Origin of the sequence: Shewanella sp. SM71 (assembly GCF_025653905.1) — a bacterium.
Lineage (GTDB): Bacteria > Pseudomonadota > Gammaproteobacteria > Enterobacterales > Shewanellaceae > Shewanella > Shewanella oncorhynchi.
Map to the genome: position 1 here is coordinate 1 of NZ_JAKKRW010000031.1, position 43,406 is coordinate 43,406.

A 43,406-nucleotide genomic window follows, 5' to 3' on the forward strand; every position below is an offset into this window, starting at 1 on the left:
TTTAGGTAAATCTCGCCAAGGGATACCTGTTCTAAGGCGGTAAAGAATACCTTCGAATGTTTGTCTATGTTCAGGTTTGTCATAAACACGGCCTGTGCTTTTCATTAAATGAAATAGCTTTTCCCAGCGTGCATCGGTTAGCATAAGTCTTGGCATGGCTTGAGGTTATGGTTACTTTTGGCGAAGCAAATTATAACGTCTTGCCATGCTGTCTAAAAATCACTCTCGAAAGATCAACAGACCCTAGTTAAATCTTGCTTCTCTATCAGTCTGTTTTTATTTAAAGCCGAATTAAAGTTGTAGGCTTCACTCGATTTTTCATCAAGAGTCGACCCAAAGGGGAAAGTACCAGTTTCCCTTTTGGATATTCCTTGCCAAATAACGTCTATGTTTAACAATCAGTTCGTCATCCATAACTCTTGTTCATAACGCTGCCGCACAGTATTCCCGTTAAAGCTTGCTTTAATAAACTTGTTTTAATAAGAAGTCGCACAATATAAATGATAATGTAATTAATTAAATGTAATAATTTTGTGTGTTTATTTTGTTACCTATGAAATAGTTACAATTTCACAGGCAATAAATACATTAAGACAGAATTAGCACGGCTTTAGTGTAAGTATGAAAAAAGTTTCATGTGTTTTATAAAAATAGTTAACTCGAATTTAAAATATTAAAATAAATCTATGGTGTTGATAAGTATGGTTATTATTTTCATTGTGTATTGATCTGAGTGTGGTTTTGCGAGGTTGGCATTATTTTTGTAATGTCCTTAGTGTATTTAAATAATTAACTAGGAGTACTTTATGAAAAATCCCATTCTTACTTTAGCTGCCATTATTTCTTTAGCCTCTTTTAGTGCATATTCTCATGCAGATAACATGAGCAACAGTGATGCCGCAGAAAACGGAATCTATGTCGGCGCTAACTACGGTTATTTAAAAGTCGATGGCGATGATGATTTTGATGATAATAGTGATGTAATGCAGGGCCTTGTTGGTTATAAGTTTAATAAATACCTTGCTCTTGAAGGTAGTTACATTAACTTTGGTGATTATGGTAATGGTTTAGCCAATGCCGAAACCGATGGTTATACGGCAGCCCTTAAAGTCATGTTTCCAATTGTAGACAGAGTCGAGTTATACGCTAAAGCTGGGCAGCTATGGTATTCCACCGATTATAAAGTCGTCGGTTTTTCTGGAAATAAAGATGATGAAGGTGTATTTGCGGGTGCAGGTGTTGCATTTAAAGTCACAGACCGATTTTTAATTAATGCTGAGTACACTTGGTATGATGCAGAGATTAATGCGGATAATGTAGCTAATGGTGCAAATACAGAAACGGACTTTAAACAAGCAAGTTTAGGTGTTGAATATCGATTCTAGATATTTTTAATACTTAAAATTAAAGTACTAATCATCGAGGTGTAACACGCTAAGTGTTATACCTTTTTTACTTTAATATTATCTTGATGGTAGATGTTATTGGATTTAATAAGAAATGTTGAGAGCTATTTACAAACAACAATATAATGCACTTTCCATTTTTGCCTACAATCTGTTATGGCGAAAATTGCTTGAACGAGTACCATTAAAAATGATGGGACGATATAGTGGACAAAAATCAAACTAATTCATTAAAAAAGGCGTTTTAAAACATGCAAACCCCACCGATTTTAGGCATGGGAGGATTGCCTATCGTCACTAGGACGATGACAATCAGTACATTTATATCGAAAGCCTTGTTCTAAAAGAGCAGAAATCTGGTATCGTCTTACTATGGTCAAATACAGATAATTCATGGTGATAGTCTCTTATATCTATGGTTAACATAAGTATGCTTTTGAGTAAACTATGGTTGAAAATAGAACTGATAGATTGAGATTTGCACTCTTGGGCGTTAATCTTGCTTCTATTCTCCGATTAGAGTATCGCACTTCGGAGTTGAATTTTAGTTATCTTAATTATGGTATAGCAAAATGAGTAAAAAAATATTTACAGGGAAAGTAACAGGTCATTATAAAAATGGTCAACTAAGGATTGAGGAAAATTATGAAGATGGAAAGTTAGATGGTATTCGTAATAGTTATTATGAAAACGGTCTGCTAGAAAAAGAAGAAAATTATAAAAATGGAGTGTTAGATGGTATTTGTAATAGTTATTATAAAGACGCTCAGTTAGAAAAAGAGGGAACTTATAGAAAAGGCACTAGAGAAGGCATTTATAAGCATTATTGGTCTAATGGAAAACTAATGGAGGAAAAGTTTTATGTAAATGGGAAAGAAGAGGGTATTTGTAAAAGCTATTATAGAAACGGTCAGTTAGAGTCGGAATTGACTTATGAAAATGGGACTTTAGAAGGTGTTTGGAAATATTATAATGAAAATGGTCAAGTAACAGTACAAATTTTTAAAAATGGGAAAGAAGACGGTTTTTATCGAACTTATCATTGTAATGGTGAACTAGAGAATGAAGCATTGTATATAAATGGAAAATTAGAAGGTGTTTGGAGGTGTTATAATGAAAATGGTAGATTAACAGTGGAAAAAACCTATGTTAATGGTATTAGAAATGGTCTGTTTAAATATTATAATGAATACGGTAAATTAGAGGCGGAAGGCGTTTATAAAAATGATCAATTAGATGGTCTTTATAAAGCCTATGATGAGGAAGGAATATTGCAAGCTGAGGAATATTATAAAAATGGAGAGCGAGAGGGGCTTTTTAAGAGTTATCATAAAAATGGTATAATAGAAGTAGAAGGAACTTATGAAAATGGTAAGAAAGAAGGTATTTGGAAAAGCTATAATGAAGATAGTCATTTAATTCAAGAAACGACTTATAATAATGATTAGTTAGATGGAATCTTTAAAAAAATTGCAGCAATTGACAATTAGTGTTGGAAGAAATAAATCTTGTCCTCCATTTGTAGCGAAGATATAAATCAGGCCACCCAATATAAAACAAGAAAATAATGTACTTTCAGTTAGCATCCAAGTGACTAAAAGTCACTTAGCGGCTAAATAGCTTGCGAGGTATTGCTCCAGAGGATGAGGACTAACTCAATTAGCCTATTTTGCTGAAAAACTTAGATTTTTAGTAAAAAATACCTAAGCCATTCTCTTGTTGGCTGTTGTGAAAGGCATGGTTAATGATGCAGGATTGAAATCAGCCAGCGTTGAGGTGCTGACAGCATTTGGCAAAGTGCCGTCGTCGCTTTTCTAAGTGTTCGCAGTAATCAGTCAGTTCTTGCAAGGTTCCCACAGGGCCATGAAATAGCTTACCAAACTCGGTGGTAAGCTTAAGCCAATTGTCATGGTGGATATTTAATCTTGTCAGTAACTTGGCGCTATTTTCAGTGATTGCACCTAGTTTATCATTTCGAATAATTCGACCGGTATCATCCACCAATTGAAGGTAATCTATTAATGAAAACGTAATGCCAATGGGTTGGTTATCGCGTTCATTGCCGATAAAAGGCAATAGATTTTTGGGCTGCTCATCTTTCAATGCCGCCTGAATTCGAAGCTGAATACTAGCATGAGCTGATCGCTCCAGTGTATCGGCCATTTGGGCTCTGATGGGATTCAAATCCACATAAGTCATACAGGCTAAAACGGCAGCTTCATCAAGTAGAGCTTGATTCTCTATAAAAGAAATAGGTAAATCGACCTTCCCAAAAACGCCCAGTACAGTTATCTTCTTGATTTGCTTGTCTTGCTATCGGCTCGTTTAAGCAACGCATGAACCAACTGATATCACATAAGCGGTGCGATAAATGGCGATTGAATGCCTTAATCTGTTGACCTCGTCCGCTTCAACCAACCCACCTTTGGCGAATTTTTGCGTTAATTCATCGCCTTTAAATAGCTTATGCCATTGCTCAAGCACCTCCCTGTCGCTCCTGCGGTTTGCTGTCTCTACATCAATGCGTAAAACCACATGTAGATGATTGGACATCACCGCAAAGGCCGCCACATCTATTGCAAAAACGGCTTCGAGTTCAAACAATAGCGATTCTACCCAAGCGCGGCGATGGTCATGGTTTTTACCTGAGTAACGATCATCGCCACACAAAAAAGCACGTCGAACGACACGACTGCAACAGTGATAAAAAGGGGTGTCTTCAAGACTAATCTGAGTTCTGCGAGGGCGCGGCCTACAAACCTCCTTGTTTAATGCTTAACCAAAGCATATTCGGAGGTTAACTACCTCGCCATTAACGATGGATGTCCATTTAGTATTTTGGATGTCCATTTAGTATTTCCATTTAGTATTCTTTAGTATTCTCATGCACAAGTCAGAGGGTATGAACAAGCGGATATTGAACATTACAAAACGTTAGATACTTCTCAGCGTGGAGTCTACACAGAAGACGGTAAATTTAATGCTGGAGCAGGCAACCGTGCTCGCTCTTACGACCCCAGCAGATTGAGTGATCCTAATGATAAGAGGGCCAAAGCGTTTGATGAAAACTATAGAAATAGAATGTCAACACATTCATCTTCGAAGAAAAAATGCTAACTTGGTGGGGGCGTATGAAAAAGATTGATGTAGGTACTTGTTTTTACATTCCGCTTGAAAGCGGTGAGTTTGGTTTCGGATACATTGTTTATGATGATCGGTTTCTCATTGTGAATATATTTGATTTTAAATCAATAAGTTGTAATGAAATTGCCTCTGCTTTTGATCGGCCACTTTTGATTGAAGGGTGGCTAATTGATGTGGTTGTTTTCGCTAAAATAAAAAATGCAATGTACCCAAAGTGGGAGTTACTACGTAAAGTTATATATGACAACCCTAAGTTCCCTGTAAACCCTATAGTAATATATGGGCTGCCAAGCAGGCTCAAATGCCTAAATTATGTAACTGGCGACACGTTTGACGCTGCGGATAATGATATAAATATTTATCCTAGATTTATCACGAGGCATAGTGACTATTACTCTGCTTTCGTGAGCTTAAAGTATTCTGGTGTTCAGTTTGATAATCTGCGGTTTGATGAAAAGCTTGATTGCTATATACCAGTTCTCAATGGTCTGTAATTTTTTACTATTAGCAGAGGTTGTATCAATACTACATAGTTAGACATGTTGGCTGTACAGATCTAGTTATCACCTTACACCGAAACAATTTAACGAGCCGTCCATTGTTAAATTTGTAAAGTGTCTGCTTGTGAAAAGGCATACAGATTACTGAAGAGTTGGTTGAATTAAGCATTGGCATGTAAGTGACCGTTGACGGCATGGATGCCGTTGTCGAGCCCTCATGGATGAGTTCATGGCGTGTCACTGGAATGACAGTGCTTAATCATCAGCGGTGTATTGGTTAAGTTTTTGAATGACTTAAACAAAAAGGCGCCTAAGCGCCTTTTCTACTATTCAGTTATGGGTAAACCACCCAAAACCTCAGATTTGATTACAACTCTCTATTACACAATCAGATCATACTCATCTTTGAGTATCTTGATGATATCTGCCTTAGGATTCGCTGGCAGCGGAATCGCCGCGCCAGTCACTTTCTCGGCAACGCCGGTGTAAGTGCGTGACACTTGCATCATGGCCTCAAGTGGGAGGTAATTGTCACGGGCGAGGGCTTCACGCTCTGGCATTCTGTCTTTGTTGAGCAGCACATCAGGATCAGGGAAATGATTGAGCAGGAATTGGCGGAAACCCTCTTTAGAGTTTTCCAAAATCTTGCCATCGCGGTAGGCGGCGCCGTCCCAAATACGTGATGAGTCTGGAGTGCCGACTTCATCCATGTAAATCAGTTTTGAATTGCCATCTTTGTCGGTCACATAACCGAACTCAAATTTAGTGTCGACAAACACTTGATCAATGTCGGCCAGTGCTTTTGAAATCACTTTAAAGCCATCTTTTAACAGCTTCTCGTACAGGTCGATATCTTCTAACTTTTCAAAGCCAAAGGCTTGGTAGTTGGCTTCGATATCGCTGCGGCTGATGTTCACGTCATCTTGGGCTGGCACGCCTGGGATGCCGGTTAAAATACCCTTAGTCGATGGGGTGATTAACAGCTCAGGGAGCTTTTGATCTTTCTCTAAGCCTTCTGGCAATGTGATGCCACAGAATACTCGCTCGCCCTTAGAGTAAGCGCGCCACATTGAGCCTGTGATGTACTGGCGGCAAATGGCTTCGACTTTAATGGGGCGGGCTTTTTGGACTATCCATACGAACGGGTGCGGGATATCCAAAATATGGCTGTCGGCTAAACCGTTTTCGGCAAATAGCTTAAACCAATGATTAGAAATGGCATTTAATGCCGCGCCTTTACCGGGAATGCCTTTGAGACCACCTTCACCGTGGAAGATACAGTCGAAGGCTGAGATACGGTCGCTGATCACCATGATGGCGAGCGGGGTATCTTCGGGGACGTTATAACCCTTGGTTTTGATTAAACGGCGGCTGTCGGCATCGGTTAGCCAGTAAACGCTGCGAACCTTGCCGCTGTGGACTGGGCTGTCGGTGCGGATTGGCAAATCGTTATTCACGGCTAATACGGAATCAGCAAGACTCATGACGAGTATTCCTTAGGATAGAGAGTGTAGGGATAAGGTTTTTATAAGTGTCGGTTTGCAGATGGACTATGGCGTTAGCAACAGCCAGATTCATTGCAACCGCTTTATTATTCGCGCTTGGCTTAGGGCGTAAAGCGTTCAGCCAGTTTGCGGGATTTGATGTTAAATCTTGAACAGCAAAAGGGGTATTTTCGGGCGGTGTTTGAATTGTGTCAGCAGGAGATAATGCAAGGTAGGGAACAAACGCAGGGCAAGGTTGGCACCACAGTGAAAGTGGTCTGCGAAAGCGGGCTGGGCCCGTGCCATTTTGCTCGAAAATGCTAACCATTAATCCGAGAGAACCTTGTTCTAGACTGCCGCGAAAAAGTGGCGACATTCTACCTTTTTTGACAAAATTTGCCACGGCTATTTGCATCGCTCTTTGCACAGATCTTTACACTGCTCTTTATATAGTTCTGTGGCTTGAATCTAGCGGGCATAAGGATTTGCAAGGGAATCACGCGCTAACACTCAGTGCTGAGCATGATGGAGGGCTGGTGTTCTGCGGACGAGCTAATGTTGAAGGGCTGTATTTTAGCGCGCTGATATGCGAGCTTATGATGTAGCTGCAGCCGACAAGACCATCAAGCCAAATATCCAATGGAGGGAATATGAGCACAAGTCAGCATGTACAGAATGATAATCAACGAGAGCTAGTATTAGAGCGGATTATCGATGCGCCGCCAGAAAAGCTGTTCCGCGCGTGGACCGAGCCAGAACTCCTCAAAATTTGGTTTACGCCAAGGCCGTGGACTGTGGCTAGCGCGAGCTTAGATGTGCGTGCCGGTGGTTCAAATGTGATCGTGATGCGCAGCCCTGAGGGACAGGATTTCCCGAATCGTGGCGTGTATCTCGAGGTGGTTGAGAATGAGCGCATCGTATTTACCGATGCCTTTACTGAGGCTTGGGTGCCGTCCGATAAAGCCTTTATGACGGCAACTATTACTTTTGAACCTGTGGACGGCAAGACTAAGTACACTGCGCGGGTGCTGCATTGGAATAGCGAAGATAGGCAGAATCATGAGGATATGGGGTTTCATCAGGGTTGGTCTAAGGCGACCGATCAGCTTGAGGAACTCGTCGCGAGCATTTAGCCGGTGAGTCTCAAGCCTCGTATCAGAGAGTAAACAATAAGTAGTATCTAGCCCAATTGCCCTGCATATTTTATTGTTGGGGATTGGGCAGGATTAGAGGTGTTATGTCGTCACAGAAAGAAGTCTTGCAGCTTACACAATCACAGCTTGCGCCATCGCAACTCGCACAAAGCGCGGCTTTGCAGGGCAATAGTTTTTTATCAAAACAGTTCAATGGCTTGTCGGAATTAGCCCAAGATCTACAGGGCATCGAGTTTGAGGATTGCTGCTTTCAAGATTGCCATTTTAGCGAGAGCACTTTCCGTAAATGCAAGTTTATCGATTGCCGCTTTGTGCGTTGCAACTTAAGTTTAGTGAAAGTGCCCCAGTGTCACTTCAGCGGGGTGGAGTTTGAAGAATGTAAGTTAGTCGGTATCGATTGGACCCGAGCCGCGTGGTCGCGTTTATCCTTTGCCGCGCCCTTTTCCTTTAAGCAATCCATCTTAAATGATTGCTCATTTTTAGGTTTGTCCCTCGATGAAATTATCATCGAAGAGTGTAAGGCCCACGATGTCGATTTTCGCGAGGGCAGTTTTAATCAAGCCAATTTCACCTACACGGATTTTAGTCATAGTTTGTTTGGCCGAACTCAATTATTGGAGGCGGATTTCAGCGAGGCCTCCAATTACGATATCGACATTTTTAACAATAAAATCAAAGGCGCTAAGTTTAGCCGCGACGAAGCGATTCGGCTGCTCAACTGCCTCGATATAGAATTAATGGATTAAGGATTGTGGTAGGTTTTTACTCAGCTTTTCACTCAGCATAGTGATGCTCATCCCATGAGTGTTATCGCAATTTACTGAGATATCTGTTTTTTTTAAGCCGCCATTTACCCCATCTGGCGGCTTTTTTCTGCTCGTGTTTTAGGACCTATTGATCTTATTCACGTATTTCAAGGTCAGTCTTAGGTTTTAGTTGCGGTAGATCACACCGAGCTTCCCCATGTGGTTTACCACAATACCCACCTACCTCTTTCGGGATAACAATCTCTGTGGATGAGCAGTGTATTCAGCGTATGCCGTGTATTTTGAAGATATGGTGGCGCTGTTTTAACGCTTTATAACTAAAAAAGTAATCAAATCAGTGAGCAAACCTCTGCTCGATGGCGCCAAAAATGGCGACAGACGGGTGGGATGAGCGTGATGGAGGTAACCATGATTGAGCTTAATAGGCGAACCTTTTTAAAGGGAGCAGGAGCGAGCAGCGCCACGTGTGCGCTGGCCAGTCTGCTGCCGGGCAGCTTAGCGGCATTAGAGAATAAGCAGCTAAAGGGCATGGGCAAAGACATTGCCAGTATTTGTGAAATGTGTTCGACTCGCTGCCCGATTTCGGCGCGGGTGATTGAGGGCAAAAACGTCTTCATTAGTGGCAACAAGGCCGCTAAATCCTTTGGCGGTAAAGTGTGTGCCCGAGGCGGCGCAGGCCATAGTTTATTGTACGATCCACAGCGTATCGTTAAACCGTTAAAGCGGGTCGGTGAGCGCGGCGAAGGCAAATGGGCTGAGATCAGTTGGGATGAGGCTTATAAATTAATCGCTGAAAACCTCAATAAAATCAAAAAAGAACATGGCCCAGAAGCCGTGGCATTCTCGTCAAAATCTGGCTCACAAGAAAAGCATTTGTTTCACCTTGCGACCGCCTTTGGTAGTCCAAATACCTTTACCCACGCGTCGACTTGCCCAGGTGGTTATGAAATTGCCGCTAAGGCTATTTTTGGCACTAAGGTCAAACGTGATTTAAGTAATTCTAAATACATCATTAACTTCGGCCATAACTTGTACGAAGGCATCAATATGTCCGAAACCCGCGGCATGATGGCGGCGCAAATGGACAAAGGTGCCAAGCTGGTGGTGTTCGAGCCAAGATTCTCCATTGTGGCCGACAAGGCCGATGAATGGTATGCCATTCGCCCCGGTACCGATGTGGCCGTCGCCTTGGCGTTATGCCATGTATTGATTGAAGATAATCTTTACGACAAGGCATTTGTCGCGCGTTATGTGGAAGGCTTCGAAGCCTTTGCCGCCGAAGTGAAAGCTTATACCCCTGAATGGGCTGAAACCATCTCCGATGTGCCTGCCAAAGACATTCGTCGTATCGCCCACGAATATGCCGCTAAAGCGCCCCATGCTGTGGTCGATTTTGGTCACAGAGCCACCTTTACCACCGAAGAGTTTGAGATGCGCCGCGCCCTTTACGCCGCTAACGTCTTGATTGGTAACATCGAGCGTAAGGGCGGGATTTATATCGGCCAGAAACCCGGTGATTACAACAAGCTTGCCGGTGAAGCGGTTGCGCCCGTATTGGCAAAACCTGGCGTGAAAGACATGCCAAAACCAGCAGCGAAACGTATCGATCAGGTGGAAGAACAGTACGCCATGATGTGGACATCGGGCGGCGTTTACCAAACCATTCTCGATGCCACATTAAGCGCTGTTCCTTACCAGTTACACGGCTGGGTGATGTCACGCACTAACCCAATGCAAACCATGACAGACAGAGCACGCGTTGTTGAAGCGATGAAAAAGCTCGACTTTATCGCCGTGTGTGATGTGTATATCAGCGAAACCGCCGCCTATGCGGACGTGATTTTACCTGAGTCGACTTATCTTGAACGTGATGAAGAAATTGCTGATAAGTCAGGTAAAAATCCGGCCTATTATGTGCGCCAACGGGTCGTTGAAACCTTAGGTGATACTAAGCCTTCTTGGCAGATCTTTAAGGATGTGGGTGTGGCTATGGGCCTTGGCGAGTTCTATCCATGGGAAAACATGGAAACCCTGCAAATGCTGCAGGTGAACCGCGACACTGACCTGCTGCGCCGGATCAAAGACGAAGGTTTTGTGAGCTTCGGTAAGCCAATTATGTTGTGCGAGCCTAAGATGGTTGCCGAGTTTATTAAGGCATACCCCAATGCGCGACCTGCCGATGAAGACGGCACTTACGCCAGCGCACTGACCTTTAAAACCCCGAGTGGCAAAATTGAACTCACTTCCGCGAAAGTCGAAGCCATGGCACCAGGCCGTGGGGTGATCAAGTTCCGCGAAGTGAATCTTAAAAAAGCAGATGAGCTGTACTTTATCCAAGGCAAAGTGGCGGTGCACACCAATGGCGCCACCCACAATGTACCTATGCTCGCTAACCTGATGTCGGATAACGCTGTGTGGGTTCACCCCGTCACTGCGGGCAAATTAGGGATCAGCAATGGCGACCCAATCCGCCTCACCAGTAGTGTTGGCACAGAAGAAGGCCATGCCTTAGTCACGCCGGGTATTCGCCAAGATACTGTGTTTGCTTACATGGGCTTTGGTTCTAAAAACAAAGAGTTGGTCAGAGCAACGGGCAAAGGTATCCACTGCGGTAACTTACTGCCGCACGTTACTGCTCCTGTGTGTGGCATGACAGTGCACACCACGGGCGTCACGCTGGCAAAGCGCTAATCGGAGGCTTAAATGAATAAACGATATGTAATGGTGCACGACGAGAATAAGTGCATCGGCTGCCAAGCTTGTAACGTGGCGTGTCGCAGTGAAAATGGCGTACCCGAAGGCGTAACTCGTCTGCAAGTGCGTGTGGAAGGCCCCTTTGGTGAGATGCCCAATCTGCATTTCAAATATCACAGGGTATCTTGCCAGCAATGTGAAGATGCACCATGCGTTAAAGTGTGCCCAACAGGCGCGGCCTATGTGGGTGAAGATGGCATTATCTCTATCCATACCGAGAAGTGTGTCGGCTGTATGTACTGTGTGGCAGCGTGCCCATATAAAGTGCGCTTTATGAACCCAGAAACCAAGGCGGCGGATAAGTGTAACTTCTGTAAAGACAGTCGTTTAGCTCGGGGTGAAGAGCCAGCGTGTGTGACTGTGTGTCCAACCGATGCCTTAGTGTTTGGTGATGCCAATGATCCTAAGAGTGAAGTGGCCATCATGCTCAACACTAAAATCACTTACCAAGATAAAACCCATTTGGGCACTAAACCTAGGGTATATCGCGTTCCTACCAAAAGAGGGGGGATTTGATTATGAACAATACTTGGGGCGACATGGCGCAATATGATCCTGTCACTTGGCACTGGGTCATCGCCGTTTACCTGTTTATGGCGGGGTTATCCGCGGGCAGTTTACTGATTGGCATTGGTTTGCGCTGGGCGAATAAGGAACTCAGCGCGGGAGCTGAAAGCAGCATTCTTAAGGCGGCAGCCATTATTGGGCCTGTAGCAATTAGCTTAGGTCTAGCTTGCTTAGTGTTTGACTTAACCAAACCATTCCACTTCTGGTTGATCTTAATTCACTATAACTTCCAGTCTGTGATGGCAATCGGGGTGCTGGCGCTGCTGGCGTATTCTCCCTTAGCTTTTGCGTACGCCATTATTGTGCTGCGGGATGACTTACCAAAATGGGGTTTGGGTTTCCTAACACCTATCGCTAAGTTACTTATGCCATTTCGAAAGCTGATTGAAGTATTGTTGTTTGTCCTCGCCATTGGCGTAGGGGCTTACACTGGCTTCTTAATTTCGGCGATGAATGCCTATCCTATGCTCAACACTGCGGTACTGCCTGCGCTGTTTTTAGTGTCAGGTTTGTCGGCGGGCGCTGCGGCAAACGCGGTACTGGCGTTGCTGATGTTTAAGACTGACAGCCACGACAAAACTTTAGTGAAGATGCACGGTTTAGAATTGCCTGTGATGGCGATTGAAATCCTGTTCCTGTTCATGTTGTTCTGCGCCTTGTACTTCAAGGGCGGCGCGGCGGCTGCGGCCTTAGCATCGTTAACTTCTGGGTTATGGGCAAGCGTGTTCTGGATAGGCGTTGTCGGTATAGGTTTTGGTATTCCATTGCTGTTTATGCTGCTACCCGCCGCGACTCGCCACACTAAGGGCGCGATGATCATGGTGGCTTGTGCGAGCTTAACGGGCGTACTCGCCTTAAGACACTTTATTGTGTACGCAGGGCAAAGCTATTTAAGCTGAGTGTAATCTAGCTTTACATATTGATAGATAAAGAAAAAGCACTGGCAATGTCAGTGCTTTTTTATTGTTTGAATCTTGAGAAGGTTTGCCAGTACAAGCAGGACGCTTATTGGGGTAATAACTCAATAACCGACTTCACCGTTAGCACTAAGGCGCTGATACTGCACAGGACTAACGTCGCCATCTTTGTCTTCTCTTTATCGACACGGCCCACTAATCGTCCTGCGACTAAGTAACCTAAAATCACTGAGGGGAGCAGCATCAACGACAGCCACAGATGTTTTAATTCTAATAAGCCAGTGATCGCTAAAATGATCAATGCAATCATGGAGCTAAAAATGAAGAAGGCCGACAGGGCAGCACGAAACTGCGAGGCATCTTTGCCTGCCAACAAAATCGCCATCGGCGGGCCACCAATCGCGGCGATATTGCCGAAGATCCCTGAAACCACGCCCGCACCGAAGAGGGTTTTCTTATTCACTGGCAGGCTGAATTTATACAGGCTGAGGATCACCGCGATAGTCACAATGGCGGCGATGGATAAACCCAGTATGGGTTGAGGCGCAAACAGTAATAAACTCGCGCCGATAAAACCGCCGGGCACGCGACCTAGGAGCGCATATTGCAAGCCATTGAATTCTAAGTGACCGCGTTCACGCACTAAGGTCAGCAGGGCGATGGAGAAACCCATAGCAATAACAGGCGCAGGTACAAGTTGTGGATCGACGATATACAGCAAAGGACTGGCGACAACCGCAAGCCCAAACCCAATCAGACTTTGGGTTAAGGCGCCCAGAAACACGACCAGCGAGGCTAAGGCGAGTGTCTGTGGATCTATCATAGAAAACATAGGATTTCCTATATCCCAAACCAACTCAAGATGGTGAAATTTAAAGTTTGAAGTCGCTTGGGTATAAACAAAAAGGGATCGTTAACGATCCCTATTGATGAGCACTGTGATATGACTTTGAAAGCGACGAGTCGCTATTCCATGTCTTCCCACTCGATTCCCATTTGATCCATCAACAACTTGGCTTCGGCGGGAATGCTGTCTGGGTTATCTTTTGACAGATCTTCATCGTTGGGCAATGGCTGGCCAGTGTAGGCGTGCAAAAATGCCTCACACAACAGCTCGCTGTTGGTGGCGTGACGCAAATTATTGACCTGACGACGAGTACGTTCGTCCGTGAGGACCTTAAGCACTTTGAGCGGAATAGACACAGTAATTTTTTTTACTTGTTCATTCTTCTTGCCATGTTCAGCATAGGGGCTGATGTATTCCCCATTCCATTCAGTCATTGACTCACCTGTTATAACGCTAAATTCGGGGCAGATTTTAAACCCTTACAAAGAACAGTCAAATTATTGCTACTATTTCTTTGTGATTGCAAACAGATTTCTTTATGTTCAGACGTCTAAACGTCTTCACGCCTATTGACGATGGCGTTGGGCTTAGGTACATTTAGACGTCCAGACATCTCTATCAGTCTACCGAATTTAGGAGTCCACCCATGGCAGAGCGTCAATTAGCCACACTGGCAGTGCGTCAGGGTATCGAAAGCGATACTCAATATGGCGCAGTTGTGCCACCGATTTATTTGTCGACTAATTACGCCTTCGATGGTCATAAAAATCCCCGCGAATTCGATTACAGTCGTTCAGGCAACCCAACGCGCTGCATTTTAGGCGAAGCATTAGCCCAATTAGAAAAGGGCGCCACTGGCATAGTGACGTGCACTGGCATGGCGGCCATCACCTTAGTGACGACTTTGCTCGGCGCCGATGACCTATTAGTTGTGCCCCATGATTGCTATGGTGGTTCCTACCGTTTATTTACCAACTTGGCGAAGAAAGGCCAGTTTAAGCTCATTGTGGTCGACCAAACCGACAGCCAAGCGTTAGCCGCCTCCATTGCGCAGAATCCTAAGATGGTGTGGCTCGAAACCCCATCGAACCCGTTATTGCGTGTGGTAGATATCGAAGCCATTGCTAAGGCGAGCCATGAGGTCGGCGCGCTGGTGGTGGTCGATAACACCTTTTTATCGCCGATATTGCAACAACCCCTATTGTTAGGCGCGGATATCGTTATCCACTCCACCACTAAATATATCAATGGCCACAGCGATGTGGTCGGCGGCGCAGTGGTCGCCAAAGACGCGCAAATCGGCGAAAGCTTACATTGGTGGTCGAACACTCTAGGCTTAACGGGGTCAGCCTTTGACAGTTATCTGACCCTGCGCGGCCTGCGTACCTTAGCGGTGCGTATTCGCGAGCATCAAGCCAATGCCCAGCGTATTATTGAGGTATTAACGCAAAGCCCTGTGGTGAGTAAAGTCTATTACCCAGGGCTTGCGGATCACCCAGGCCACGCCATTGCGGCCAAGCAACAACAGGGCTTTGGCGCTATGCTGAGTTTTGAACTAAAAGGCGGCGAGGCCGAAGTGGTGGCCTTTTTAGGTGCACTCAGCTTATTTAGCGTGGCGGAAAGTTTAGGTGGCGTCGAAAGTTTAGTGGCCGTGCCCGCAACTATGACCCACAGAGCCATGGAGCCGCAGGCGCGCTTCGAGGCTGGTATTAAGGACACCCTATTGCGTCTATCGGTGGGTATTGAAGATGCCGCCGATTTAGTTGCAGATATTCAAGCAGGATTAGCCGCCGTTGCGGCTTGTCAGTAGAGGAATAATAGATGGCACGTTGTCACTTACATAAATTTGGTGGCTCCAGTTTAGCGGATGCCGATTGTTATCGCCGAGTCGCCCATATCCTGTTAACCCACGGTCATAGTGATGATCTCGTGGTGGTCTCTGCAGCGGGTAAAAGCACGAATTTCCTGTATAAATTATTAGCGCTGCGTGATGCGGGTCAGCTATGGCAAGAAGAATTACAAGTGCTGATCAGTTACCAACAGGGATTGATTGAGCAGTTGTTGTCGAATGAACAAGCCCGAGATCTGCGTGAGCGTTTGGCCACTGATAAAGCGCAACTCATCAGCTTGTTGTCTTTAGATGAGCGCAACGAATACCAAATCAACCATGTGGTGAGCTTTGGCGAACGTTGGTCGGCACGTTTAATGGCGGCGCTGCTGCGCGAATCTGGCGTGGCAGCAAGCCATGTGGATGCCTGTTCAATTTTAGTGGCCGATGAAGCCGCTGTGCCACAAATTCGGGTACAAGAATCCCGCGCTAAAGTACAAGCCCTATTGGCCGCCCACCCAAATGAACGCTTAGTGATCACAGGTTTTATCTGTGCTAACGAGCGTGGCGATACCTTGTTACTTGGTCGTAATGGTTCAGATTTTAGCGCCAGCCTGATTGCTAGTCTCGCCGATATCGAGCGCGTGACCATTTGGACCGATGTGGAAGGGGTGTTCAACGCCGATCCTAATAAAATCAACGATGCCAAGTTACTTAAAAGCATGTCACTTGCCGAAGCCGATCGCCTAGCGCGTTTAGGCTCGCCAGTATTGCATTCGCGCACTTTGCAGCCGTTATTCAATACCGAAGTGAGCTTAGCGGTGCGTTCAAGTTATGCGTCCCACACCGACTTTACCTTAATCGCGCCCCACAGTTCGTCGGCGAGCGCGCCTGTGGTGACTAACCTCAATGCTGTCGTCCTGTTCGGCTTTAAACTCACAGGGGAGTTAACTCGTTTATTAGATTTATTGATTGCCGCGGGTTTAACGCCATTGGCCCATTGGACCTCTGCCCATCAAAGGGTTGAACTTGCCTATACCGCTGAGAATCAAAAACAAGTTCAAAGATTACTCGATGCCGAGGCAGAAGCATTAGGGATCAGCGATCAGCAGATCAACACAGATTTTGGTTTAGTCGCATTAGTGAGTGCCGACGCCGAACATTATCGTCGTAGCTTTGCCCGTTTACTGAGCCGTGATGCTAAACCTTTGTTCAGTGGCGATTTAAGTTTAGTGACGTTAGTGCCCCAGTCACAGGTGAATCTGTTAACCCAAAAAGTCCACCGCCGCTGCGCTGGCCCGCGTAAACGCATTGGTGTCCTGCTGCTCGGTGTGGGTAATATCGGTGAGGCTTGGATCGATCTGTTTAAGTCGGTTTCACCATCATTGGACCATGAACTCGAAGCCAGTGTTGAGTTAGTCGGTTTAGTCAGTTCGAGTAAAGCCTTGATTAAATCAACTGGGATTAATCTTGCCGCGTGGCAAACAGAGTTTAATACTGAAGCAACGCCTTGGCAGTATGAACATTTATTCGAGCAATTAGAGCAAGTTAACTGCGATGAGCTGGTGGCCTTAGATATCAGTGCCAGCGCCAGTTTGACGCTGCAATATCCAGAGCTATTCGAGCGTGGCATCCATGTGGTGAGCGCGAATAAACTTGCGGGCTCGGGTCCACTGCCTTTCTATCGAGAGTTAAAGCAGCAACTGGGTAATCGTCGCTTATTTTGGCGCTATAACGCCAGCTGTGGCGCAGGTTTACCCATCCAACATGCGCTAAATGATCTGCGTAACAGCGGTGATAGTGTTGAAGCCGTGGGCGGGATTTTCTCCGGCACCCTGTGTTGGTTATTTGAGAAATACGATACCAGCAAGCCATTTTCAGAATTAGTGATTGAAGCCAGAGGCTTAGGTATTACTGAACCCGATCCCCGCGACGATCTCTCCGGCCGCGATATGCAGCGTAAACTGCTTATCTTAGCCCGTGAGATTGGCCTTGAAATCGAGCTTGAAGATATTGAACTGCGTTCACTCGTGCCAGCCGCTTTGGCGGATATTCCCTTAGATCAATTTCTCACCCGCATTGCCGAGTTAGATGCCGATCTGCTGCAACAGTATGGTGCGGCGGCGGAGCAAAATAAGGTGCTCAGATATGTGGCATCCTTAGACAACAGCGGTCCAGAGCTCAAGGCCGAAGTGGGTTTGCAGTGGATTGACACCCATCACCCTTACGCCAACTTAACCCCTGGTGATAATGTGTTTGTGATCCGCAGTGTCTTCTACCAAGGTAATCCGCTGATCATCCGTGGACCGGGCGCAGGACGCGAAGTGACAGCGGCAGCGGTGCAGTCGGATCTGACCCAGATCTGTCGCGATCTGCTGCAGGAATAATGCGATATCAAGCCTCTTAAAGGACTCATTCGAGTCCTTTTTTATTGGCTAGAATAAATCTATCGAATTAACCGAGATTAAATGCGGTTTATGGGTATTTTTGGGCTTGACTTACATCTCAGTTTCTCTAGTATATGGACATATAGACGTCCAAACGTCCATTTGAACTAATTCATACTAGCAAAGAGTAGCGCCAAGGGCGGTTGAGGAAATACACATGGCTTTTCATCACGCACAACATTCACAATCGCTGAATCAGAGCTTGTCTGAGCTTAATGGCGATATTAATGTTTCTTTTGAGTTTTTCCCGCCATCGACCCCCGAAATGGAACAGATCCTGTGGAACTCTATCCGTCGTTTAGAGCCGCTGAATCCTAAGTTTGTGTCTGTGACTTACGGTGCTAACTCAGGTGTTCGCGACCGCACCCATGGCGTGATTGAACGTATCCAACAGGAAACCGACCTCGTTGCCGCACCGCACTTAACCTTAGTGGATGCCAGCGATGAAGAGTTATTAGAACTGGCCAAACATTACTGGAAATCGGGCATTCGTGACATAGTGGCACTGCGGGGTGATTTACCTGCGGGCAGCCCAAAGCCAACCCGTTTTGCGGTCGATTTAGTGCGTTTACTGCGCTCTGTGGCTGACTTTGATATTTCCGTTGCGGCCTATCCAGAAGTGCATCCCGATGCGAGTAATGCACAGGCGGATTTGATCAACCTTAAGCGTAAGATTGATGCGGGCGCTAGCCGTGCCATTACCCAATTTTTCTTCGATGTGGAATCTTACCTGCGTTTTCGTGATCGCTGCGTTGCCGCCGGTATCGACGTTGAAATTGTGCCGGGCATTTTACCTGTGACTAACTTTACCCAGCTAAAACGTTTCGCGGGCATGACCAATGTGTCGTTACCGAATTGGTTACATAAGCAATTCGACGGCCTAGAAAACGATGCGGGTACACGCCAATTGGTGGGGGCAAACGTGGCCATCGACATGGTGAAAGTGCTGTCCCGCGAAGGCGTGAAGGATTTCCATTTCTATACCTTAAATCGCGCCGAATTGACCTACGCGATTTGCCACACTTTAGGCGTGCGTCCTAAATAAAACCTTATAAAATAAGCTAATAAAAACGCCGCAGAGAATGCGGCGTTTTGTTTTGTTTAAATTCTAAATTGAGCTAATAAAGTTGTTAAACGGGCTGCGAGTTGGGCAAGCTCATCGCCGGCGCGTGCAGTTTGTACCGCACTATCTGTCGCATTGGTCGCAATATCATTGATGTTATTAACATTTTTATTAATCTCTGCCGAAACCGCACATTGCTCATTTGCAGCGCTGGCGATCTGGATATTCATCTGGCTAATGGTGGAAACCGCATGGGTAATGGCTTCGAGTGCTTCACCCGCTTGGTGAACTTGGGATACACAGCTTTGGGTGGTGCGGGTGCTGGTTTCCATCGCATTGACTGTAGACTTAGCTTTATGCTGAAGCGCTTCGATCATCTGCTGAATTTCCGTCGTAGATGCTTGAGTGCGGCTCGCCAGAGTGCGTACTTCATCGGCAACGACCGCAAATCCTCGACCTTGTTCTCCCGCCCTTGCGGCTTCAATTGCCGCATTGAGTGCGAGTAAATTAGTTTGGTCGGCAATATTACGGATAACCACAAGCACAGAATCGATTTCAGCGGTATTACGCTCTAATTCATTGATTTCACTCGCTGCTGTGGCTATTTCCTCGGCCAATATGGCGATAGTGGTTACCACTTTTTGTACAACCAATTTGCCTTGTTCGGTTGAGTCATTGGCATGATTGGCGGCATCGGCCGCATCGGTCGCGTTATGGGCAACTTCTTGAACCGTTGCGGCCATTTCATTCATTGCGGTGGCAACTTGCTCGGTTTCGAGGTGCTGACGACTCGCCATCTTCTGGGTTTCCCGCGTAATGCTCGACATTTCTTCAGCAGAGGTGGCGAGCAGGCTTGTTGAGTCGGCGACGTGGGAAACTGTGTTGTGGATTTTTTCTACAAAGCGGTTGAATGCCATCGATAATTCAGCAATTTCATCCTTACCTTTTACCGCGATTCTGCGGGTTAAATCGCCTTCACCTTCAGCGATATCATTCATGGCTTGGGTGGTTTCAGCGATAGGGCGAGTAATCCCTTTGGCAATAAACCAAGCAATGGCAGTTCCAATGACCAGAGCCACTAAACCGATAAGGATCAACTTAAGGCGAATATCCGCTATCGCTTGTTCTGAATGGGTTCTATCCATCGCAATATCGAGTACGCCAAACACGTTTCCTGAGTAATCTTTTATGGCGTTGCGATACAGAGCATAGGTTTTGTTATTTAAGGAAATAGTGCGTATGACTTCATGGCCTTGCATGACGTTATTGAGTTCATCTGTCGCTTGGGTATCAGGCGTGAATGTAGCGCCAAATAACTTATATCCAGAATCATCTGGCAAGATGAGGGCAATTTCTGCTTGATAGGCTTGTTTAAAATTATCAAAAAAGGGTTGACCGAAGGACATGCCAAACTCAACTGAGCCCGTGTGTTGTCCGTTGTAAGTCATTGGAACTAAACCACGAATACCTAATCCTTCCACTCCATATTCCAAGCCATAAAGAGGGCGCTTTTGGCTATTTGTTTCAACTATGGTCTTGCGTATGCTGGTGAGATCATCGCCAAATTTTTCAGGACGATGCAAGCGTAAAAAAGAAGTGGCTGGTGGTCTATGGAATTGGAATTGCTGAACCGCAAAATCGCGCTTAAGTTGGGTAAATATAGGTAAGGTACGGGCGGTGAGTTCATCACGCTCGCCTGTTGCAAAGGTGCTTTGAACTTCTGGCGTGAGTGAGATGATGGTTGCCATTGCTTCGGCTAATTTGCCCGATGAGGCTATCTCGGCAACAGCGGTTTCATAGATCTTATGGAGTTCTCTTTGCTCGGATTCTGCAACTTGGCGACTGAATTCAGAGAGAACGAGCGGCATGATAAAGCTCATTACTGTTAACAGTAATAGACAGATCCCAATAACGATCCTCGTACTAATTTTTAGATTTATCAAAACAGCCTCCAATTCATGTGCAAATCAACTCAATTTATCCGTTTGATATTATAGAGATACAACTTGATAAGATTTGAGAGGGCGCGAACCTTTTTACGTTATTTATTCCCTCTTACGCTCGTTTCGTGCCCTTGGACACAGATCTATTTGTGACCTAAATATTTACTTAGCCTGCTAACTAAGTATAATGCTTAGCACGCTAACTAAGTGGGTGGGCAAGATGCAAAAAGAATTAGAGCGACTAAAAGAGTTATCACTGGCGGAGCATTTAGGCCGTCTGCATCGATTGTGGCGTACCGTGGCCGATGTTGAGCTGGCACCTTTAGGATTAACTCATCCCCGTTGGACTGCCCTTTGGAAACTGCTGCGTTTAGGCGACAGCGTGAGCCAGAAAGTATTGGCCGATGCCTTAGAAATTGAATTGGCTTCGCTAATGCGCACCTTAGGGCAATTAGAAGAGCAAGGTCTAGTCGAGCGTCATTGCTGTGACAAAGATAAGCGGGCAAGGATTGTGAGCCTGACGCCAGCGGGATTAGATGTTTTAAAGCAAATGGAAGCGCGGATTATTCAAGTGCGCCGTGAGTTATTAGGCGGGATCAGTGCTGAAGAGTTGAGCGAATTTGAACGCATTATTAGCCTGATCAGCGACAACGCAAGCGCCAAATTAACCAAGGTTACAGACACCATTTTGTGAGAAAGAAGATGACACCGGATCAACAGTTTGCCCGTTTAGTAAAATTTGCCATGTTTGGCTTTGTGATGGTTTTTGGCTATTTCATGCTGGCCGACACTATGATGCCATTAACGCCTCAAGCCATGGCGACCCGTGTAGTGACGAAAGTGACGCCGCAGATCAGCGGTAAAATTCAGACCATAGCCGTGACCAATAACCAAGCGGTTGCCAAGGGCGATTTGTTGTTTCAAGTCGATCCCGCACCTTATGAGTTAGCGGTATCGCAAGCTAAATTGGCCTTAGAGCAAGCCCGTCAAGATAATGCTGAGTTAGATGCCTCGCTACTGGCCGCTAAGGCCGAGGTCAATGCCAATAAAACCACCTCACAACAAAAACGCAGTGAGGCTAAACGTCTCGATGCCTTGTATGCCACCCATGGCGTATCGCAGCAGCAAAAGGAGCTAGCCGATAGCGATGCCGCAGCTGCTGAAGCCAATTTGCTTGCCGCCAATGCGCGTTTAGAAAAACTCAAAGTGAGTCGTGGCAGTTATGGCGAAGAGAATCTTAAAGTGCGTCAGGCGCAAAACCATTTAGCCCAAGCCGAGCTTAATCTGTCTTACACCCAAATACGTGCCGATCAAGATGGGATAGTGACTAACCTGCAGTTAGAAGTCGGTAGTTTTGCGACCGTGGGGCAACCTCTGTTGGCCGTGGTATCGGATAAAGTGGATATTATTGCCGATTTTCGCGAGAAGAGCCTGCGTGGCGTGAATGCTTCTTCGACCGCTTTGATTGCGTTCGATGGCGAACCAGGGCGTTTATATCGGGCGACGGTGAGCAGTGTCGATGCGGGCGTGAGTGCAGGGCAATTCGATGCCAATGGCCGTTTAGCCGCGCCACAGGAATCGGACCGTTGGGTACGTGATGCCCAAAGATTGAGATTACATCTAGTGTTAGATGGTATGGCAATGAACAGCTTACCTGCGGGTGCGCGCGCGACCGTGCAACTGCTGCCCGAGAATAGCCTGTTTAGCTTGCTCGCTAAGATGCAGATTAAAGCAATCAGCCTGCTGCACTATATTTACTAGCCTATTTACTAGAATGTTTACTAGCGTTTTTACCAGCATATTTATCGGCATATCCATTAGTACTTATCTGTGTTGACGAGCACGAGTGACTCGCGGTGGTTTGTATTTGCCGCGAGTGGCTTGAGTGAACGCTTCAAAGCAACATAAGTGTGAACGCAGCATAAGCCAGCTAAACATCCTCATTTAATGTATCGATAGAACAAGGCGACGAGCATGTTACTACGCCATAGCCCATTGACGGCCAACGATTTACGCCAGTGTTTACGGATTGCGACTGGCGCGACCTTAGGTTTTACCCTGTGTAAAATTTTTGGTTGGAGCAATGGAGTCTTTTTCACTGTGACACCTATGCTACTACTCGGATTAGTGCCAGTGATGAATGGTCATGCTATGCGCCAATTATTGGCTTCATCTGCCATGGCTGGGTTAGAGGTTGGGTTACTCGGCGGTTTCTTTGGCAGCCATCCCGGCATGATGACTCCCATCGTTTTCCTATTATTTTTATACCGCTTTGCGGCCATGTCCCGCGGCAGTTTGTTTCTCTTTGGTGCCAATGGAGTGCTCAGCCTCAGTATCATGCTGCACTTTGCCAGCTATCCAGGGGTTGACTTAAACGACTTAGTTTTCAGTAACTTTTGGGCGACAGCACTTTCAGTTGTTATCGCCTACGCTATGACGGCACTCTGGCCCGATGTGGAACCAAGGGCAGCTTACAAACCAGGGCCTAAGGCGCCGCATCGAATGCGCCACGAAGCCTTGCTTGGCGCGACCATAGCGACGGCATCGTTTCTGGTGTTCCAAATATTTGATCTGCGGGATTCGATGTCGGCTCAAGCGACCACTCTTTTGCTATTGTTTCCCATGCATTGGAATGGTGCACTCGACTATGCCCGTAAGCGCGCCATAGGCACCCTGTTGGGTGTGTCGTTTGGGATACTCGTGCAGTTGCTGCTCTATGATTGGTCAGGGCTATTGATGTTAGTTGTCCCCTTGTTGTGGATCGGACTGATGATTTTTAGCCAAGCCCATGTGCGCGAGGCGAATGGCTCTGGCGTGGGTTTTGGTGCTATGACCACGTTAGGGATTTTGTTTGGGCAGTATTTGACCCCAGGTAACGACTTAATCTTCAGTGCCTTATACCGAGTGAGCAGTATTTTAATCGCTATCGTTGGCACGTTACTTTTATGCTATTTGATACATAAGTTATTGAATCGTTTCGAATCGACGCGATTTGGTTATTGAGCAGGCCATTAAGTCTTGAAGGCTTGCAGCTTAACCTTGTACAGAGTAAGGTAAATTTATCCCGTTTGAATTGAACAATAAGTGACTCTTAATGAATGTTAAGGCTCATTTATTGGCTGTTTTAAAAATGAGCGGCTGATTTTAAAATGGGTTTAGTGTGTGAGCACAAACATAAATAACAATAACCCCTATGCTTTAGAGCTTAATTCTCTTCAAGGATAGAACATGAAGATTAAAACATTAGTCATAGGCTTAACGCTATGTAGCGGCTATGCCGCTGCCGCCGAGCCTTCTGACAAACAATCGATGAACGTTATGCCACAAGCTGCACAGTTATGTGTGTCTTGCCATGGGGCAGCGGGTGAGGGTATTGAACCACTCGGCCCTCGATTAGCGGGATTATCTAAAGAATATATCTCGACACAATTGCAGCATTTCCAAGCGGGCGTTCGCCAAAATGCGACCATGATGCCGATGGCAATGACACTCCAAGGTGACGGTATTGAGCAAGTGTCGAGCTATTTTTCAGCTAAGCCTGCCAATGACGTCAAGCCTGTTATCCGCGGTGAACAAGTTGTTTTTAATGATGATACCGCCCGTTTAGCCTATCAAGGTGATTGGTCCCGTGGTTTACCAGCCTGCGTGACCTGCCATGGTCCTTCTGCATTAGGTGGCGGCTTATTTCCTCGCTTAGCAGGTCAACAGGCGAGTTATATCAAAACGCAATTATTGGCATGGCAGTCGGGAACACGTAAAGGTGACGTCGATGGCATGATGGGGAGCGTCGCGAATAAGCTCACCGTCGCCGAGATTGATGCGTTAGCCAACTACTTTGCGAATTTAAAATAAGGAGCCGGCCATGAAATATTCCGCAATGTTATTACTGGCCGCGATGGGGTCGTTAACCGTTCAGGCGCAAGCTGAAACTGAGCCAGTACAAGAACGCCCAGATAAGCAAGCTCCGCTGCCTTCTTTCCCTAAGGTAGCAGATCAAACCTATCTTACCCCTAGACCTTTGAGTGCGATTCCCGAAGGCGCCTTTGGTGACAAAGTGCGTTTAGGTTATCAACTGTTTGTGAATACCCAACAGCTGCGTGATAAGTATGTGGGTAATGAGCTTAACTGTACCAATTGCCATATGGATGCAGGCCGTAAAGCCAATGCATCACCCCTTTGGGGTGCGTATTTTGCTTATCCGGCGTATCGTAAAAAAGACAATAAAGTCAGTAGCTTTGAAGAACGCATCCAAGGTTGTTTTAACTATTCGATGAATGGTAAAGCACCAGCATCAGGTAGCCCTGAGTTAGTGGCGCTTTCTGCCTACGCTTATTGGTTGGGCATGGGCGGCTTGATGGATGAGGCTAATATCAGTGGCCCTGTTCCTGAGATCAGTGATGCTGAGTTAGTCAAAGGTGCTAAGCGGGATGACTTCCCACTACCAGAGGCATTAGCTAAGGCGATGACAGTTGAGCAACGTGCTAACTTGCCAGGTCGAGCTTATCCTGAGATCCCAAAACCCGAACAAGCCTATTCACCTGAACGAGGTAAAGCCGTGTATGTCGCCCATTGCCAAACTTGTCATGGTGTTGATGGGCAAGGTCAAGCCATTGCGGGTGTGTATGCACTGCCGCCGCTGTGGGGACCTCAAAGTTATAACTGGGGAGCGGGAATGCACAGGGTCAATACTGCCGCATTTTTCATTTATGAAAACATGCCCTTTGGTAAGAGCATGCAGCTGACGAACCAACAGGCTTGGGATGTTGCCGCTTATATCAACTCCCACGAGCGTCCACAGGACCCACGTAACAAAGGCGATGTGAAGCAAGCGCAGGAGAAATACCACAATGACAGCGATTACTATGGTCTCACGGTCGATGGCAAAGTGTTAGGCACTGAGTCCTATCCGATTTTTCCTAAGAAGTCATAGTTGAGCCGCTGAGATTAAGTGCTCGTGTGATGTTATAAAGCGAGTGAATAAGTTAGACAGAAAAGCCAGCAAGCATTTAGCTTTGCTGGCTTTTTTATTAATTAGCCCAAGAGTTTAGGCTTGTCATGGCACTTTCTCACCGACACGCAGCTAGTCCATCCGTGGATGCTCGACCGCCCCGTCCGTGGGGCGGACGGTCGCCTCGCAAATCACCATGACTCACCTTTCGGACATCAGTGTTAACTGTCGCTTTAAAAGCATACGGAGATTTTCGCTATAAGTGGCTTATTCACTATCTCGAATGTGCAAAACGTATTGAGGGAGTCGAACCCTCTCTACGTTTTCTAAGAAGCTGATTTACGTTGGTTTTTGGTCAAAGGAAACAAAGTATTGTTACACCTTACTGTATTTTTTTATTGTTAGAAATAATCAACTGAATTGGTTGAGATTGGAAACGCTGATATTACTTAAGTTGAGAACTTGCTTTATTATCTTGATTATCAGAGATAATCATAGTCATCGCAGCGATTTACCACATGGAGTTGATATGGATATAGCCCTTTTTCTTGAAGAAGAACAGCAATGGTTAGGGAACTGGCCGGAAGAACCTGAAGTTCGGTGGGCAAATCGTCAATACTATTCGTTAGCAAAAGAAATGCTTGAAAATCTTCGAGAGAGATCGATGGAGGAAGGTATTTCAGCAGATGCTTATAACCAGAGAATCACTAAAGCAAGGGATGTATTTGACAATCTTCGAGGATGGTTAAACAACGAAGAAAAAATGACCGATAAACAAAAGGAAACTTTTAACGACCAAACATTTTGGGATCACAAATCAAGCTATTTAGGAGGGCTCTTCGATACAAAACAAGAAATCTGGCCGATGTTAAAAGATGAACTAGCTTCTGAAGTTCGCGTGTACCTTGATACGCCATATATGCAAACAAAATCAATAGATTATTTACTCACTGACGCCCTCATCTACGCAGAGATATCGAATTACAGAGAAAACCTATTAGTTAAAGATCGGTACCCGAATTTATACGGAACTCATTGGAAATCCATCTTCAAAGTTGCTTTGTTCTTACTCAAATGGGGACTTATCTGCTTAGGAATGATTTTTACTCATAATGAGAGTAAGGAGTTGTTCCTACTTCTGGGTATTTCTGTAATAGCCTACCAATCAGTCAAATCAATTAAGGTAAAGCCTGACGATGAAGGATGGGAACTGTACTTAACAATGATGAAGGTCTATAACCATACAGAATTACAATGGTTTAACGCTGGTGTGATTTGGGAAATGTGTGCAGTTGCTAGAGATAAGGGGGCGATTTTTGATGGGGTTATGTATGAATTGCTTCAGCGACAAATCGCAAAAATAAACAAGTAAATGATCACAAATTACATGGGTACTTTTACTTTGATGAAGGGCTAGGCATTACTCAAAACTGAATGAAATAGATTTAGGCGAATGCCAACCATGCAAACGTGTCTACTCGGTTTAATGCCTTTTCAATTGTCAAATATTGCGTTCAGCATGTATGCATCTGTGAACACACTTGCTATAACACAGGAATGCGGTTCACTGAGCCAAATGAATACACCCAAATATCATTTAAGTTAGATAACTTGATGAATACAACCAATTGAACTTTATTGAAACATCCATAGTTAAATTTAGCGACAGGTATACTCGGGAATTAACGAGATTAAGTACTTGCATGGAAGTGACCGTTGGCGGCAAGGATGCCGCCGTCGAGCCCTCAGGGATGAGTTTATGGCGTGTCACTGGAATACAAGTACTTAATCTTTTAGCAAATCAGAAAGGATACTTTAGTGTATCTGACCGATAGTGGCATAGAGAATATCACTATAATGCCTAGGGCATTATTAACACTTCTTTTTAAATCATAAGCAGGCGTGTCACTGGGAAAACAATGGCAATTAATGCAGCATAACTCAGCAGCTTTGCTTTGGTGGGAAACAACTCAGCCTGAGTTGCAAAAATCTATTATGATCTCCGGGCTATAACAACTTATCTTGCTATAAGGATTACCGTGTCTCAGCCATTGGAAGAACCTAAGTTAGAAACTGCGCAAATTTGCCCTCTGTGCCAAGGCGCGAATCAATGTGCGGTGATTGTTGGTAAGGGTATTGAGGATTGTTGGTGCGCTCTGCAAACATTTCCACCTTTGGCCGCCTTGCAAGCGCAAGCATCAGATTCGCCGCTAGGGGCCATCAACCATATTTTACCGTCTGCCGATGCGTGTATTTGCCAAGCTTGTTTAATCCAACTTAAGCAGGGGTTAAGTCTGGGGCAGATCGCAGAGCAGGATGAAAAAAGCCCATCGAGTGTGAGCGATGGGCTAGGTTATGAGGTGAAATAGCGGGCTGAAGTAATGAGCTATCGATTTATGGTGTAATCCAGTTGCACAGTGGTTTGTGCCTCAACGGCTATACCATTTTCAAACTTGGGTGCGTAACGCCATTTATCTATCATTTTTAGCGTTTCTTTCTCAAAGAGAGCACCACCCTTAGAAGCTAAAATTTCAGGATTTTTGACGAAGCCATTTTCATCGACAGTAAATTTAAGCTGAACCCAGCCACTTTTACCTCGCTGCGCATAGGACATTGGATAGTCTGGTGCGGTACGGAAAATAGGTTGTTGTTCCTGTGCGTCGGCCCAAGGACGCATTTTGCCGATAGCAATACAGTGGGCGGTGGACTCGTCACGTTTTCCTTGGCGCTCATAGAGTTCGACTAAATAAGCGTGGGCACTTAAGGCATAGGGATGGCTAAAGTTAAGGGCTTCAAACTGCTTAACGACTTCTAAAAGCAATGGCATCGCCTTGTCATCATGCTTTTCTGCATACTCAACTGCACCCACCACGTAGGTTGCCTTGACTCTGTCTATGGCGTTCTCTGGTAAAATCTCTTTATAAATATCATAGGCATCGAAGGCATAGCGTCTTACGCTTTTGGTGTATAGCTCTGTATTTGATAAGCGGTTGAAGGCGGCCATTTTTACATCGGCGAGCAGTTTCTTTTTATCGGATTTTTCAGCAATTGCGATTGCAGTAAGCAAATCATTTTTCGCATCTTTGGCTTCAACGGCGGTTTGTGCAGCACCCAGTAAGGGATCGATAAGCTCAAGCGCTTCTTTGCCATAATGAACTTTATAGTTTGCCAGAGCGAGCTGATACAACTCATTTGCCTTCGCCGTTTTTGGCAGATTCTTTTCTGCAAATGGGTAAGGTGCAACTTGCTTTTCTATCGCGCTGGCCCAGTTCATGGCGAGGTTAGCTAAGTCGACGCTGTCTTTGGTATATTGAGCTTCGCCGAGTTGATAAGCGGTTTTTGCGCTCGCTTCAATATTTGCAGCATCGCCTTTTTCTACGGCGGCTTGATAGTCACTATAGGCTTTGGTAAAGCTATTTTCTGAGGCATGCACGCTAAGAGAAGTGCCTAAAGTGAGGGCAAGAAGACAGGCGATTGGCAGCATTTTTCCGTGCGACATTCTATATATCCTTATTATTGATGAATTTAGATGATACATAGGTGTACATTTTGAGGCAAGTTAGTTTGGCTTTTGTTAATGATGCTTGTGGTGAATGCAGATAACTGAGCACTGAGAACTGAGAACTGAGATTGAAAATAAGCGAGCCCAGCTGAAACTGAGTTCGCTTATTTATCAGTGTTTTGTCGTTTTACTCGCCGCAATCACTTAGTAGTGAAAGTCACGGCGAACTGTCCAAGCGCGCCGTATTCAAATTTGCAGACCTGTGCCAATGGCAGATCGAGGACGCCAGCGTAGGAGCCTGTGATCACATATTGCCCTTGAGTTAAGCCAATGCCTTGGGCAGATAAAAAGTTAACTAACCAGTAGAGTCCCGCCTTAGGGAAACCGTTGGGATGAATGGCGGATTTTTGCAGTGTGTCGCTTTGCTGGTGCTCGCCATTGGCAATATCAACGCTGAGTTCAAAACAGCTGGTTTCTAAACCTTCTTGCGGATTAAGCACTGGCCCTAACCACAGTCCTTGATTGACTAAGCCATCGGCGAGGGCATCAAAATGCGTCGCTTCACTGGGTGTGTGGTAGCGGCTTTTGATCAATTCCAAGGCTAAGCATGTGTGGCCTAAGGCCTCGTCGATTTCAGCCTCTGTGTAAGGCGTGCTTCTTGGCGGTAAATCGCGAGCAATCTCGAAGGCGAGTTCGGGTTCGACTCGGGCGAGGCCTTTAGTCGATGGATAGAGTGGGCAAGTGGTCGATTGTTGATACACATCATCTTGATAAATAGGCGCTACGACGGTTTTTTCCGCCGTGGGTACTAGGCATTTCCACGCCGCGATAGGATTGTTATCGCTTGCTTTAAATATTTCTGCTACGGCTTGTTGAATAGCGAAGGCCTGTTTGAAGCTGGTTGGCCTTAGTTCTGGGATCAGTACATCGCCGCTCGTGCCTGCTGCGCGGCGCTCGGCTAATTCTTTGGCTGCGGTATTAATATGCGTTTTAACTTGTTCGATCGTGGCGGTAGATAACATTAACTTTCCTATTTAAAGCGTTAGCTTAAAAAGAAGTGGCCTAAAGAGTGTGTGGCAGAAGCCATTTTTATGGGCCAAATATACTCGGTTATTGGCAACGCGGGAAATGCCAATGTTGGCTTTCGGGGTAAATCTGCTGTCGTTGATTCAAACGTAGGGCCAATATTTCAGCCATCGTAAGATGCTGATACTTGCCTCACATAAGTGTCAGCTAAAGTATCCAATCTAACGCGAATGTTTCCATGATGATCCGCTAGATATTGTGTTAGCTCAGTGCCAGAATGGCTGTCCATTTTGCGGTTTCTACTGGACTCCTTCGTGAATCTTAGCCATAACGCCCCTCAGGCAAATAATCATGCTCAACTCGGGCTCCTGTTCATCTCAGTTGCGGTTTTATTTTGGGGCATGTTACCGATAGCATTAAAGCTCTCTGCGGCCTTTATTGATCCCGTAACTCTTACTTGGTTTCGTTTTCTGGTCGCGCTTTTAGTCAGCATAGTGATCCAATGGAGCGCAGGTAGTCTTAAGCAATTTGCAGCACTCGATGCCAAAGTTTGGTTAAGGTTAGTGCTTGCTGGCATCTTCTTGATGCTCAATTATGTGTCTTTTGTTTACTCACTCGATTACCTCGCACCGGGCGCCGCCCAACTGAATTTCCAGACTTCACCCTTTTTCCTCGCGTTTGGTGGTGTGTTGTTTTTTAAGGAACGGCTTAATGCAGTGCAACTCAGCTGTTTTGCAACCTTAGCTTTAGGTATGTTGATGTTTTTCCATCCTAATTTAAATTTTTCTGGGGCTAATAATCATCAGGTTTGGATTGGGGTGATGATCATCCAGTTCTCAGCACTGTCGTGGACTAGCTATGCCTTATTGCAAAAATCCTTACTGAATCGTTTGTCGCCCGCGAACGTGCTCTTAGTGATCTATGGCTTAGGTATTTTCGTAATGGCTCCCTTTAGCGACTTTAGTCAGTTTGTCCGTATGGACAACTTCGATTGGCAGATAGCACTGTTTTGCGCCGCCAATACCTTGATCGCCTATGGCTGTTTTGGCCAGTCGATGAAGTACTGGCCGACGGCGCAGGTGAGTGCCATGTTGGCCCTAACGCCAGTATTTAGTTTTAGTGCCACGGCGTTAGTGGTGAGCCTTGGCTGGTGGCCAGAAGTATTCCGCGCTGATGAATTAGATGGTTTATCTCTGCTGGGGATTGGCGTGATTATTGTGTCTGTGATGGTGGTGCAATTGCTGCCTATGTACCGTAATCGTCAGGCGAAGCGTTTGCAGGCTGTCTAACGCATACATTTTATCCATGGGAAAGGCCAGTGATCACTAGACTCAGCGAGTTAAAACTTCAGGATATCCGTGGTGTCATCTTCGATCTCGACGGCACCTTAGCACATTCTAATCCCGATTTTGCTGGGTTGCGGCGTGAATTGGGGATTCATTCTGGTACGGATATCTTGGCCCATGTCGAGAGTCTGAGTACGGATGAAGCACGGGCTAAGGCGTTAGACATTGTCCATGAGTACGAGAGACAAAGTTCACTCAAGGCCAGTTGGATCGATGGCGCGAGGGAGCTTATCGAATGCCTACGGGCCAAGTCACTGCCCTTGGCTATTTTGACTCGCAATATGCCAGAAGCGGCGCAAATCACTATCGATAAACTCGGCATAGATATCGCACTGGTATTAACGCGCTACGATGCGCAGCCTAAGCCGCATCCCGAAGGTATTCATCTTATTTGCCAGCAGTGGCAACTCGCGCCCGCAGATATCTTGTATGTGGGCGATTATCTGTTTGATCTGCAAACTGCGCGCAATGCGGGTAGTCACTGCGCCCTCTATTGCCCTGAAGACGTGCCCGACTATGCCCAAGCGGCTGATTTACTGGTCTCTTGCTACCACAGCCTGATTAAAGCATGGCCTAAATAATTTATGCCTATGCGGTTAACCTGTTTAGCCGCATATATCTCAATTAACTCCTGTGACTACTTAGGTAATTGCTTACAAAGGTCATCAAATAGTGCAAAACTTTCCGTTAGCACCGTTTGTAATTGATCTTCGTTATAGCACCATGGCTGATGTTGTGTACGCCAGTCGTTATCCCAGTCAATTTCTTCATTTCGCGCTAACCGCTCTGCAACGGCAATCTGTTGATAGGAGCCGCCACCGATGCGCTTATCTTCACGCCACAAGTTAAAGTTAAAAACTACCCACTGCTGCATCTCCATCATAAGCGTCATATGCGGGTAGGCGAACTTTTTCGCATTTAGCTTGTAATATCCCCCCTCACTTTTGTAAAAGCGGATCGGGTAAGGGAACTGGGCAACCAATGCTTGTCTGCGTTCCGACGGCACCTTAGGATTAAAATCGCCAGGAAGTTTAGGAAAGCGCGCCAACATGGAGGCGTAGCGTTCGGCAAAATTGACCTCGCGGGCAATGGTAATCACGGATTGTGACACTTTGTTTAGAATAAAATCGCGTTCTTCATTGTCTAACATATCGTTACTCATCTTGACTGTTTATGGTGTTATTACCGCAGCAGTTAAAAACTAATATCAAATATTTCAATTGATTAAAAATATTCGGTCAATATCAAAATCGCTTTTGTCGCTACGGCCTAGCTAAGAGTCAAAAGATATTTAGCGGTTACTTTGTGTATCCAGCTTATCTTGTTTAAGCCCAAGCCGAATACTGTCGAGTAATGCCACTAACCAGCAGAGCAAAAAGCCATAGAGCAGCTCATTGGCATTGGCAATTGTGGTCTGGGTTTGTTGGGTGATTTCGGCAGAAATCACGCCGATATCAAGCGGTAAGGTGCCGTTTTGAATATCTAAGGCGATGACTTGCGCCACTTGATAGATTTGCATGAGCAACAGCACAAGACTCACGACCGCTAAGCTAAAAAATACCAGTGCCGAGCGTTTATGTTTTAGGTAAAAATGGCCGCTGCCGGGGGCGACAAAGGCGGATAACAGGCCGGCGTTAAAGGCTTTTTTCATCGAAATACACTAGGTGCGTTGCTAAAGACTAAGTCGACACTAATAGACATGTTGGCTTAACTGCAAGTTAATTTGCCATTGCGACTAACATTCCAATAAAGCCCGCAAACAGAGTGCAACCGACAAGTACCATGATTAATAACGTTTTATCTTTGTGGCATGACTTAGCGAGTTCAGGCAGTGCCGAGGTAAATGGGGAAGTGATCAGTGCTAAAAAATCCATTTTATATCCTTAAGCTAGGCGTTCTTGCACTGACTATATCAGCTTGAAATATCAACTGGCCAGTGTGCTTTGAGCTAGTGCGATGTTAAGCCAACAAAAAAGGAGCCTAGGCTCCTTTTTTAGTCTCTAGCTTAAGCTAGATTAGTCTTCACGTGGTTTACGTGGCTTACGCTCACCGGCAGGTTTGTCTGCACGAGGTTTGCGGTCAGCAAATGGCTTATCACCAGTAGACGCAGCGCGAGGCTTACGATCACCCGCTGGGCGGTCACCTGTTGGACGATCGCCACGTGGTTTACGGTCACCGGCAGGACGGTCTGAACGAGCACTGCGGCCTGAATCAACAAATACTTGATCGCCAGCTTCGCGGATGTTCAATGGCTTGCCACAAACACGTACTTTACGTAGGTGCTGTAACACGTCTTTTGGCATGCCGTCTGGCAGGTCAACAGTGGTCACTGCATCGTAAAGTTGGATTGCGCCAATGTAACGGCTGTCGATATTAGCTTCGTTCGCGATAGCGCCAACGATGTTACCCACACCTACACCATTCTCACGACCTACGTCGATCACGTAACGGCACATTTTCAAATCTGGGTTGTCTTTCAACGCTTCAGCTGAGCCTAAGCTGGCTGGCATTGGACGCGGTTCGCGACTTCTGCGTTCACCACGCTCACCACCACGGTCATTACGATCACTTCCGCGGTCGCTACGTTCAGTGCGCTCACTGCGTTCATCACGAACACGTTCTTGAATGGCTGGCAATTGCAAAGGACGTTCTTGCTGAACTTGCTGTAATAATGCAGCGGCTAGCAGATCGGTATCGACTTCTAACTGTTGGCATAATTGAGCAACAGCTTCTTTCATGAAATCTAAATCGCCGTTGATTGTTTCAGCCAATTGCTCACCTAAGCGAGACAGACGACGTTCTGCAACTGTCTCTGGGCTTGGGATTTTCATTGGTGAAATGCGGCTGTTAGTTGAACGTTCGATAGTGCGCAGCATGCGCATTTCACGGCTCGTTACAAACAGGATCGCCATACCAGTACGGCCAGCACGGCCTGTACGGCCAATACGGTGTACATAAGCTTCGGCATCATACGGAATATCGTAGTTCACAACGTGACCGATACGCTCAACGTCAAGGCCACGGGCCGCAACGTCAGTCGCGATCAGAATGTCTAACTTACCACGTTTCAGTTGGTCAACTGCACGCTCACGGGCTTGCTGGTTCATGTCACCGTGTAGTGGTGATGAAGCATAACCGCGGGCTTCTAACTTTTCAGCTAACTCAACACATGAGTTACGAGTACGGACGAATATGATCACACCTTCAGTGTTTTCAACTTCTAATACACGTACTAAGGCTTCAAGTTTGTTGTGTTGTGATACTTGTACGAAACGCTGTTCGATTGACTCAACCGTCGTTTGGCTTGATTCGATACGAACATGTACAGGATTACGTAAGTGCTGGTTAGCAACACGCTTAATTTGCTCTGGCATAGTGGCAGAGAATAACGCCAGTTGGCGTTCGCTTGGCGTGTGCTCAAGGATCCATTCGATATCATCGATGAAGCCCATTTTTAACATTTCATCGGCTTCATCGAGCACTAAGGCTTGTAACGAATCGAGTTTCAAGGTGCCGCGACGCATATGGTCCATAACACGACCAGGCGTACCAACGATAACTTGTGGGCCGCGTTTCAGGGCATTCAACTGTTGTTGCATGCTTTGGCCGCCGTAAATTGGAAGAACGTGGAAATTCTTCATAAATTTGGCATAGCTACTGAACGCTTCGGCAACCTGCACGGCTAATTCACGTGTTGGTGCTAATACTAAAATTTGCGGTGTCGTTTGGCTGGTAACTTTGTTTAATAGTGGTAACGCGAAGGCGCCAGTTTTACCTGTACCTGTTTGCGCTTGACCTAAAATATCTTTGCCAGCCATAAGTGGATCGATACTGGCTGATTGGATTGGCGTTGGTTTTTCATAACCTAGCTCGTCAAGAGCACGCAACAAATTCTCGGATAGGCCGAGTTCACGGAAAGTTCTTTCATCGGATGACATTGGGTTGTAGCCTTGTGGATGCGCGCGCGAAATGGCGCTAAAGTTTCACAGACAGAAAATCAACCCCGTGTCGATTTCCCGCGAACGACGGATTATAGCAGCATGGCGGCCACTTTACCAATCAGAGTCACGCTATTTAACCTGTTTTCTGCATTTTTTTCGCTAAAACTGAGCAAGAAACGCGCCACTTCCCATTAATTCTTTAAATATTCAACATTTAATTGAAGTAACTCGAATGCTGACTCTGTCACTGCCGCAAGAAAAGTGATGTCGATTGTCGCGACGGTATCCTCTGGTGTGTGATATTGGGGATGGGTCGGCACACCAAAATACAGCCAAGGGATATTCGCTTTGTGGAAGGGGTAATGATCCGACGCCCGCAGCCAATCGGTACTTTGTATGCTTCGACCAACGGGTTTAGGGTGCGTGAGTTTAATGCAAAGTCGGTTCTGTTGATTCAGTAGGGGTTTAAATTGATTGAACTGAGTGAAGTTTCGACTTCCTTCGAGGTAAATCGCATAGGGCCTGCCGGGGTGACTCACCATATCTAAATTCAACATCAGCTCAAAAGTCGCTTCTGGCAGGCGGGTTTTGAGTTGCTCTACCAAGGCGATACTGCCATAGAGCCCAGGTTCTTCGGCATCGGTTGCCACAAACATCAGGTTTACCTTAGGCAAGATATTGGGTTGTAGGGCAAATTGCTGTTGCCAATGTTTGGCAATGGCGAGCATAGCAGCGACGCCGGAGGCATTATCATCGGCGCCGTGGTAAATCTTGCTGCCGCTCATGCCTAAGTGATCATAGTGGGCGACGATAATGCGCCATCGATTCGTCGGTTCTGCCGCCATCGCGGTGGCAACCACGTTGGCACCAGTTTCTTGGGTGAAGAAGGTTTGATATTCAAAGGGCACGATAAAGTCTGCTCCCCAAGGCTGTAAACCTAGCCCCTGAAATTGCTGCTTTATATAGTCAAGACTTTTTGCCGCACCTTGGGTTTGGGTTTTACGGCCTTCGAATTCATCTGAGCTTAATCTTGTGACTGTCGCTTGTAACTCTGTGGGCTCAGCCCAAGTGAGTTTTAGCTCAGTACGTGCACAGGTTTCGGCTGAGTTAACGCAGCCAGTGAGGGTCGTTGCAACAACGCAGGCCAGTGCTAATAAGCCCAGTCTTTGGGATTGATGTCTTAAAAGGTGCGTGATCTTGAACTTGGCGAGCCGCTGACCGATACGACTGTGGTTGAATAGAGTCGATGCGCTTAGGTTTATGTCGCTGAGGTTTATGTCACTGAGGTTTTTACTTAAAAGTGATTGATATTGCCTCGGTAATATAAGGTGAGTCACTGGGGATTGAGTGCTATCACGCATGGACATTCCTTATCGCTGAAGCCTTCGCCAGAAGATGAATATCATCTTTGCCTAAATCCGATTCTAATTCAATGAGATCTATATGTATGCGATAGCTTAAGCATATTGGATTGCTGAGCGAAAAAAAGCGCAGTGCTTAGGGCGACTGCGCTTTTTTTATTCAGACCAACTGCGGCATGAGCCGAATGTTAAGCCTTAGCTTTATTGGCCTTTGCCAGCTCGATATCCCGTTTTAGCAGTGGCTTTAAGAAGCGTGCCGTGTGGGAGGTTGGATGCTCGGCGACTTCTTCCGGCGTGCCTGTGGCTAAAATCATACCGCCACCACCGCCGCCTTCTGGACCTAAATCGATAATCCAGTCCGCTGTTTTGATCACGTCCAGATTATGCTCAATCACCACAATGGTGTTGCCGTGGGATTTAAGACGATGCAATACATCGAGCAGTAATTGGATATCAGCAAAGTGTAAACCCGTGGTCGGTTCATCCAAGATATACAAGGTTTGGCCCGTGTCACGCTTAGACAGCTCTTTGGCAAGTTTCACCCTTTGGGCTTCACCGCCCGAAAGTGTGGTTGCACTTTGGCCGAGACGCACATAGGACAAACCTACATCCATCAAGGTTTGTAGCTTACGGGCAATGGCAGGTACGGCATCGAAGAACTGACGCGCATCTTCCACTGTCATCTGCAGTACTTCGTGAATATTCTTGCCTTTATAGCGTACTTCTAAGGTTTCGCGGTTGTAGCGCTTACCTTTACAGGAATCACAGGGCACATACACATCGGGTAGGAAGTGCATTTCTACCTTGATCAAGCCATCGCCTTGGCAAGCCTCACAGCGGCCACCTTTAACGTTAAAGGAGAAGCGGCCGACCTGATAACCGCGAGTGCGTGACTCTTGGGTTCCGGCAAAAATCTCGCGAATTGGGGTGAAGATGCCTGTATAAGTGGCCGGATTTGAGCGCGGTGTGCGGCCAATCGGGCTTTGGTCGATATCGACCACTTTGTCGCACAGTTCCATCCCTTCGATACGGTCATAGGGTGATGGCTCATCCACAGTCGCTCCGTTGAGCATTCTATGGGCGATCTTGAAGAAGGTATCGTTGATTAAGGTCGATTTACCCGAACCCGATACGCCCGTAACACAAGTGAATAGGCCAATAGGAATGGTTAAATCCACATTGCGCAGGTTGTTGCCGCGCGCGCCAAACAACTCAATCACTTGAGTTTTGTCGAATGGAATGCGCGGCGTATCGATATGAATGCTGCGCTTACCGGAAATATATTGGCCGGTGACCGATTCTTCACAGGCGATGATCTTCTCAATTGGACCGTCACAAATCACTTCGCCGCCGTGTACACCTGCGCCAGGGCCGATATCGATCACGTGATCCGCCATACGGATCGCATCTTCGTCATGCTCAACCACAATCACAGTGTTGCCCAAATCCCGCAGGTGGATAAGCGTCTGCAGCAGACGTTCGTTATCCCTTTGATGCAGACCAATTGAGGGTTCGTCGAGCACATACATTACGCCGACGAGTCCGGCGCCAATTTGGCTGGCGAGTCGAATACGTTGGGCTTCACCGCCGGAGAGGGTTTCTGCTGAGCGCGATAGGCTCAAATAATTGAGACCCACGTTGACGAGGAAGCCTAAGCGATCGCGGATTTCCTTTAAAATCTTCTCGGCAATCTGCGCCTTTTGGCCGCTAAACTCGACTTTCTCGAAGTAGTCTAAGGCTTCGCCAATCGACCAAGTGGTGAGTTGTGGCAGGTTGATATCACCTAAAAATACGTTACGGGCTTCTTCGCGTAAGCGCGAGCCACCACAGCTTTGACAAGCTTGGGTATTGATAAACTTGGCTAATTCGTCACGTACTGAGTTGCTTTCGGTTTCGCGATAGCGCCTGTCCATGTTGTTTAGAATGCCTTCGAAGGGGTGATTACGCACCACCACATCACCGCGGTCATTAATGTATTTAAAGGCAATACTTTCTTTACCTGAGCCGTAAAGTACGATTTTGCGGACTTTTTCGCTAAGCTGCTCGTAGGGCACTTCGACATCGAACTTATAGTGTTCGGCGAGTGAGCTAAGCATTTGGAAATAGTAGAAGTTGCGTCTATCCCAGCCGCGAATCGCACCGCCCGCCAGTGAAAGCTCGGTATTGGTGATCACGCGCTCAGGATCGAAAAATTGTTGTACCCCTAAACCATCACAGGTTTGGCACGCGCCAGCGGGATTGTTAAAGGAGAAGATCCTTGGCTCTAATTCCGCCATCGAATAACCGCAGTGCGGACAGGCGAAGTTGGCCGAGAAGATCAGTTCTTCGCCTTTTGCTTTACCAGTACCCGTGTCGTCTTCCATGCTGGCAACGGTCGCTATGCCGCCGGAGAGTTCTAGTGCAGTTTCGAAGGATTCCGCTAAGCGTTGCTTAATATCGTCACGCACTTTAAAACGGTCGACAACCACTTCAATCGTGTGTTTAACGTGTAAGTCTAAGGTTGGCGGATCGGTTAAGTCACACACTTCACCGTCGATACGCGCGCGGATATAACCCTGCGCCGATAGACCTTCGAGCAATTTAACGTGTTCACCCTTACGGGCGTTGACTACAGGTGCGAGCAGCATCAAGCGGCTGTCTTGGGGCATTTCCAACACTTTATCGACCATCTGGCTGACGGTTTGTGCCGCCAAGGGTTGATTATGTGTCGGACAACGCGGCTCACCCACGCGGGCAAACATCAAGCGCAGGTAATCATAAATTTCGGTAATCGTGCCCACGGTCGAACGTGGGTTATGGGAGGTGGATTTTTGCTCTATGGATATCGCCGGGCTTAAGCCTTCGATATGGTCCACATCGGGTTTTTCCATTAAACTCAAAAATTGGCGAGCATAGGCAGATAGGGACTCGACATAACGTCGCTGGCCCTCGGCATATAAAGTATCGAAAGCGAGGGAGGATTTGCCAGATCCCGATAAGCCCGTGATGACAATCAGTTTATCCCTTGGGATAGTCAGGTTGATATTCTTGAGATTGTGGGTGCGTGCGCCGCGTATTTCAATCTTATCCATCTATCGCTCTAATGCCATATGCTTAAAAAAATGAGCACAAGTATCGCACAGTTCCGCCGCTGAGTTTAGTTGATTCTGTGATCTGCACCAATCCTAGGGCTGGCACTGGCTTTAAGTCGACCTGCTTTGCGGGATGTTGTGGATGGAATGGATTAACTAAGATTAATACTGTTGTTGCGCACTGACTCACAGGACAATTGTGAACATTATGTTAGACTCATTCCCCTGTGCCTGAGCGTTAAAAATAAAGATGTTAACTCAGACACAGTCAATATAGGTCCGTGATAAACGGGATAAAAGCTAAGTGTATAGTCAGTGGTTTAGGCCACGATTTCCTTTTGAGCAAATCCTTTTGGGTGTGGTAACATGCGCCCCTTAAAAGACTTCAATCCAGGGCAAAATCATGGGTAACAACGGACTTTCGGGTACTGAGAAAAAAGTCGCGTTTTCTTTAGCCAGTGTATTTGGTTTGCGCATGATGGGCTTGTTTATGATCATGCCCGTCTTTGCACTTTATGGTCAGCATCTCGAAGGCTTTTCGCCTCTGTGGGTGGGTATTGCTATCGGCGCCTATGGCCTGACTCAAGCCGTGCTGCAAATCCCTATGGGGATTTTATCTGACAAATATGGTCGCAAGCCGATTATTCTTGGTGGCTTAGTGTTGTTTGCTATTGGCAGTGTTATCGCTGCTAACGCAGATACGATTTATGGCGTTGTCTTTGGTCGAGCTGTACAGGGTATGGGCGCGATTGCCGCTGCCGTGCTGGCGCTTGCCGCGGATTTAACCCGCGACGAGCAGCGCACTAAGGTGATGGCGATTATTGGCATGTGTATCGGGTTATCTTTTGCCCTGTCTTTGCTAATGGGACCTATCGTCGCGCAACATCTTGGGTTGACTGGATTGTTTTGGTTAACGGCGGTATTGGCTATTGTCGGTATGCTGTTGATCCAGTTTTTAGTGCCTAATCCCATCACTCAGGCTCCGAAGGGAGACACTCTAGCGACGCCCGCTAAGCTCAAACGTATGTTCCTCGAGCCGCAATTATTTAGGCTTAACGCTGGGATTTTTATCCTGCATTTAGTGCTCACCGCAGTATTTGTGGCATTACCGCTGGATCTGGTGGATGCGGGTCTAGTGAAAGAAAAACATTGGATGCTGTATTTCCCCGCTTTTGTGGGCGCATTTATTTTGATGGTGCCGTTAATCATCATAGGGGTTAAGCGCAAAAATACTAAGGCGATGTTCCAAATTGCCCTCGTGATCATGATAGTGGCATTGCTGGCGATGGCCGCATTTGCGAGCAATCTTTGGGTATTGAGTTTTGCCGTGGTGCTCTTCTTTACTGGGTTTAACTATTTAGAAGCCTCACTGCCTAGTTTGATTGCCAAATTTTGCCCCGTCGGCGAAAAAGGTTCGGCTATGGGCGTGTATTCAACTAGCCAGTTTTTAGGGGCTTTTTGTGGTGGTATGCTCGGTGGCGGTGCTTTCCAGCTCGTGGGCGCAGTCGGGGTATTTGTTGTTGCCGTGATCTTAATGTCTATTTGGTTATTCCTGACATTAGGCATGCAAAATCCTGTGTTGTTAAAGAGTTACACCTTAGAAGCTGAAGTGAAAGACAAGGCGCAAGCGCGCGATATGGCAACCCAGTTATCCCAATTAATGGGCGTTGTTGAAGCCATAGTCGTACTGGACGAGAAAGTAGCTTATCTCAAGGTAGACGAGCATTTCGATTTAAGAGAAGCACGAGCTGTGTTAGGCTCTGCTCAATAATATCTGGTCTGCCGTGTGGTATTTGGGGAAGCTGCTTTTCCTCTATGGCAATAAAGATAAACAACATACTGAATTAATAGATTATTTAAAGAATCGCAGGAGATTTCAATGGCCAGTCGTGGTGTTAACAAGGTAATTTTGGTTGGCAATTTGGGACAAGATCCAGAAGTGCGTTATATGCCAAACGGTAATGCAGTCGCAAACATCACAGTAGCGACTAGCGAATCGTGGAAAGACCAACAGGGTCAACAGCAAGAGCGTACTGAATGGCACCGTGTGGTTCTGTTCGGCAAATTAGCTGAAATTACCGGTGAATACCTGCGTAAAGGTTCACAGGTTTACCTTGAAGGTAAACTGCAAACTCGTAAGTGGAAAGACCAAAGTGGTCAAGACCGCTACAGCACTGAAGTGGTTATCGACCAAAGCGGTAGCATGCAAATGCTAGGTAGCCGTGGTCAAGGTGGACAAGCACAAGGCGCGCCAATGGGCGGCATGCCACAAAACGCAGGTTATCAATCTGCACCACAACAAGCCGCGCCTGCGCAAAATCAATATGCGCCAGCGCCTCAAGCAGTACCTGCTTACCAAGCGCCAGCTCAGCAACAATATGCTCCGCCAGCACCTGCCCAGCAGCAAGGTTATGGTCAGCCACAGGCTCAACAACCACAACAAGGTGGTTATGCGCCTAAGCCACAAGCCGCTCCAGCACCAGCTTATCAAGCGCCTGCAGCATCGGCACAGCGTCCAGCGCCACAACCACAGCAAAACTTCACTCCAGATTTGGATGATGGCTGGGATGACGATATTCCGTTCTAATTCACAGTAAATCTAATAATGTAGATCTAACTGTAAACAAAAACCCCTTGAGCTCTTATTCTTACTGACTTTCACGTCTTTAAGGTAAATCTCAAGGTTTTTTTGTATAATAAGAGTTGATAATCGAAATTAGTATTGCTGCTATATTTTTTATAGTTAAAGGGGGGTAATGAAGGTTGTCGATTATATTTTTTCAGGGGGTGAGCGTCGTTCACTATTAGTGAGTGAAGATAGTCGCATTGATTTTTGGTCAACTCTTTATGTCACGGTGTAGCGGTCAAGTAAAATTGGCCACGGTTTTAGAGTCATTCCAATATAAACGTTCTGACTCATTTGGCGTTAACCCACCATTATATTGATAGGGTCTGGTCTCACTGTAATATCCAGTGATGTAATTTGTGATCTCTTTATCTGCTTCTGTAAAATTCCCATAACCACTTACGGGTATCCACTCAGATTTCAAACTTCTAAAGAAACGCTCCATTGGTGCGTTATCCCAACAATTCCCGCGGCGACTCATACTTTGCTCAATCTGAAGACGCCATATTAATTGTCTGAATTTCAAGCTYGTGTAATGCGAACCTTGATCGCTGTGATATATCACATTCTCAGGCTTACCCCTTAACTCAAATGCCATTTTCAAAGCTTTACAGGTCAGCTCACTATCTGGTGATAATGACAAAGCCCATCCAACAGGTTTGCGGGAAAATAAGTCTAAAACAACGGCTAGATAGGCCCAGCGATTACCGACCCAAACATACGTCACGTCGCCACACCACACTTGATCTGGTTGAGTTACTGCA

The 43,406-nt window shown here is 46.2% G+C and carries 36 protein-coding genes and 3 pseudogenes; 22 read left to right on the top strand and 17 right to left on the bottom strand.

Annotated features, from left to right (window positions below):
* Nucleotides 1-156, bottom strand: a 156-nt coding sequence (locus L5L97_RS21735) for a transposase (protein WP_259573881.1), incomplete at its 3' end; no start/stop codon positions are given.
* Nucleotides 157-806: 650 nt separating this feature from the next.
* Here L5L97_RS21735 and L5L97_RS21740 point away from each other — a divergent pair.
* Complete coding sequence (locus L5L97_RS21740) at nt 807-1,385, top strand: porin family protein (protein WP_263148076.1); 579 nt, start codon at nt 807-809, stop codon at nt 1,383-1,385.
* Nucleotides 1,386-1,690: 305 nt separating this feature from the next.
* Here the strand turns inward: L5L97_RS21740 and L5L97_RS23005 are convergent.
* Nucleotides 1,691-1,801, bottom strand: a pseudogene (locus L5L97_RS23005) (IS30 family transposase); the annotation flags it as partial.
* Nucleotides 1,802-1,978: 177 nt separating this feature from the next.
* Here L5L97_RS23005 and L5L97_RS21745 point away from each other — a divergent pair.
* Nucleotides 1,979-2,854 (top strand): toxin-antitoxin system YwqK family antitoxin, encoded by an 876-nt coding sequence (locus L5L97_RS21745; protein ID WP_263148078.1) that lies wholly within the window; start codon nt 1,979-1,981, stop codon nt 2,852-2,854.
* 313 nt (nt 2,855-3,167) lie between these two features.
* On the opposite strand, the pseudogene L5L97_RS21750 reads toward L5L97_RS21745, so the two are convergent.
* Nucleotides 3,168-4,136: pseudogene (locus L5L97_RS21750) on the bottom strand (transposase).
* Between the two features lie 401 nt (nt 4,137-4,537).
* Here L5L97_RS21750 and L5L97_RS21755 point away from each other — a divergent pair.
* Nucleotides 4,538-5,044 carry an Imm26 family immunity protein gene (locus L5L97_RS21755; RefSeq protein WP_263183952.1) on the top strand — a complete coding sequence of 169 codons (507 nt, stop codon included), beginning with the start codon at nt 4,538-4,540 and terminating at the stop codon, nt 5,042-5,044.
* Between the two features lie 386 nt (nt 5,045-5,430).
* Here the strand turns inward: L5L97_RS21755 and L5L97_RS21760 are convergent, their stop codons facing one another.
* Together L5L97_RS21760 and L5L97_RS21765 are read right to left on the bottom strand one after the other, a co-directional pair.
* A complete protein-coding gene (locus L5L97_RS21760) occupies nt 5,431-6,534 on the bottom strand; it encodes a phosphoribosylaminoimidazolesuccinocarboxamide synthase (protein ID WP_263183954.1) in 1,104 nt (367 codons plus the stop codon).
* The gene (locus tag L5L97_RS21765) at nt 6,521-6,949 is read right to left on the bottom strand and encodes a hypothetical protein (RefSeq protein WP_317629579.1); all 429 of its coding nucleotides are present in this window, start codon (nt 6,947-6,949) and stop codon (nt 6,521-6,523) included. The genes L5L97_RS21760 and L5L97_RS21765 overlap by 14 nt, the downstream gene beginning before the upstream one ends.
* A gap of 235 nt (nt 6,950-7,184) precedes the next feature.
* Between L5L97_RS21765 and L5L97_RS21770 the strand changes: the two genes are divergently transcribed.
* The 5 genes from L5L97_RS21770 to nrfD all read left to right on the top strand — a co-directional run bounded on the left by L5L97_RS21770 (nt 7,185) and on the right by nrfD (nt 12,675).
* Complete coding sequence (locus L5L97_RS21770) at nt 7,185-7,667, top strand: SRPBCC family protein (RefSeq protein ID WP_105251313.1); 483 nt, start codon at nt 7,185-7,187, stop codon at nt 7,665-7,667.
* Nucleotides 7,668-7,771: 104 nt separating this feature from the next.
* Entirely contained in the window at nt 7,772-8,434 is a 663-nt protein-coding gene (locus L5L97_RS21775) for a pentapeptide repeat-containing protein (protein ID WP_263183957.1), read from the top strand.
* A gap of 429 nt (nt 8,435-8,863) precedes the next feature.
* Nucleotides 8,864-11,146, top strand: coding sequence for a thiosulfate reductase PhsA (gene phsA, locus L5L97_RS21780; protein ID WP_105251315.1), 2,283 nt, complete (start codon nt 8,864-8,866; stop codon nt 11,144-11,146).
* A 12-nt stretch (nt 11,147-11,158) separates the two neighbouring features.
* Nucleotides 11,159-11,725 carry a 4Fe-4S dicluster domain-containing protein gene (locus tag L5L97_RS21785; RefSeq protein WP_263183959.1) on the top strand — a complete coding sequence of 189 codons (567 nt, stop codon included), beginning with the start codon at nt 11,159-11,161 and terminating at the stop codon, nt 11,723-11,725.
* Between the two features lie 2 nt (nt 11,726-11,727).
* Nucleotides 11,728-12,675 (top strand): NrfD/PsrC family molybdoenzyme membrane anchor subunit, encoded by a 948-nt coding sequence (gene nrfD / locus L5L97_RS21790; protein WP_105251317.1) that lies wholly within the window; start codon nt 11,728-11,730, stop codon nt 12,673-12,675.
* Nucleotides 12,676-12,781: 106 nt separating this feature from the next.
* On the opposite strand, the gene L5L97_RS21795 is transcribed toward nrfD, so the two are convergent.
* Entirely contained in the window at nt 12,782-13,525 is a 744-nt protein-coding gene (locus L5L97_RS21795) for a sulfite exporter TauE/SafE family protein (RefSeq protein ID WP_263183960.1), read from the bottom strand.
* 134 nt (nt 13,526-13,659) lie between these two features.
* Complete coding sequence (gene metJ / locus L5L97_RS21800) at nt 13,660-13,974, bottom strand: met regulon transcriptional regulator MetJ (protein WP_105251319.1); 315 nt, start codon at nt 13,972-13,974, stop codon at nt 13,660-13,662.
* Nucleotides 13,975-14,186: 212 nt separating this feature from the next.
* Here metJ and metB point away from each other — a divergent pair, with 212 nt between their 5' ends.
* The 3 genes from metB to metF all read left to right on the top strand — a co-directional run bounded on the left by metB (nt 14,187) and on the right by metF (nt 18,860).
* Nucleotides 14,187-15,350: a cystathionine gamma-synthase gene (gene metB / locus L5L97_RS21805; protein WP_263183961.1), complete on the top strand. Its 1,164-nt coding sequence runs from the start codon at nt 14,187-14,189 to the stop codon at nt 15,348-15,350.
* A gap of 11 nt (nt 15,351-15,361) precedes the next feature.
* On the top strand, nt 15,362-17,755 hold the full coding sequence (locus L5L97_RS21810; protein ID WP_113940049.1) for a bifunctional aspartate kinase/homoserine dehydrogenase II: 2,394 nt from the start codon (nt 15,362-15,364) through the stop codon (nt 17,753-17,755).
* A 217-nt stretch (nt 17,756-17,972) separates the two neighbouring features.
* Nucleotides 17,973-18,860: a methylenetetrahydrofolate reductase gene (gene metF / locus L5L97_RS21815; protein ID WP_012088154.1), complete on the top strand. Its 888-nt coding sequence runs from the start codon at nt 17,973-17,975 to the stop codon at nt 18,858-18,860.
* Nucleotides 18,861-18,916: 56 nt separating this feature from the next.
* Here the strand turns inward: metF and L5L97_RS21820 are convergent, their stop codons facing one another.
* A complete protein-coding gene (locus L5L97_RS21820) occupies nt 18,917-20,818 on the bottom strand; it encodes a methyl-accepting chemotaxis protein (RefSeq protein WP_263183974.1) in 1,902 nt (633 codons plus the stop codon).
* Between the two features lie 223 nt (nt 20,819-21,041).
* On the opposite strand from L5L97_RS21820, the gene slyA reads away from it, so the two are divergent.
* The 7 genes from slyA to L5L97_RS21855 all read left to right on the top strand — a co-directional run bounded on the left by slyA (nt 21,042) and on the right by L5L97_RS21855 (nt 28,138).
* The gene (gene slyA, locus L5L97_RS21825) at nt 21,042-21,515 is read left to right on the top strand and encodes a transcriptional regulator SlyA (RefSeq protein WP_220776938.1); all 474 of its coding nucleotides are present in this window, start codon (nt 21,042-21,044) and stop codon (nt 21,513-21,515) included.
* 8 nt (nt 21,516-21,523) lie between these two features.
* On the top strand, nt 21,524-22,582 hold the full coding sequence (locus tag L5L97_RS21830; protein WP_263183964.1) for an HlyD family secretion protein: 1,059 nt from the start codon (nt 21,524-21,526) through the stop codon (nt 22,580-22,582).
* A gap of 213 nt (nt 22,583-22,795) precedes the next feature.
* Nucleotides 22,796-23,824 carry a DUF2955 domain-containing protein gene (locus L5L97_RS21835; RefSeq protein WP_113940046.1) on the top strand — a complete coding sequence of 343 codons (1,029 nt, stop codon included), beginning with the start codon at nt 22,796-22,798 and terminating at the stop codon, nt 23,822-23,824.
* Nucleotides 23,825-24,049: 225 nt separating this feature from the next.
* Complete coding sequence (locus L5L97_RS21840) at nt 24,050-24,673, top strand: c-type cytochrome (RefSeq protein WP_105251326.1); 624 nt, start codon at nt 24,050-24,052, stop codon at nt 24,671-24,673.
* Between the two features lie 10 nt (nt 24,674-24,683).
* A complete protein-coding gene (locus tag L5L97_RS21845; protein WP_263142115.1) occupies nt 24,684-25,751 on the top strand; it encodes a c-type cytochrome in 1,068 nt (355 codons plus the stop codon).
* 547 nt (nt 25,752-26,298) lie between these two features.
* Nucleotides 26,299-27,141 carry a hypothetical protein gene (locus L5L97_RS21850; protein WP_263183966.1) on the top strand — a complete coding sequence of 281 codons (843 nt, stop codon included), beginning with the start codon at nt 26,299-26,301 and terminating at the stop codon, nt 27,139-27,141.
* Between the two features lie 667 nt (nt 27,142-27,808).
* On the top strand, nt 27,809-28,138 hold the full coding sequence (locus tag L5L97_RS21855; RefSeq protein WP_263183967.1) for a cysteine-rich CWC family protein: 330 nt from the start codon (nt 27,809-27,811) through the stop codon (nt 28,136-28,138).
* Between the two features lie 17 nt (nt 28,139-28,155).
* Here the strand turns inward: L5L97_RS21855 and L5L97_RS21860 are convergent, their stop codons facing one another.
* Both L5L97_RS21860 and L5L97_RS21865 read right to left on the bottom strand, forming a co-directional pair.
* Nucleotides 28,156-29,268, bottom strand: coding sequence for an energy transducer TonB (locus L5L97_RS21860; RefSeq protein WP_263183968.1), 1,113 nt, complete (start codon nt 29,266-29,268; stop codon nt 28,156-28,158).
* Between the two features lie 203 nt (nt 29,269-29,471).
* Nucleotides 29,472-30,293: a hydratase gene (locus tag L5L97_RS21865; protein WP_263183969.1), complete on the bottom strand. Its 822-nt coding sequence runs from the start codon at nt 30,291-30,293 to the stop codon at nt 29,472-29,474.
* 318 nt (nt 30,294-30,611) lie between these two features.
* Here L5L97_RS21865 and L5L97_RS21870 point away from each other — a divergent pair, with 318 nt between their 5' ends.
* Together L5L97_RS21870 and L5L97_RS21875 are read left to right on the top strand one after the other, a co-directional pair.
* A complete protein-coding gene (locus L5L97_RS21870; RefSeq protein ID WP_263183975.1) occupies nt 30,612-31,586 on the top strand; it encodes a DMT family transporter in 975 nt (324 codons plus the stop codon).
* A 29-nt stretch (nt 31,587-31,615) separates the two neighbouring features.
* Nucleotides 31,616-32,224 (top strand): HAD family hydrolase, encoded by a 609-nt coding sequence (locus L5L97_RS21875; protein ID WP_198573410.1) that lies wholly within the window; start codon nt 31,616-31,618, stop codon nt 32,222-32,224.
* 56 nt (nt 32,225-32,280) lie between these two features.
* Here the strand turns inward: L5L97_RS21875 and L5L97_RS21880 are convergent, their stop codons facing one another.
* From L5L97_RS21880 to uvrA, 6 genes are all read right to left on the bottom strand, one after another.
* Nucleotides 32,281-32,805, bottom strand: a complete 525-nt coding sequence (locus L5L97_RS21880) for a hypothetical protein (RefSeq protein WP_242068421.1) — start codon at nt 32,803-32,805, stop codon at nt 32,281-32,283.
* Nucleotides 32,806-32,934: 129 nt separating this feature from the next.
* The gene (locus L5L97_RS21885; RefSeq protein ID WP_198573411.1) at nt 32,935-33,294 is read right to left on the bottom strand and encodes a hypothetical protein; all 360 of its coding nucleotides are present in this window, start codon (nt 33,292-33,294) and stop codon (nt 32,935-32,937) included.
* A gap of 67 nt (nt 33,295-33,361) precedes the next feature.
* On the bottom strand, nt 33,362-33,517 hold the full coding sequence (locus tag L5L97_RS21890; protein ID WP_168825603.1) for a hypothetical protein: 156 nt from the start codon (nt 33,515-33,517) through the stop codon (nt 33,362-33,364).
* A 141-nt stretch (nt 33,518-33,658) separates the two neighbouring features.
* Nucleotides 33,659-35,581 (bottom strand): DEAD/DEAH box helicase, encoded by a 1,923-nt coding sequence (locus L5L97_RS21895; protein WP_011847889.1) that lies wholly within the window; start codon nt 35,579-35,581, stop codon nt 33,659-33,661.
* A 194-nt stretch (nt 35,582-35,775) separates the two neighbouring features.
* Entirely contained in the window at nt 35,776-36,945 is a 1,170-nt protein-coding gene (locus tag L5L97_RS21900; protein ID WP_263183971.1) for a M28 family peptidase, read from the bottom strand.
* Nucleotides 36,946-37,133: 188 nt separating this feature from the next.
* A complete protein-coding gene (gene uvrA, locus L5L97_RS21905; RefSeq protein ID WP_131524377.1) occupies nt 37,134-40,016 on the bottom strand; it encodes an excinuclease ABC subunit UvrA in 2,883 nt (960 codons plus the stop codon).
* A 403-nt stretch (nt 40,017-40,419) separates the two neighbouring features.
* On the opposite strand from uvrA, the gene L5L97_RS21910 reads away from it, so the two are divergent.
* Entirely contained in the window at nt 40,420-41,787 is a 1,368-nt protein-coding gene (locus tag L5L97_RS21910; protein ID WP_168825599.1) for an MFS transporter, read from the top strand.
* A 108-nt stretch (nt 41,788-41,895) separates the two neighbouring features.
* Complete coding sequence (ssb, locus tag L5L97_RS21915) at nt 41,896-42,603, top strand: single-stranded DNA-binding protein (RefSeq protein WP_263183972.1); 708 nt, start codon at nt 41,896-41,898, stop codon at nt 42,601-42,603.
* Between the two features lie 277 nt (nt 42,604-42,880).
* On the opposite strand, the pseudogene L5L97_RS21920 reads toward ssb, so the two are convergent.
* Nucleotides 42,881-43,406 (bottom strand): annotated as a pseudogene (locus L5L97_RS21920) (IS3-like element ISSba5 family transposase); the annotation flags it as partial.

Coding starts and splice junctions, on each gene's coding strand:
- L5L97_RS21850 (WP_263183966.1), top strand. CDS start 26,299: ATGGATATAGCCCTTTTTCTTGAAGAAGAACAGCAATGGTTAGGGAAC.
- phsA (WP_105251315.1), top strand. CDS start 8,864: ATGATTGAGCTTAATAGGCGAACCTTTTTAAAGGGAGCAGGAGCGAGC.
- metJ (WP_105251319.1), bottom strand. CDS start 13,974: ATGACTGAATGGAATGGGGAATACATCAGCCCCTATGCTGAACATGGC.
- L5L97_RS21830 (WP_263183964.1), top strand. CDS start 21,524: ATGACACCGGATCAACAGTTTGCCCGTTTAGTAAAATTTGCCATGTTT.
- L5L97_RS21770 (WP_105251313.1), top strand. CDS start 7,185: ATGAGCACAAGTCAGCATGTACAGAATGATAATCAACGAGAGCTAGTA.
- L5L97_RS21885 (WP_198573411.1), bottom strand. CDS start 33,294: ATGAAAAAAGCCTTTAACGCCGGCCTGTTATCCGCCTTTGTCGCCCCC.
- L5L97_RS21740 (WP_263148076.1), top strand. CDS start 807: ATGAAAAATCCCATTCTTACTTTAGCTGCCATTATTTCTTTAGCCTCT.
- L5L97_RS21840 (WP_105251326.1), top strand. CDS start 24,050: ATGAAGATTAAAACATTAGTCATAGGCTTAACGCTATGTAGCGGCTAT.
- L5L97_RS21745 (WP_263148078.1), top strand. CDS start 1,979: ATGAGTAAAAAAATATTTACAGGGAAAGTAACAGGTCATTATAAAAAT.
- L5L97_RS21890 (WP_168825603.1), bottom strand. CDS start 33,517: ATGGATTTTTTAGCACTGATCACTTCCCCATTTACCTCGGCACTGCCT.
- metF (WP_012088154.1), top strand. CDS start 17,973: ATGGCTTTTCATCACGCACAACATTCACAATCGCTGAATCAGAGCTTG.
- uvrA (WP_131524377.1), bottom strand. CDS start 40,016: ATGGATAAGATTGAAATACGCGGCGCACGCACCCACAATCTCAAGAAT.
- L5L97_RS21810 (WP_113940049.1), top strand. CDS start 15,362: ATGGCACGTTGTCACTTACATAAATTTGGTGGCTCCAGTTTAGCGGAT.
- L5L97_RS21755 (WP_263183952.1), top strand. CDS start 4,538: ATGAAAAAGATTGATGTAGGTACTTGTTTTTACATTCCGCTTGAAAGC.
- L5L97_RS21760 (WP_263183954.1), bottom strand. CDS start 6,534: ATGAGTCTTGCTGATTCCGTATTAGCCGTGAATAACGATTTGCCAATC.
- L5L97_RS21880 (WP_242068421.1), bottom strand. CDS start 32,805: ATGAGTAACGATATGTTAGACAATGAAGAACGCGATTTTATTCTAAAC.
- L5L97_RS21785 (WP_263183959.1), top strand. CDS start 11,159: ATGAATAAACGATATGTAATGGTGCACGACGAGAATAAGTGCATCGGC.
- L5L97_RS21895 (WP_011847889.1), bottom strand. CDS start 35,581: ATGTCATCCGATGAAAGAACTTTCCGTGAACTCGGCCTATCCGAGAAT.
- metB (WP_263183961.1), top strand. CDS start 14,187: ATGGCAGAGCGTCAATTAGCCACACTGGCAGTGCGTCAGGGTATCGAA.
- ssb (WP_263183972.1), top strand. CDS start 41,896: ATGGCCAGTCGTGGTGTTAACAAGGTAATTTTGGTTGGCAATTTGGGA.
- L5L97_RS21775 (WP_263183957.1), top strand. CDS start 7,772: ATGTCGTCACAGAAAGAAGTCTTGCAGCTTACACAATCACAGCTTGCG.
- L5L97_RS21765 (WP_317629579.1), bottom strand. CDS start 6,949: ATGCAAATAGCCGTGGCAAATTTTGTCAAAAAAGGTAGAATGTCGCCA.
- L5L97_RS21910 (WP_168825599.1), top strand. CDS start 40,420: ATGGGTAACAACGGACTTTCGGGTACTGAGAAAAAAGTCGCGTTTTCT.
- slyA (WP_220776938.1), top strand. CDS start 21,042: ATGCAAAAAGAATTAGAGCGACTAAAAGAGTTATCACTGGCGGAGCAT.
- nrfD (WP_105251317.1), top strand. CDS start 11,728: ATGAACAATACTTGGGGCGACATGGCGCAATATGATCCTGTCACTTGG.
- L5L97_RS21860 (WP_263183968.1), bottom strand. CDS start 29,268: ATGTCGCACGGAAAAATGCTGCCAATCGCCTGTCTTCTTGCCCTCACT.
- L5L97_RS21835 (WP_113940046.1), top strand. CDS start 22,796: ATGTTACTACGCCATAGCCCATTGACGGCCAACGATTTACGCCAGTGT.
- L5L97_RS21865 (WP_263183969.1), bottom strand. CDS start 30,293: ATGTTATCTACCGCCACGATCGAACAAGTTAAAACGCATATTAATACC.
- L5L97_RS21845 (WP_263142115.1), top strand. CDS start 24,684: ATGAAATATTCCGCAATGTTATTACTGGCCGCGATGGGGTCGTTAACC.
- L5L97_RS21795 (WP_263183960.1), bottom strand. CDS start 13,525: ATGTTTTCTATGATAGATCCACAGACACTCGCCTTAGCCTCGCTGGTC.
- L5L97_RS21900 (WP_263183971.1), bottom strand. CDS start 36,945: ATGCGTGATAGCACTCAATCCCCAGTGACTCACCTTATATTACCGAGG.